The following is a 55957-nucleotide window of genomic DNA, read 5'->3' on the forward strand; positions in this document are numbered from 1 at the left end:
GGTGCGGCGCCCTGACCGGCGGCTTCGGCGTTCGGGATCGACACAGGACGTCGCGCGGCGGTTTCCGGGCGGTAGCCGTATCAGGCCCGATTCGTCGTTTCGACGCCGAAGCGGTCCACCACGAATTCGGTGAAGCTGCGAAGCTTCGGTGATTTCCGCGTCTCTCGCAGATAAAGCAGCGTCATCGATCGTTCGGGAGCGGCGAAGTCCGGCAGGATCTCGATGAGGCGCTGCTCGCGAATGTCGTCGCGTATCAACATCGAAGGAAGCATCGCGATACCGAGCCCGCTCAATGCCGCCCGGCGCAACGCATCCGCACTGTCGGTCTTCAGTCTGCCGTCCACGGCGACGCTCATCGGCCCGTCCGGACCTTCGAGCATCCATCGCGATTGCGCCGCGTGCCACGCCGATCGAGGCGGATAGGCATACGTCAGGCATTGATGCTTGCCAAGCGTGTGCGGGGTGGTCGGTGCGCCATGTTCGGCAACGTAAGCGGGCGATGCACAGAGCACCAGCCGGTACGGCGCGAGCGGACGTGCGACCACGTCCGCGCCGGCGAACGCGCCGATGCGAATCGCTGCCTCGAAACCCTCATCGAACAAATCGGCGAGCGAATCGGTGGCGACGATATCGAGCTTGATCTCGGGGTAGCGCCGGTAATAGTCGGGGAGCGCGGGAATCAGGCACTCGTTCGTAAACACCACGGGCGCCGTCACGCGCAACCGCCCGCGTGGCCGCTGGAGATGATCGAGCGCCAGCCGCTCCGTATCGTCGACCAGACCGAGGACTTCGACGCATCGCGCGTAGTAGGCGTGGCCGAACGCGCTGACTTTCTGCTTGCGCGTCGTGCGGTGGACGAGGACCGTGCCCAGGCGGCTTTCCAGCGCCTGCAGGTAGTTGCCGACCATGGTCGGCGACAGATCGGACGCTTGCGCGGCCGCGGTCAGGCTACCCGTTTCCACGATACGGACGAATACGGCCATCGCCTTGAGGAGATCCATTGCGCAATGGTACTGGATTCTGTTTCAAGGCGACGCGCGTTGATCGGCCGCCGCTTCGGTCATACATTGCGACATCCACGCGAAAGGAGGGCAGCCATGCTGTATGAACTCACGACGTTGTCGTGTCCGCTTACAGACCAGGATAGGGTGTCGCGCCGCGCGCATCGCTGGGTATCCGATGCCGGCGCGCCAGGGAGGCTACTGGGCGCATGGCGCACGGAGATTGGCGAGTTGTCGCGGATCGTCGTGCTGAGGGGCTTCGACACGACGGATGAATTGCAACACGAACGCAACCGGGCCTTGAGCGCCGGGCAACCTTTCGGGATTGAAAGCGCGTCCGTTCGATTGACGATGGAAAGCTATGCGCTGTTTCCTTTTCTACCCGAGATCGAACCGCGGGTATTCGGCGATTTCTACGAGATTCGCCGTTACTGGCTGAAAGCCGGCGGTATCGCGCCGACCATTTCCGCGTGGGAACGGGCGGTGGGCCCGGCCAAAGACTATACGTCGCATCTCGTTTGCAACATGTACGCGCTCGATGGACCGCCGCGTATCGTGCACATCTGGGGATTCTCGAGTCTGGAAGAGCGGATGGCGTTGAGAAAACGGCACTACGCGGCGGGTCTCTGGCCACCGGCCGGCGGCCCGGAACAGATCGAAAGGGCGACCTCGACGATCGCGTTGCCGGAGGCGTGGTCGCCGTTGCATTGAATGCGCCGCCGGCGCAGGCCGTTTTGGGGGCAGTGCGCCGATCGGTCACGCGCCGGCTGTATTGCCGCGATTTCCCGACCGGGCGATGAGCGCCGGCCACTCCGCTCGAGCTGGACGGATCGGGCGGAGAAGCGCGGTGCGACGGTGGGCGCCGCTCGCGCGAGCCTCGACGAGCGATGCTAGGCGATCGCGCCGGATACGGCATCGAGCAGCCAGCTTGCGACGCGCCGGCTCGCGTGGCTGCGGCTGCTCGCGCGTCGTTGGATCAACGATGTTTGCGCGAGACATGCGAGCGGCATCGCGTCGAATTTCACCAGCTCGCCGGCAGCCAGATGGTCCGCAACCAGCGACTGGCGCGCGAGCGCGACGCCGGCGCCGCGGCGGGCAGCCTCGATCATCAACCCTGCGTCGTTGAACACGATCCGCCTGCGCGGTTGCCGGATCTCGCATCCGTTGAGTTCATGCCACGTGTCCCACGACTGGTGGCGCGATCCGCCGAGACGGCTGCAGTCGTCCTCGAGCAACCTCATCCCCGCGAACGGCTCCGCGCGACACGCAGGGCTTGGCCGGCTGCCCGGCGCGTGGACCGGTACGAGCACGTCATCGGCTGCCGTCATCCGTTCTCCCGGCATGCCCGCCTTCGGATGCAGGCGGATCGCGAGATCGAATTCGCCGTCGTCGATCGCGACGATCTCGTCCGACACGTGCACCTCGAGACTGATGTCTTCGAATGACAGGGACAGCGCTTCGAGCCGGGGAGCGAGCCAGCAGTGCGCGAACGACGAAACGACGGACAGGCGGACCGTTTCCCGGCGATCGGCGAGCCGGCTGTCGGCCCTCGCGAGCGTTCGCAGCACGCCTTCCGCCGTGGCCAGATAGGCCAGGCCATCACGGGTGAGTGCGAAGCGGCCCTGCTCTCGATGGATCAGGCACGTCCCGAGGCGCGTTTCGAGCGCGGCCACGCGCTGGCTGATCGCACTCTGCGACACGCCTATTTCGACAGCCGCCTGCCTGAAGCTCTTCAGCCGGGCGACCGCCTCGAAGGCCCGAAGCAAGTGCGTTTGGGGCGGATCACGGCGTACGGGCATCATCAGACCTTATAGCTGATAAGAAAAACGCGATCGACAGCGACCATCCGGACCCATAGATTACCCGGACGGAATCAAAAGACAAGGGAACGGCGATGACGAATCAGTTCGAGATGCTGGCGCGCTGGACCGCCTGGGCGAATGAGCGCATGTATCAGGCATGCGCCGGCCTTTCATCGGATGAGTATTTTCTCGCACGCGCATGCGCGTTCGGCTCGATCCACCATACGCTCAATCATCTGCTTGCCACGGACCGCATCTGGCTCGGCCGGCTCTCCGGGGAGGGCCACGCCATCCCGGCCCTGGACTTTGTCGTCTGCGACGATTTCGACAGCCTGCGGACCGAACGGCGAGCCGAGGACGAGCGGCTCGCGCGCATCGTCGGCGCTGTCGCGCGCAACGACCTGAACGCCGACGTGAACTACACGAGCATGGACGGAACGCCGCAGCGCAAACCGCTCGGGCTGGTCCTTTCCCATCTTTTCCTTCATCACGCGCACCATCGCGGTCAGGTTCATGCGTTGCTGTCGCAAACGCCCGTTGCGCCGCCCGCCCTCGACGTCACGTATTTTCCGCTTGGGTGATCCAAGCTCGAGTGGAAAGAGCGGCGCGTGCGGGCGGAAAGTGCGACGATCAGGTGTACTGGATGTGTCGCGCCGCTCACGCGATCGGCCACTGCAGGATCACGATCCCGTCGTTGTAGTCGCGGTCGGCGCCGTCTTCGGCGCCGAGCCAGCCGAGCCAGACGGTATCGCCGGCGGACAGCGGCGCGAGCCGCGCATCGGTCGCGGATGGCCGGCCGTTGGCCGACGCGTCGATCCGGATCCTGCCGCCGCGCGAGTTCAGCGTGAACTGCCTGACGCCGTCGTTGCCGTTGCCCGCGAACGACGCGGCCGGTTCCGGTGCGTCGTCGATGAACAGCTTCAGGTCCTGCCGGTCGGCGGCATTCGCGTAGAAGGTCGCCTTGAAATCGGTATTCGGCGGCAGCGTGAAGCTGCCGTTGCGGTCGGACGACGGCTTGAAACCGGGCTGCTTCGTGTCGGGCCGGCTGCCGGCGATCTCGATCGTCGTTTCCCAGCGGAAGTAACCGGACACCGCGCCGTCGCGATCGAGCACCGCGAAATCGGCCGTGCAGGCGGTGGTGCCGGCCGCCAGCACCTCGCTGCGCCACACGTGGTCTTTCATCGGCCGGCACGACGGATGAAGCAGGTCGTCGCCGTCCGGCACCGGCTTGGCGGCATCGCGCACTTCCGCTTCGATCGGCGCGACGATGCCGGCGTCCTTCAACGCGAACCGGATGAACAGCACGCTCAGCTCCGCGCGCAGCGCCAGCGCGGTTTCGCGCAGATGAAGCTCGTCGCCGGGCGACAGGCCGGCAAACAGCCGGTTGTCGTTGTGGCCGACCTGCCCGGCGTCGCCCGGGCTCAACACGTAGATGTGCCGGCCGTCGATCACGGTCGGCGCATCGGCGTTCCGGCTCGCATCGGGGTGGGCCGACAGCAGCGTGACGGCGTCGACGACCGCGAGCACATCGCAACGAAGACCAGACATGAGCACCTCCTGCGCAACAAGGGGGCGGCACGGGCAGCCGTCGCGCGGCCGCCCGCCTGCCGCGATCAGTTATGGATCGAGATGAACGGATCCCACGAGAAGCAGCCCTGGCTCTGGCAGTTGCGATCGATGATCTGGAACTGGAAGTGGTAGGTCACGCGGCCGACCTTCAGGCATTCCGACGACCAGTAGTAGTTCGCGACTTTCTGGCACGTCGGCACTTCCGGCTTGCTGGTGTTCGGCACCGGGATCGACGCTTCCGCCACCCGCGGCGTCGGCGTCGAGATCAGGTCGTTGCCGACGTTGCCGATGAACTTGTAGAACACCACCTGGTTCTCGAAGCCCAGCGACAGGCTCGTTTCACGCCAGCGGATCAGGTCGCCGACCTGCGCTTTCAGATCGAGCTCGCCGCCTGCCTGCCCGGAGATGACGTTGTCCTGGTTGGTCACCATATAAACATAACGCCAGTCGATCAGCGTCGGAGCGGCCGGGTTTTTGCTGGGATTCGGATATTTTTTGAGAATGGTTTCGGTATCGAACGAAACGAGCACATCGGTAACGCGTGACATGGAAGCTCCCGTTTGAAGTAATGGGACTTATCGTTGCGCGAATTGCTTCGTGCGGCCGCCATCGCCTTGTGCCGCAAGGATTTGCTCCGGAGGCGGCAGGTGCTGAAGCGACGGCGAATGCAGATTATCCCGTTCGGTTAATTATGGAAGCTGTAAAAGTAAACAGGTCGTTATGATTAAATCGATTGGTAATTTTAAAATCGGAATCAATCGATTCGATACGCCACATAAATATGGCGACATTGAATCTGTTAATCGATTGACCGATTATCGGCGGGGAGGAGGAAACGCGGGCGGGCCGTTTACCGGTAGGTCCACAGCCGGTGCAGCACGAACGTCGTCGGCGGGATCAGCAGCGCGATCGCGACGATGCTCATCCCGCGCGACAGGTCGAGTGCTTCGGCGCCGCGCGCCAGCAGCATCGTCTCGACGAAGCCGACCAGCGTGACCGCGAGAAAGCGCACCAGGTTGCGCGTGCGCACCGTCGACGCGAAGCTCCACAGCGTATTCGCGAGATACGAGAACGCGGTCGCGCACAGGAAGGCGACCGCGTTCGCGGCCACCAGCGTCGCGTCGAACAGCGCGAACATCGCCGCGGCGACCAGCGTGTGGAGCGCGGTCGAGCACAGCCCGGACACGCCGAAGCGCACCAGCCGCGTGCGTTCGGCGTGGAGCAGGTCGATCATGGCGGCGCGCATGCGTCAGCGGGCGCCGATCCGCGCGCGGGTCGGCTGCGTGCGGCGGCGGGCGGCCTGGCGGCGCGCGTCGCGCGCCACCGGCAGCTCGATCACCTTGGCGTGCACCTGGTAGCGGCGGCGGATCAGGTAGACGGGCCGTTGCTTCGACTCGTCGTAGATTCGCCCGATGTATTCGCCGACGACACCGATCCCGATCAGTTCGATGCCGCCAATGAACAGCGTGACCGAGATCAGCGACGCGTAGCCGAGCACCGGATTGCCGAACAGCAGCGTGCGGAAGATGATGAACGTGCCGTACAGGAACGCGAGCGCGGCGATGCCGACGCCGATGTAGGTCCAGCTGCGCAGCGGCACCGTGCTGAAGCTGGTGATGCCTTCCAGCGCGAAATTCCACAGCTTCCAGCCGGAGAACTTCGAGTGCCCGGCGCTGCGCGGGTCGCGCTGGTACTCGACGATCACGGTCTTGTAGCCGACCCACGCGAACAGCCCCTTCATGAAACGGTGCCGCTCGGGCAGGCTGCGCAGCGCATTCACGACCCGGCGATCCATCAGCCGGAAATCGCCGACGTTCTCCGGCAGTTTCACGTCCGACAGCATGTTGTGCACACGGTAGTAGATCGCGGCGGCGGTGCGCTTCGCGAACGAATCGCACGCGCGGTTGCTGCGTTTCGCCGCGACGACTTCCGCGCCGTCGCGCCAGTGCTCGATCATCACGGGGATCAGGCCCGGCGGATCCTGCAGGTCGGCGTCGAGCGGAATCACCGCGTCGCCGGTGGCTTCGTCGAGGCCGGCCGTCAACGCCGCTTCCTTGCCGAAGTTGCGGGTGAGGTCGATCACGCGCACGCGCGGCTCGGTGGTGCCGATCCGGACCAGGCGCTCGAGCGTGTCGTCGCGGCTGCCGTCGTTGACGCAGACGATCTCGAAGCGGATCGCGTCGATGGCCGTCAGCAACGGCATCACGACGTCGAAGAAGCGCTCGACGGCCTCGCCTTCGTTATAGAACGGCACAACCAGCGAAACGAGCGGTGTGTAGCGTGGTTCCCGCATGATGACTCCCCTTGTCATGTCGCGTCACCGGTCGGCGCCGATGGTCGGGCGGCCGGTGCGGCGCATTCCGTACGCCGGGCGGTGGTGCGGCCGGACCGGATGCGTGAATCCGGTATCGGTCGAGTGGTCGTGCGCGTCGGGCATCGACGGCACGTCGTGTCTTTCCTGCGCGATCCGGCCGACGAGCAGCGCGAGCGACGCCAGCGTGACGAGCGGCATGAACTGGAACGGCAGATGCGGCATGACCGCGAGGCCGGCGAACGGCATCAGCCACAGCAGCATCAGCCATTCGCGATCGAAGCGCCGCCAGCCGTGGGTCCATGCATAGCGGGCGTACCACGCGATCACGAGGCCATACCAGGTCAGGTCGTAGTCGTACAAATACGGGCTGACGAGCAGGCACGCGCATACGAGCGTCGCGGCGCGCAGCGCATAGGAGCACGCGCCGCGCCATGCGTAGACGACGGCGATCGCGGCGACCGCGGCCGACAGCAGTTGCAGGCCGCGCGCGACGAGCACGGGCCAGCCGGCCATCGTCGCGAGCGCGAACACGGACGGCATGCGCGCGAGCTTCGCGTGACCGGTGCCGACGACCGCGTAGACGTTGCCGATCACGTGCGCGAACGTGATCCACGGGCCGATGCCGAACGCGAGTGTCGCGAGCGCGACGCTGCCGGCGATCGTCGCGGCCCACGCGGCCAGCGCGCGCCACTGGCCCGCGCACAGCAGCGCGAGCGGGAACAGCATCGCGAGCTGCGGCTTCATCGTCAGCAAGCCGAAGCAGATGCCCGCCACCGCAGGCCGGCGGTTCAGCGCGAGCAGGCCGACGCCGGCGAGCATCGCGGTGAAGAGGCTGGTCTGGCCGACGATCACGGTCAGGAATGCACCCGGGAACGCGAGCGCGCACAGCCAGGCGGCATCGCGCTGGACGATCGCGTGGATCGTCGCGGCGAACAGCGCATACGTGACGGCGAGCCACAGCACGAGCGCAAGCGTGTACGGCAGCCAGCCGAGCGGCAGCACGAGCAGCAGCATCGTCGGCGGATAAAGCCACGGCAGCGCGCCGCCCGCGAGCGTCATCGTCGGGACGGCCAGCTTCTGGACCGCGAACAGCGCGGGGAAATGCCACGCGTCGGCGCCGTGGCCGTGCGCGGCGAGCCACGCGGCGCTCCAGATCGGCGAGAAGTCCTGCGACAGCGGTTCCAGCGCGCCGTTGTGCGACAGGAGCACGCGCGTCACGTAGATCACGATGAACAGCAGTTCGGTCAGCAGCGCGGCGGCCGCGTAGAGGCGCACGCGGTCGCGATTGAGCCAGTGCGGGTAGCGGCGCGGGCCGGCGATCGGCAGCTCCGGATGCACGTCGACGGATGCATGCAGGTGGCGGGCGAACGCAGGCGTTTTCATCGTGCGCTCCCGGATGCGAGCGCCGTGCGGCGCACGACGACGAACAGCACCGCGAGCAGCACGATCGGCCCGATCTGCGGCAGCTTCATCAGCCGGTTCAGCATCTCGAAGATCGGCAGCAGCCACGCGAGCACGAGGATGCCCTGGTCGCCCGGCAGCCAGCCCTCGTCGAGACCATGCGCGATCAGGCAGAAGACCGCGATGCCGAGCCACGTCAGTTCGTAGTTCCACAGATACGGCGTGGTCAGCAGCGTGGCGACCGCCAGCACCGCGCCGCGCAGGCGCATGTCGCGCGTACGGCGCCACACGCCGACGGCCGCGGCGATCGCGAGCAGGGCCACCGCCGCCTGTGCCGCGAGCGCGGCGGCCACCGGTGCGCCCGCGAGCCGCAACGCGGCGAACGGCGTCGGCGACGCGAGCCAGTACGACGCGAGCATGAAGTGCTGCTCGCGTACCGTCGACATCGCATGCGACAACCCGTGCAGCGCGGCCGGGCCGGCCAGTGCGACACCGGCCGCCGCGAACAGCGCCGCGCTGATCGCCGCCGCCGCGAACGTGCGCCAGGCGCGCGTCGCGATCAGCACGAACGGGAACACCACGGCCAGTTGCGGCTTGATCGCGAGCAGGCCGATCAGCACGCCGGCCACGACGGGGCGCTTGCCGAGCAGGTGCAGCGCCAGCGCGGCGAGGCCGGCGGTCAGGATGCTGTTCTGCCCGAACAGCGCGGACATGCACACGGCCGAGTACGCGACCACGACGAGCGCCGCGGCGCGCGGCACGGGGAGGTGCGCGCGCAATCCCGACAGCCTCGAGACGGCGAACGCATAGCATAAAAGACTGCCCGCGAAAAAGAGGAAGTAAGCGGGCAGGAAAGGCACGAGGGCAACCGGCGCGATGAACAGCAGCATCGTCGGCGGATAGAGCCAGGGAAGCGGCCGGTGTTGAAGAAACGCACCGAAGTGCGCGAACTCGGCCTGCACGAATGACGAAGGGTCGTAGGCCGATGCGGCATGGCCTTGCAACACGAGATGGGAAGCAGTCCAGAAGACCGAGAAGTCGGTGCCCGGACGGGCGATGGCGCTCGACGTGAAGCCGTCGGTCACGACGCCCCACACCACCAGCAGCGCGGCGAAGAGCATCAGCATGATGCAGCTGTACGGAATGATCCGGTCCGCCGTCAGCCATTGAGCGCAGCGGACGGCGCGATCGCGCGTTTCACGATTGGCTGTGTACATGATGCCCCGTATGTCGTGGTGGCTGCGTGGTCTGTCGCGGCCGTCTGATGTTGTCGTGCCTGCGGATCGAATCGCGTTGAAACCGCGTTGTCCGGTGAATTCATTGTTGAAGAAAAAATCGCGCGATGCAAACCACGCACTGGCAGACGATATAGGGACTGTCGAATAACGGGCTTGAAAACCCCGTTTTCAGGTATGAGAAATCCACGCGATCGGGTTTCATGTTTCCGGCGTGAAACATTCCGCGATTTTTACCGGCGTTGCAGCCCGCCGAACGCGCGGCACGCGACCGGCTTACCGCGTCCGGGAAAGTCCCAACGAAATTTTTTCCGGCCTTTGTGCAGCGCGACGACCGACATTCGGAGCAGCCGCACCGGCGTCCCCGGATCGTTCAAATTTGAAACATATCGGTCATCGGGCCTGGGTCAGGGGAATGCCGACATCGCTGGAACCCTTGACACGCCTCGATTTCGCTGAGCATGGCCTGCTCTTTGCGTTAGCGTTGGCACGGCAGTCGACGATGTGGCGACCGGCGGTTCTGAAGGCAGACACATGGAACCGGCCTCGGCGCCACATGCGGAAAAAATGACCGGAGCGCGCAGGGGAATACACAGCGCCAGGTCGACGAACCGCGCAAACGATCGTCGATCGACTTATCAGACCCGGAATCTTCAGGGCAATAAGACATCGGCATGGCAGCAGACGGGGAATAAAAATGAAAGACCACAGCACATCGCGGCTCGCAATCCGCGTTAAAAACATATTGCGGATTTGCCGGGCATTCGTTTCCCGGTCAACTGGATTCCATGCGTCGAATGGCCGTCGTGCCGTTCCGGTCGCCCGGCCAGCCCGGTTCATCCGGATGGTCGCTCCGTATCCGCCTCTCTCGCGCTCCGCTTCACTGATTCCCGTTCGCACGGACGACGGTGTGCATCCCCGTTCCCGCCGCTGAGCGTCGCGTTTCGATTTTCTTGTAGTGCCGGTGGTGCCCGTCCCCGACGTCGCGATCGACGAAGGGAATTCAATAGCAGTCCGAAAGGAGAGTACTCATGTCAAGAGTCATCGAAAAGATCGCTTGGTTGATCCAGGATCAGCGAGGCGTGACGGCCATCGAATACGGCCTGATCGCCGCGCTGATCGCGATCGGCATCGTCGTCGCGCTGACGACGATCGGTACGGATCTGAAGACGGTGTTCAGCACGGTCGCGGCGGATCTGGACTCGATAGTAGCGGGCATCTGATGGACGGTACGGCGAACGGCTCGTCCGCTTCGTTCGTCGGCACCACACGGCATCAACAACCTGCCTCGACGTATCGATGCACGGTCATCCGACCAGCCGGTGCCCGAGGGTTTTGAAAGTCACCACGAAAGGAGATTCACCATGTCCAAGTTCATTCAACAAGCCGGCCGTTTCGTTCGCGACGAGGACGGCGTGACCGCCATCGAATACGGCCTGATCGCCGCACTGATCGCCGTCGGCATCATCCTGGCGCTGTCGACCATCGGGAAGGACCTGAAGACCGTGTTCAGCACGATCGCGGCCGACCTGGATTCCGCGGTTGCCGGTATCTGATGGACCGTGCCGCGGACGGCTCGGCCGGTGCAGTGCTCGAGCCGTCCCCGGCCATTCAGTCAACCTGGAACCGGAGACCATCATGGCAGCCACGATGCGTGCCGTCCGTCGCTGGATCGTCGACGAGCAGGGCGTGACGTCGATCGAATACGCGTTGCTCGCGGCGATGTTCGCCACTGCGGTGCTCGGCAGCGTCGTCACGCTGAAAGGCTCGCTTGCCGATACGTACGAGGTGATTGCAGCGGCCGTGACGGCCGCGGTCACCACCGCGCTGGCAATGGTTTCCTGATTCGACGAATTAGACCCGAGAGGTTCGCCATGCTACCTGTTGCGCCGCCTTACCCGATTCCGTTGTGCGTGACGCTGCTCGCGGTGGCGGCGGCCAGCACGGATATCGCGTCTCGCCGCATTCCGAACCGTCTCGTCGCGGTCGGGCTCGTCGGCGCGCTGGTTGCGCAGTGCATGCTGCACGGCTTGCCGGCCGGCGCACTCGCGTGGCTCGCCGGTGCCGCGACCGGTTTCGGCCTGCTGCTGCCGTTCTACCTGTTGCGCGGAATGGCGGCCGGCGACGTGAAGCTGATGCTCGCGATCGGCGCGTGGGTCGGGGCGGAAATGACGTTCTACATCGTGCTGGCCACGTTCCTGGCCGGCGGGATCGGCGCCGTTGCGTTCGCGCTGTTGCGCGGCCGGATGCGCCAGATGTGGGCGAACGTCCGCGTGCTGATCGCGCGCCGTTCGCAGGGGGCGCACGCGGAGGCCGCCGGCGGCTCCGCGGAAATCGCCTCGGTCGGCACGCTGCCGTATGGCGTCGCGATCGCGGCCGGCACGCTGGGCATGTTGTTCGCGTCGTGCGCATAGCGCGACGCACAGGCAACGAGGACGGAGCGATCATGAACACGAACCATACCGAACCGAGACGCGACGCGCAGGTGGCGCACCTGCCCGATCCGTTGCCGTCGCGGGAGGCCCATACGAAACTGGGCACGCAGTTGCCGGCGGCGCCGCGCACGCTCGAGGAAACCGGGCTGAGCATGACGTTCGTCGCCGGGCTCGTGCTGAAGTCGACGCTGGTACTCGGCCGCCCGTCGTACGGCGACCTGGTCGAGCGGCACTGCCTGCCGCTCGCGGTGCTCGACGAGGTCTTCGCGTTCCTGGTGCGCGAGCATCTCGTCGAGCTGACCCATCGCGGCGCGACCGATCTCGACGTGACGTTCCGCCTGACCGACGCGGGCCGCGTGCTCGCGCTCGAGGAACGGGCACGCAGCGGCTACAGCGGCCCCGCGCCGGTGACGCTCGACGCGTATCTCAAATGCGTGAGCGCGCATTCGGTCCGCAAGCTGCACATCGGCCAGAGCGACGTGTGGGCCGCGTTCGAAGGGATCGTGATCGACACGTCGGTGCTCGATGCGGCGGCCGCGGCGCTGAACGCCGGCCGTCCGCTGCTGATCTACGGCCCGGCCGGCAGCGGCAAGACCTTCCTCGCCGAGCGGCTCAGCTCGCTGATGCACGGCCGCGTGCCGGTGCCGCATGCGATCTGCGCGGCCGGCGAAGTGATCCAGGTCTACGACCCGCTCGTGCATGTCGAGGCGGGGCAGTCGCCCGGCAGCCGGTCGGTCGATCGTCGCTGGCGCCTGTGCGCGCGGCCGGTCGTGATGTCGGGCGGCGAGCTGACGCTCGACGAGCTCGACCTGCGCCGCGACGAGGCCGCCGGCTTCTACCAGGCGCCCCCGCACATGAAAGCCAACATGGGCATGTACGTTGTCGACGATCTCGGCCGCCAGCGCGTCGAGCCGCGCGACCTGCTCAATCGCTGGCTGCGCCCGCTCGACCGCGGCGTCGATTTCATGACGCTCGAATCCGGCAACCGCTTCGTGATGCCGTTCGACGTGTGGCCGGTGTTCTCGAGCAACCTGGCGCCGGAACAGTTCTGCGACGACGCGTTCCTGCGCCGCCTCGGATCGAAGCTGCATGTCGGCCCGATGTCGATCGACGACTACCGTGCCGTGTACGAGGCGGCCTGCGCGTCGCTCGGGCTGGTGTCGGCGAGCGATGCCTTCGATTACCTGCTGCATCGGCTGCACCTGCCGACCGGCAAGGCGTTTCTCGCCTGTTTCCCGGCGGACCTGCTGCGACTCGTGGCCGCCGGCGCGCGGTATCGCGGCGATCCGCCCGAAGTGACGCACGACGCGCTGTACGACGCCTGGGCGAGCTATTTCGGCGCGGCCCCCGAACGTGACGGCGGCCATCCGCCGCCCATCGAGCGCGGCGGCCGCACGTTCATTACCGGCTGAGCCGATCCTTTCACGATTCGTCGAGGAGCATTGCCATGAAAAACAGTCGAGCGGTCATGATGCTGGTCGTCGCGATGGTCGCGGGTCTTGCCGCGGTCGTCTTCGCGTCCCACTGGCTGGTGCAGACATCCACGAGTTCGGTCACGCCGGTCGCGGTGGCCACCACCGACCTGAACCTGGGCGAACCGCTCGGGCCGAACCAGATCCACATGGTCAGCTGGCCGGCGGGCAGCGTGCCGACCGGCGCGTTCACCGACACGAAGGCGCTCGAAGGGCGCGTCGTGCGCACCAGCCTCGCGCGCGGCGAGCCGGTGATCGAGTCGAAGCTCGCGCCCGTCGGCACCAAGGGCGGCCTGTCCGCGGTGATCGCCGACGGCAGCCGCGCGATCACGGTGCGCGTGAACGACGTGGTCGGCGTCGCGGGCTTCGCGCTGCCGGGCAACTACGTCGACGTGATCGTCAACACGCAGGAACAACAGGGCAAGACCGACGGGCAGAGCATCTCCAAGATCGTGCTCGAACACATCCTCGTGCTGGCCGTCGCGCAGCAGGTCAGCCGCGACGACACCGCACCGAAGGTCGTCAACGCGGTGACGCTGGAAGTCACGCCCGACCAGGCCGAACGGCTCGACCTCGCGCGCAGCGTCGGCACGCTGTCGCTCGTGCTGCGCAACCAGGTCGACCAGAAGACGCTGAACACCGGCGGCGCGACCAAGCTGACGCTGCTGGGCAAGGAACCCGTGCCCGACGCGCCGCCGCCTCCCGCCCACGTGCGGCCGGTGCGCGTGCACGTCGCATCGCACGCGGCGCCGGAAGCACGGCGCGACTGCGTCGGCGTGCTGACGGGCGTGAAGGGCAGCGTCGAGTGTTTCTGAAGCAGATCAAACCAGCCAGACCAACAGATTGGCCGCCGGCCACGCGCGGCGGCCTGGGAAGTCGATAACCGGCACGGCGCCGGTCTCTCGGGGGATCAGACGAAATGAAGATCAAACCGCAATGCACAGGTACCGGCCCACTGCGGACGCGCGTCGCACGGGGCACGATGATGGCCGCGATCCTCTGTTCGGGATGGCTGACCGTTTATGGCGCACTCGCGCAGGAAGGCGTCGAGTCGGCCGCGCTGACGAAGGGCGGCGCCAGCGCGCCGGCCGCGGTCGGCAAGGGGCCGATGCAGATGACGATCAGCATGGGGCCGGTGCCGGCCGCCGCGCCCGCCGCGTCGGCAGGGCCGCTGCGCGGGCCGAACTGCGTCGGCGCCGTGCGCGAGTCGACCAGCGTCAGCGTGCCGCTCGGCAAGTCGCTGCTGGTGCCGATGCCGGAGCCGGTCCGCAATCGGACGATCGGCAATCCGGCCGTTGCGCAGGCCACCATGGTGTCGCCGCAGACGCTGTACATCCTCGGGCTCGCGGTCGGCACGACCAACATGATCGTGCAGGGCAAGAGCGGCGCGTGCCGCGTGATCGACGTCGCGGTCGGCGCGGATGCGGGCGGCCTGCAGGCGTCGCTGCTGCAACTGATGCCGGGCGAGCGCGACATCCACGTCTCGACCGCGGCCGGCACGATCGTGCTGGCGGGCACCGTGTCGAGCTCGCAGGCCGCGCAGCAGGCCGTGCAGATTGCCCGCGCCTACGGCGACAGCGCCGGCGATCCCGCCGCGGGCGGCAAGGGCGGCGGCGGCGTGCTGAACATGCTGAACGTCACGTCCCCGCAGCAGGTGATGCTCGAGGTGAAGGTAGCCGAGGTGTCGAAGACGCTGATCAACCAGATGGGCAGCGCGTTCAACATCCAGGGCGGGTTCGGTTCGTGGAGCGGCGCGCTGGTCAGCAACCTGCTCGCGGGCGTCGCCAGCGGGGCCGTCTTCAACAAGGCGAACAACAAGCCGTTCAGCATCGCGGCCGACGCGCAGAACACCGACAACCTCGTCAAGATCCTCGCGGAGCCGAATCTCGTGACGATCAGCGGCCAGGAAGCGACGTTCCTCGCGGGCGGCAAGATCTTCATCCCGATCCCGCAAAGCAGCGGTAACGGCACGTCGTCGATCACGCTGCAGGAAGAGGAGTTCGGCGTCGCGCTGAAGTTCACGCCGACGGTGCTCGCGAACGGCCGGATCAGCCTGAAGGTCGCGCCGGAAGTGTCGGAGCTGTCGCAGACGGGCGTCACGCTGAGCGCGACCAACATCGGCGGCACGTCGATCCTGCCGCTGATCACGACGCGGCGCGCGTCGACGACGGTGCAGATGAGCGACGGCGAATCGTTCGCGATCGGCGGGCTGATCAAGGACAACGCGACCGGTGCGCTGAAGGCGATCCCGGGTGTCGGCGAAGTGCCGGTGCTCGGCGCGCTGTTCCGCAGCACGTCGTTCCAGCAGGATCGCACCGAGCTGATCTTCCTGATCACGCCGCACCTGGTGAAGCCGCTGCAGACCGCGGACGTCGCGCTGCCGACCGACAGCTTCTCGAAGCCGAACGAAGCCGACGTCTATGCGACCGGCAACATGGAAGGCCGCGGCGGGGTTCGCAAGGCAGGCACGCCACCCGCGAACGGCGCAGCCGCCGCACCGCAGTCACCGGCCCAGGCGCCGGCACCCGCACCGGCGCCGCAATCGGAAGCGCCCGCCGGTCCGGCCGCCGCGCTGCCCGCACCGCGCGCGCCGCAAGGCGCCGATGCGCAGCAGCCGGTGCTGGCCGAGCCGCAGCAGGTGCCCGCGCCGGTGGTGGCCGCCGCACCGTTGTCCGGCACGTCGGACGCCGCGCGCATCGCGCGCATCGAGGCCGCCGCCGCGCGTCTCGCGACGGCCGGCCCCGACACGCCGGCCCAGCCGGCGGCGCGGCCCAGGCACCGGATCCCGGCCGCAGCGCGGGCGCAGGTTGCGCGCGTGAGCGCGGCACCCGAGTCCACCGATCGTTGAAACCCGTCAAGGGGACACTCATGAAAACCGCCTACCTCGTATTCGTGCGCCGCGCGGCGCTCGCCGTCCCGCTCGCGTTCGCGCTTGCCGGCTGCATGTCGTCGACACCGGTGTGGGACAGCCGCTTCGGCGATTCGGTCCGCACCGTGATGCAGGCCCAGATCATCGATCCGCATGCCGCCGAACACGCGGCCTCGGCGTCGGGCGTCGACGGCAGCGCCGCCGCGGCCGCGCTCGACAACTACGACAGGTCGTTCAAGCAGACCGTGCCGCCCGCCAATGCGTTCGTGATCGGCATCGGCAAGGCCACCCAGTAACGACGGCATGCTCAGGGAGAACGCCATGAACAGCGCAGCACGTCATCCGAAAGTCACGCGTCGCGGCCCGCATCGCCAGCGCGGTGCCGTCGCGATCATCGTCGGTCTCGCGCTGGCGGTGATGATCGGGTTCGTCGGTCTCGCGCTGGATCTCGGCAAGCTGTACGTCACGCGCAGCGAGCTGCAGAACAGCGCCGATGCGTGCGCGCTGTCGGCTGCGCGTGACCTGACGTCGGCCATCAGCCTGTCGGTGGCCGAGGCCGACGGCATCGCCGCCGGCCACCTCAATCTGGTGTTCTTCCAGAACAACGCGGTGCAGATGTCGACGAACGCGAACGTCACGTTCAGCGATTCGCTGACCAACCCGTTCCTGACGAAGAACGCCGTCACGACGCCGGCGAACATGAAGTACGTGCAATGCACGGCCAAGCTGAGCAACATCGCGCACTGGTTCATCGAGGTGCTGAACGTGCTGCCGGGCATGAAGCTCGCGAACGCGGCGGAAGTCTCGGCGAGCGCGATCGCGACGGTCGGCGGCGGGCAGACCACCTGCGCGATTCCGGTGTTCGTGTGCCGTGGCCCGTCCGATCCGGCCTACAAGGTCGGCGACTGGATCTCGTCGCCGTCCGGTTCGTCGTCGACCTACGGGCCCGGCAACTTCGGCTGGGCGGCGCTCGACGGCTCGACGAACGAGACGACGCTCGCGGGCGAGCTGTCGGGCAACACCTGCAACATCACGAGCCCGCCCGACCTGAGCACCACCGGCCTGAAGTCGGCGTCGCTGCGCGCGTGGAATACGCGCTTCGGGATCTACACGAACGGCGCGAACGGCTCGAGCGGTCAGCCGGACTTCAGCGGCTATGCGTACGTCGGGCCGAACTACGGGCCGCCGGGAACGGCGGGCATCAAGGGTGACGCCTACACGCAGTTCGTTACCGACCGCGCGAATTTCAAGCCGTACCAGGGCGACGGCGCGCCGCCGTCGGGAAGCGGGATTTCCACCAACGGCACGGTCACGGCGAGCAACTACCCGACCTACGGCGGCGACCGCCGCGTCGCGCTCGCGCCGGAAGGCGACTGCTCGACGCTGCAGGGGAACAGCGGGAAGGTGCACGTCACGCAATGGGATTGCGTGCTGATGCTCGATCCGCTGCCGTTCAGCGCCGGCAGCGGCGCCGTCGTGGCGCACCTCGAATACCTCGGCTCGTCGGTGTCCGGCAACAGCCCGTGCGCGACGCATGGATTACCCGGCAGCGGCAGTGCATCGGGGACCCAGGTTCCGATGCTCGTTCAATAGCGAGGCGATCATGAACAAGCTCCCGTTGCGCCGTTCGCGTACCCGTGGCGTCGTTGCCGTCGAGTTCGCGCTCGTGCTGATGCCGATGGTCATGCTCGCGACCGGCGTGGCCGAGTTCGGCCGCGCGATCTACCAGTACGAGACGCTGACCAAGGCGACGCGCGACGCGGCGCGCTACCTGTCGGTCTGGCTGCCGACCGACAGCGCGTATCCGGTGTCGCAGGCGCAGTGTCTCGTCGTCTACGGCAGCACGACGTGCGGTTCGTCGGGCACCGAGCTGGTGCCGGGGCTCACGACGTCGATGGTGACCATCTGCGACGCGCAGCGCACGACCGGCTGCGGCGACGCATCCGATCCGGCGCAGTTCGCGAACCTGCCGACCTACGACTCGAACAACAACGCGGCAAGCGGGACGGCGACGGGCGCGATCAACGTCGTCGAAGTGAAGATCAAGGGCTACCGGTACCAGCCGATTCCCGCGTACCCGTGGCTGCCGTCGATCACCTTCAACAACATCGTCACCGTGATGAGGCAAGTGTCATGAACGCGCACCATGTTCCGCTGTCGCGCCGGCGCGGTCAACGCGGCTCGGCGATCGTCGAGTTCGGGCTCATCGCGTCGGTCCTGATCATGCTGCTGATCGGCATCTTCGAATTCGGCCGCGTGCTGTTCTACTGGAACACCGCGAGCGAGGCCGTGCGTCTGGGCGCACGCACGGCGGTGGTGTGCGACGTGAACGCGGCCGGCGTCACGAAGCGCGTGAGGTCGTTGATGCCGCTGCTGTCGAACGCGAACGTGTCGGTGAACTACTCGCCGACGAGCTGCGACGTGAACTCGTGCGCGTTCGTGACCGTCAGCGTCACCAACGTCACCGTCAAGACCATGATCCCGTTCGTGAACGTCACGGTCAGGATGCCGCCGTTCACGACGACGCTGCCGCGCGAGAGCCTGACCTCCTCGACGGGCGGCACCGCCTGCAACTGACCGAACAAACGAGGCACACGACATGATCAACATCCTCGTAGCTTCCGACGATACCGCGCGGCTCACGCAGATCGCGCGTCTCGTGGCCGACTGCGGACGCTATCGCGCGACGCGCGCGACCGGGCGCCCGTCCCAGATCGAGCATCGTACCGACGGGCTCGACGCGTTCGACATCCTGCTGGTCGACGGCACGTCGCTCGATCCGTCGGAGCTGTCGGCGATCGAGCGGATCTGCCGCGCGCATGCGAACCTGACCTGCATCCTGGTGACGGCCGATGCGTCGCCGCACGTGCTGCTCGACGCGATGCGCGCCGGCGCGCGCGACGTGCTGCAATGGCCGATCGATCCTCAGGCGCTCGGCAACGCGCTCGAACGCGCCGCCGCGCAAAGCACGCGGTGCGACAGCGACGATACGCGGATCGTGTCGTTCATGTCGTGCAAGGGCGGGGCCGGCACGAGCTTCGCGGCCAGCAACGTCGCGTTCGAGATCGCCGAGGGTTTCAAGCGCCGCGTGCTGCTGATCGACCTGAACCAGCAGTTCGCCGACGCGGCTTTCCTCGTCAGCGACGAAACCCCGCCGTCGACGCTGCCGCAGCTATGCGCGCAGATCGAGCGGCTCGACAGCGCGTTTCTCGACGCGAGCGTCGCGCACGTGACGGAGAACTTTCACGTGCTCGCGGGCGCCGGCGACCCGGTCAAGGCCGCCGAGATGCGCGAGGATGCACTCGAATGGATCCTCGGCGTCGCCGCGCCGCGCTACGACTTCGTGATCTTCGACGTCGGCGTCGGCATCAATCCGTTGTCGATGGTCGCGCTGGATCGCAGCGACCAGATCCAGATCGTGCTGCAGCCCGCGATGCCGCACGTGCGCGCCGGCCGCCGGCTGCTGGAGATCCTCGTGTCGCTCGGCTACTCGACCGACCAGTTGCGCCTGATCGTGAACCGCGCGACGCGCGCGAGCGACCGGACCCGCACGGCGCTCGAGGAAGTGCTCGGCCTGCATGCCGCCTGCATGATTCCGGACGACGCCGATACCGTGCTCGAAGCGATCAACCAGGGCCATCCGGTGTCGCGGCTCGCGCGCGGCACGGCGGTCGCGCGCGCGTTGCAGGCCTGCGCGAAACAACTCGTCGACGGCGAAACGCGCGCGGGACGCAGCGTGGCGCCCAGCGAACCGCTGATGTCCCGGCTGTTCGGCCGCAAGGCCACGCCGAAGCTCAAGTCCATGTAATTCTTCCGGGGAACCATCATGTCATTGCGCGAACAGATGTCCTTGCACCGGGCCCAGCCGCTGTCGGCAGGCAGCGAACCGGCCGGTCCGGCTCATTCGTCGGTACGCGACGCCTACCAGAAGCTGCGCCGCGAAATTCACCTGACCGTGCTCGAGCGCGTCGAACTCGAACGCCTGTCGCGGATGCCGCAGGATCAGGTCCGCATGGAGATCGGCGCGCTGATCGCGCGCATCCTCGACGAGGAGCGGCTGCCCGCGAACGACATCGAGCGCCGGCAGCTCGCGATCGACGTGTATGACGAAATGTTCGGTTTCGGCCCGCTCGAAGCGCTGCTGCGCGACCCCGGGATCTCCGACATCCTCGTGAACACGTACCGCCAGGTGTATGTCGAGCGCTGCGGCCAGCTCGAGCTGACCGACGTGACGTTCTACGACGACGCGCACCTGATGAAGGTGATCGAGAAAATCGTGTCGCGCGTCGGGCGCCGCATCGACGAATCGAGCCCGATGGTCGACGCGCGGCTGCCCGACGGCTCGCGCGTGAACGCGATCATCCCGCCGTCCGCGATCGACGGGCCGCTGATGTCGATCCGGCGCTTCGCGGTCAATCCGCTGAAGATGGACGATCTGGTGCGCTTCCACAGCCTGACGCCGCCGATGGCCGAGCTGCTCGACGCGCTGTCGCGCGCGAAGGTGAACGTGCTCGTGTCGGGCGGCACCGGCAGCGGCAAGACGACGCTGCTCAACATCCTGTCCGGCTACATTCCGCGCAACGAGCGGATCGTGACGATCGAGGACGCGGCCGAGCTGCAACTCCAGCAGCCGCACGTGCTGCGGCTCGAAACGCGCCCGCCGAACATCGAGGGCAAGGGCGAGATCACGCAGCGCACGCTGGTGCGCAACGCGCTGCGGATGCGGCCCGACCGGATCATCCTCGGCGAAGTGCGCGGCGCCGAAGCGCTCGACATGCTCAACGCGATGAATACCGGCCACGAAGGTTCGCTCGCGACGATCCACGCGAACACGCCGCGCGACGCGCTGACGCGGCTCGAGAACATGATCAGCGTCGCGGGGCTGTCGCTGCCGCCGAAGACGATGCGCCAGCAGATCGCGTCGGCGATCTCGGTGGTCGTGCAGGCCGCGCGGCTGACCGACGGCAAGCGCAAGATCGTCAGCATCCAGGAACTGACCGGGATGGAAGGCGACATCATCAACATGCAGGAGATTTTCACGTTCAAGCGCACGGGCGTGGACCGCGACGGTTCGGTACGCGGCCACTTCTGCGCGACCGGGGTGCGGCCGAAGTTCGTCGAGCGGCTGCAGGCGTTCGGCATCAACCTGCCGGATTCGCTTTACGACCCGTCCCAGCGGTACGAGACGAACTGATCACAGCGCGCCGTTTGCTGCCGGGGAGGCTTCATGAACACGATCTTTTACGGTTTTGTGATTCTCACCTTCGTCGCGGTCGTGCTGACCATCGAAGGGGCGTATCAATGGTGGAACGCGCGGCACGGCTCCGCCGCGCGCCGGATCGAATCGCGCATTCGCGCGATGTCGGCCGGCGGCAGCGTGCAGCAGGAGCGGCTGTCGATCCTGAAGAAGCGGATGCTCGACGAGTCGAGGCCGTTCGACCGGATGCTGCTGCGCGTGCCGCGCGTGCACGCGCTCGATCTCGTGATCCAGCAATCGGGCCTCGACTGGACGCTGCCGAAGCTGATCGTGCTCAGTGCCGTGTTCGCGGCGTTCGCATGGTTCACGACGAGCGTCGCCACGCGCATGCAGCTCGCCGCGCTGCCGGTCGCGCTGTTGGCCGGCTGCCTGCCGCTGATGTACGTGATGCGCTGCCGCGGGCGCCGGTTGCGCAAGCTCGAGCGGCAGTTGCCGGACATCTGCGACATGATCTCGCGCGCGCTGCGTTCCGGCCACTCGTTCACGAGCACGCTCGGGATGGTCGGCGACGAGTTTCCCGATCCGATGGGCGGCGAATTCCGCGTCACGTTCGACGAGGTCAACTACGGCGTGTCGCTGCACGACGCGCTGATGAACCTCGCCACGCGCGTGCCGGTGCAGGACCTGCGCTATTTCGTGATCGCGGTGCTGATCCAGCGCGAGACGGGCGGCAACCTGGCCGAGCTGCTCGACAGCATCGGCGCGCTGATCCGCGAACGCTTCAAGCTGTTCGACAAGGTGCGGGTGCTGTCGGCGGAAGGGCGGTTGTCCGCGTGGATTCTCGGGCTGCTGCCGTTCGGGACCGCCGCGGTGATGGCGCTGCTGAACCGCGAATTCCTGTCGGTGCTCTGGGAGGATCCGGCCGGGATCCGGATGGTCGGCACGATGCTGGTGTCGATGGCGTTCGGCCTGTTCTGGATCCGCCGCATCGTCCGCATTCGCGTCTGACGCGCGAGCCGAATAACGAACCGTAGCGAGGCTGTCATGCAAAACCTGAGCGTGGTCCAGGCCGTGATGCTGGGCGGCTTGTTCATCTTCGTGGCCGGCGGCGTGCTCGTCGCGATGCTGCTGTTCGCGCCGCGCAACCTGCAGCGCCGGATCCAGCAGGCCGGCGGCGCCGGTGCGGGCGCCGTCGCAGGCCCAGGTACAGGCACGGGCGGCGACGACGACCTGACGTCGCGCTGGGTCGCGAAGCTGGTCGAGCTGTCCACCCCGATCTCGAAGCTGTCGGTGCCGAAGGAGGGCTGGGAGAATTCGCCACTGCGCATCCGGCTCATGAATGCCGGCTGGCGCAACCCCGGTGCGGCCGCGCTGTATTTCACCGCGAAGACGGTGGCGGCGCTCGCGCTGCCGTGCGCGGTGCTGCCGGTGCTGATCACGACGTCGCTCGGCGACGAGCGCGCGTTGCTGTCGGCCATCCTCGTGGTGCTCGCCTGTATCGCCTACTACATCCCGAACATCGTGCTGTCACAGCGGATCAAGGTGCGCCAGCAGAAGATCTTCGAGGATTTCCCCGATGCGCTCGACCTGCTGACCGTGTGCGTCGAAGCGGGGCTTGGGCTCGACGCGGCGCTGATGAAGGTGAGCGAGGAGCTGCGGTTCAGCAGCGAGGTGGTCGCGAGCGAACTCGACCTGCTGCTGCTCGAGATGCGCTCCGGCTTCACGAAGGAAACCGCGCTGCGCAATCTCGCGCTGCGCACCGGCGTGGAAGACATCGAGTCGTTCTGCGCGATGCTGATCCAGGCCGATCGCTTCGGCACGAGCATCAGCGAATCGCTGCGCGTGCTGTCGGACATGCTGCGCACCCGGCGGCGCATGCGCGCGGAGGAGCGGGCCGCGAAGATCGCGCTGAAGCTGCTGTTTCCGCTGATCTTCTGCATCTTCCCCGCGCTGATGCTGGTGCTGCTCGGGCCGGCGATGATCCACGTCTATCGCGTGCTGCTGCCGACGTTCGTGGGCATCGCGCAGTGAGCGGCGAGCCGGCATGACGCCGGCCGCGCTGCACAGGATGAACGTGCCGGCCCCGACACCGCCGTCGGCCGGCACGGCAACAGGCTTCATGGAGGCTCCCTCCCCAGGCGGCGCCGCGAGACAGGTCGACCATAGCGGCGTCAACGCATCCTGGACCCATGGTCGGCCATGGAACAAGCCGTAGTCCACCGCCTTCACGGTTGCCCCCTACTGCTAACCATCGAAGCGGCGTGTCGCGCATCGACGCGCCGGGGCGCCCTACGTCACTGGAAGTGATGCACGTAGCGCAGCACCAGCCGCGTCCCCTGCGGCCGGTTGCGCGCATGGGTCTCGAAGTACGTGTTGAACAGCAGGTGGTCGTGCGGCGAGAAGCTATACATCGCGCCCGGCCCGATCGCGAACACGGCTTCCCGCGTGCCGGGCACGTCCTGTCCGTTTGCCTGCATGTCGGTGGTCTGGCGCAGCCAGTAGCCGTTGAGCCCGAGTCGCAGGCCCGGACGCACTTCATACTCGGTCGCGAAGTTCACGTGGATCGCCTGGCCGGCCCGCGTCGACGTCACGTCGGGGCCGAGCGACGCGGCCGGCCGATGGTTGGTCGCATTCCACAGATAGTGCAGCCGCCACGACACGGTCCATTTCGGTGTGAGCCACAGCGTGGCCGCCCAGTACGGATCGAACGACCAGAAATGACTGCCCGGGTTGATCGCGCGCGCCGGATCGTACGCGCCGGTCGGCGCGATGAACTGGAACTCGACGCGCTGCGCGAAACGCGGGCCCTGCGCGCCCATCACCGGGTCGAACTGGATGAACGGGCCGATCAGCAGGTCGCCGAACCCGGCGCGCGCATTCAGCGCGACGTTGCCGATGCCGTCGTCGGTCCGCGCGGATGCGATCCACGGCAGGATCACGTCGAGCCCCGGGTGCATGCCCGCGAACGTCAGCGGCGACTGGTAGACGAGCTGGCTCAGCCCCGCGAACAGGTCGATGTCCTGCTTCGGCAGCCCGACCTTGTTGCCCGCATTGTCGTTGACGCGGCCGGCCGTGTAGTACTGCAGGTACTGCGTGCCGTACCAGCCGGAGCCGGCCGGCGGCATGCCGTCGAGGAAACTGGTCATGCCGAGGTTGACCGACGGCAGGTCGGCCGCGTGGGCCGGCGCGCTGCCGGCGATGCCGGCGATCGCGAGGCCTGCGACGACGAGCAGGCGAGAGCCGAGTTTCATGTTCACCACCTCCTGGGTATTTTTATGGATGACTAATCAAATAGTGCGTAAAAGATCGGGATGATCGGCGATCGCGCGATACTGGCCCGCATGGAACACGAGCGGCGCCTTGCCGAATGCGTCGAACTGCTCGATCTCGCCGATGAAGAGCAGGTGATCGCCGCCTTCGTAGTGGCCGACGTTGCGGCACACGAAGCGCGCGCTCGCGCCGTCGAGGCAGGGCACGCCGCCGCTGTCCGATTCGGCATGCGGCACGCCGTCGAACTTGTCGGCGCTCGGCGTCGCGAAACGGCGCGACAGGTCGATCTGGTCGTGCGCGAGGACGTTGATCGCGAAGTGGGTGGCCGCGACGAAATCCGGCCGGCTCGGCGCGACCTTGCGAAGACTCCACAGCACGAGCGGCGGATCGAGCGACAGCGACGAGAACGAATTGGCGGTGAGGCCCACCTTGCGCCCGTCGGGCCCGCAGGTGGTGATCACGGTGACGCCGGTCGGGAATTGCCCGAACGCGGCGCGCAGTTGCATCGGGTCGAGGACGGGACGGTCGGTCATGATCGTTTCCATGTCGTTCATGCCGCCCGCACGCTGTGTTCGCGGATCGTCGCCGCGCAGGCCGATGGCTCGAACCACCACGGCGAGAACCGGCGCGGGTCGTCGAAGCCGTCGACGATCGCCTTGGCGAGCGACGGCAGCTGGCCGGCCGCGCCGAGCAGTTCGAGGATGTGTGGCGGCGGCGGCGTGAGCAGCGAGTTGGTCCAGCGCACCACATGCTGCGCGTACGCCCAGTAGCCGTCGAACGTCTGCTGCATCCAGTCTTCGCCGAACGGCGCGGCGCCGCGCGCGACGATCGCGCCGGCATACGCGTGCGCGCACTTCGCGGCGTTGTTCGATCCCTGGCCCGTGATCGGATCGTTGACGACCACCGCATCGGCCATTCCGAACACCGTGCGGCCCGACGGCAGCCGGAAGAACGGCTTGCGCACCGTCGGCGCGAAGCGCCCGGCCAGCGTGCCGTTCGGATCGGTCAGCTCGACGTCGCGGCAGCGCTCGAATTCCCACGGCACGTATTGCCGCAGGAACGACAGGCTCCGGTCCAGATGCTGCTCGGGCGTCTTCACGTCGGCCCAGCAGTCGAGCGGGCCGCCCGGAATCCCTTCGAACACCATGATTTCGCACGGGCCCGTCGTGGTCAGCGCGGGAAACACGAAATACTCGCCGATGCCGGGCAGCAGGTTGAAGCGCACGCGCGAATACGGCTGGCTCGGCGCCATGCCCTTCACGTAGGTGAGCGCCAGCGCGCGTTGCGGGCGGTCGAACGCGCTGCGCGCGTCGTCGCGGCCCAGCAGGTTGACGATGTCGCCCTTGCCGGCCGCGAGCAGCACGAGATCGTGGCTGCGCGCGAGTGCCTCGAGCTCGGGTACACCGACGTCGCCGATCCGCACGTCCGCGCCGCGGCGCCGGACGCCGTCGAGCCAGTCGGCCATCTTCACGCGCTGATCGACCGACTGCGCATAACGCGTCAGCCGCGACGACCAGTCGATCGCCTTGCGGCCGTTGCCGTCCGGATGCGGCACCGCGATGCCGATGCCTTCGACGGCCGGGCAGGCTTCCTCCCATGCATTCAGACCGAGGTCGCGCTCGATCTGCAGCGACGTGTGGAACATGCACTGGCTCGACATGACCTTGCCCGTGCGGATCTGCTCGGCGTCGCGGTTGGTCGAGAGCGTGACGTGATAGCCCTGGTCGAGCAGGGCGAAAGCGAGTTGCAGGCCGGACTGGCCGGCGCCGACGATAGCGATGCGTCTCATGGAATGTCCTTGGTTGGCCGGGTGACGGCCGGAAGGTTGCGGGAAGCGGTGGCGACGCGCGGTCACTCCGCCAGGCGCGGAATGGCCGGCACCGCCTGTTCGGGGCCCATCGCGGCGTAGCCGCCGTCCACCGCGTAGTCGGCGCCGGTGACGAAGCTCGCCGCGTCGCTGCACAGGAACGTGACGACCTGCGCGACCTCGGACGGATCGCCGACGCGGCCGAGCAGGTGGAACGGCGCGGCGACGCGGTCGGTCTTCGCGCGGTCGCCGTGCGTCATCTCGTCCATCACGCGCGACCACGTCCACCCCGGCGACACCGAGTTGACGCGAATGCGGTCGGGCGCGAGATCCATCGCCATGCTGCGCGTGAGCTGGCGGATCGCCGCCTTGGAGGTCGGATACAGCCAGCGGCCCGTCTGCGCGCACTGCGCCGAGATCGAGCTGAAGTTCACGATCGCGCCGCCGCCGCGCCGGGCCATGTGCGGATGGACGGCCTTCGCCAGCATCGCGGCCGACACGACGTTGACGTCCATCGCGGCCAGCCAGTCGTTGCGGGTCGCCTGGATGCCGTTGTCGACGTAGCTGCATGCGAGGTTGACGAGCACGTCGATCGCGCCGAACCGTTCGACGATGGCCGATACCGCATGCGCGATCGCGCGGTCGTCGGTGATGTCGAGCGCGACGAACAGCGCCTGCTCGCCGAGCGAATCGGCCACGCGCGCGCCGTTCTGCGCATCGAGATCGAGGATCGCGACGTGCGCGCCGGCGCGGATCAGGTCCTGCGCGACCGCGGCGCCGATCAGCGTGGCGCCGCCGGTGACGATCGCGACTTTGCCTGCAAGGGCGGTCATGGGGTGTCTCCCGGAATCGTTGAGTGAGTGGGGGACGGGCCGCGTCAGCGCGCACCCGCCGATGGTTCGCTGTCCTGCCAGCGGCGCATCAGGCCGTTCGACGGCACGGTTTCGTCGAGCAGCTTGCGGGCCGTTTCGACGCCGGCCACCGGCAGTCCGGCCGGTTCGAGCAGGCCGACCTGTACGAGCACGCTCGCCTGGTCCCAGTAGATGTGTTCGTGATACAGCTTGTCGCCGCGGAACTTGACGATCGCGACGAGCGGGATCTCGACGCGCCTGCCGGTCGGCGCGACGCCCGGCAGCATCCAGTCGATCTCGGTCGTGTGCGTGAAGCAGAACAGCAGCTCGTCGACGATCTGGCTCGCGCCGATCGTGCGCGAGATCGGCGTGATCGTCGTGTCGGGCGGATTCGCATGCACGAAATGGTGGGTGTAGAAGCGTTTCAGCTCGTCGTGGCCGACGCCGCCCGTCAGCGTCGGGATATGGTTGACGTACGGCTCGGCGACCATCGTGGCCATCGTCGCGTCGACGTTGCGCGTGTCGAATTCGTGCTTCAGATGGGTTTCCCACAGGGTGGACAGGTCGTAGTGCGGGCCGAGCGCGGCGCGGAACGCGGCGATCGCGCGCTGGTGGGCCATGATCGCGGCGGCCTTGTCGAAATGATCGCCGCCGGGGCGGGCGAACGCGTGATCGACACCCGGATACACGTAGACCTCGACGCCGTCGCGCGCGGACAGCGCGTCGGCGATGCGCTGCTGCGCGTCGGGCGGACAGAAGCGATCCCGCCCCGCGATCTGCAGCACGAGCCGCCCGCGCAGCGCCGCGGCCTCGTCCAGCGCGTGCTCGATGCCGACGCCGTAGTAGCTGACCGCCGCGGCCACGCCCGGCAGCCGGCACGCGGCGAGGTACGCGAGCTTGCCGCCGAGGCAGTAGCCGAGCACGCCGGCCTCGCCCGTGCATTCCGGCCGTTGCCGGAGCGCGTCCAGCGCGACGCCGACGTCCTCGACGCCCTTGTCCTCGTCGTATTCGCGATACAGCGCCATCGCACGCTCGACATCGGCCGCCGCGTAACCGAGCTCGAGCCCCGGCGCTTGGCGCCAGAACAGGTCGGGCACGAGCACCGTATAGCCTTCCTCCGCGTAGTAGTCGGCGGTTTCGCGCATCGTCGCGTTCGCGCCGAAGATCTCGTGGCACAGTACGATGCCCGGCCCCGCGCCGCCGGCCGGCGTGCTCAGGTACGCGCGAAACGCGCCGCCGTCCGGCGACGGAATCTCGATGTGACGTCCTTTCATGTGTCCCTCCATTCGGTTCATCTCGGTGACGGGCCCAGTATTGGCGGACGAAACGGGCGCTTCTATCCGCTTTCTTCGGCCGGTATCCGCGAATTCCGGAAACCTGTTGCACCGGCCGCCGCGCGTGGGCAGGCGCGCGGCTGACTGCGGGTATGTGCGGATGCGGAATCCCCGCACAGTTTTCTACGATGCGCGGACGGTCCGCTTCTTGCGTCGTTTGCGCGGGACTTGCGTGTCTTGACGGCCGGACTGTCCGGATACTCCGGGCGCTGTCCGGATCGTGCGGCGGATTCCCCGATCCGGGGAACGGATGCACGGCGCGAGTGCGATCGAGCATGACGGGAGAACTTCGATGGCGCAATTTTCCGAAACCGGCTGGCTGGCCGACGCCGCCTGTTTCAATCACGACAACCTGATGCTGCAGTCGAACGACGTCGACGAGGTGCGCGCACGCGTCGCCGACGTGTTCAAGCCGCACCGGCTCACGCCGACCGGCGAATCGCGTGCGCTGCACAGCTGCATGCATCACGCGCGCTGGGGCAACCTGTCGCTGAACCTGCTCGATTATGGCGGCGGCGTCAGCATCGAGCCCGGGCCGCTCGAACACTTCTTCCTGTTGCAGATCCCGCTGCGCGGCGACGCCGAGATCGAATGCGGTTCGACGCGCTTCGTGTCGGCGCCCGGCATCGCGTCGCTGATCTCGCCGACGCTGCTGCTGAAGATGCGGTGGGGCGATGCCTGTCCGCAGGTGATCCTGCGCATCGAGCGCGAAGTGATGGAGCGTCATGCGCAGCGGCATTTCGGCGACGACCGGCGTGCGCCGGTCGAATTCGAGCCGGCGTTCAGCCTGTCGTCGTCGCAGGGGACGTGCCTCGCGCAGTTGCTGCCGATCCTCGCCGGCGCGATCTCGACCGACGCGCATCCGCTGCGTCATCCGCTCGCGTTCGAGCAGCTCGAATCGACGCTGCTCAACCTGCTGCTGCACGGCCACCCGAACAGCGCGCGCGCCGGCACGCGGCACGTGCCGGTGGTGCTCGCGCCGTTCTACGTGCGGCGCGTCGAGGAATACATCCGCGCGCATCTCGACGAGCCGCTGACGATCGAGCGGCTTGCCGAACTCGCCGGCGTCAGCCCGAGCACGCTGTTCGCCGGGTTCCGGAATCGCCACGGGATCACGCCGATGGGCTTCGTGCGGCAGTTGCGGCTGCAGCATGTGCGCGAGGAACTGCTGGCCGACGAGACGCCGGGGCTCGCGTCGGTGACGGACATCGCGCTGAAATGGGGTTTTGCGCATCTCGGGCGGTTCGCGATCGAGTACAAGCGGGCGTTCGGCGAATCGCCGTCGGCGACGCTCAGGATGCGGCGCGTGCGGGGGTGACGAAAACGGCGGGACGCGCGCCCGCCGTTGCGTCGATTCGCGTTCCGTCACCGTGCCTTTCTTCAGCGCGTCGATGCAGGGGATGCCGGCACGCCGTTTCGTGCCGCAGGAATGTCGGCGCGGCGGGCGCCTGCCCGACACCGGCCTGACTCGGGTCGAGCCGGGGCTTCGCCGCGACGGGCCGCGCGTTGCGCGGCATCCGGCAACCGCCGGCAGGCAGATCGCCATGCGACTCGTCGACGGCCGCCGCGGAGGCCGCCGGCATCGCGGGCGCGGGTGCTTCCGTCCCGCAAGCAGCCCGGCGTTCTCATCATTCGTTCCTCTTTCCCCCTGACGAATATCGACGCCATGGTCGGCGAGCGATGCGCGCATGATCCGTGGTTCGAAAGCAGTCCCGTGCGGCGCGTTCAGAACAATTCAGTTCGCCGCCATGACTTTCAGATCCCCGTTCCCTAGTCTTGCTTCCGAACCGCCGCACGGGCCGGGCGCCATTCGGCCGCGCCGGGCCGCGCGGCGCAACCGGAACGGACCATGCCTTATCTGATCTCGATGGGGGCCGGCATCGCCGTCGGCCTGCTGTACTACCTCGTGCGCGTGCAGTCGCCCGCGCCGCCGCTGATCGCGCTGGCGGGGCTGCTCGGCATCGTCGTCGGCGAGCACGCGATCCCGTTCGTGCAGGCGCAGATGCGCCCGCCCGCCGCGCAGGTGCAGGACGCGAGCGCCGCCAACCCCGCGCAGGACCCCGCGTCATGCAACCGGGGCAAGTGACGGGGAGCGGCGCGGCCGCGCCCGGCGCCGCGTGGAGCGAGGACGTACTGCTCGCATCGATCGCCGGCTACGTCGACACGCTCGGCTTCGTCGCGCTGTTCGGCCTGTTCACCGCGCACGTCACCGGCAACTTCATCCTGATCGGCTCCGGCCTGGCCGGGGTCGGGCAAGGGCTCGCGATCAAGTTGCTCGCGTTTCCGGCGTTCATCGCGGGGATCGTGGCGGCGCGCGTGCTGGATCACCGGATCCGTGCATACGGGCACGGCACGCGGGCGTGTTCGCTGTATGCGCTGCAGGCGGTACTGCTGGGCGGATTCATGCTCGCCGGCGCGATCGCGTCGCCGATCGCCGACGCCGATGCGCCGGCGACGATCGTCTGCGGCCTGCTCGGCGCCGCGGCGATGGGCGTTCAGAACGCGCACGGGCGCCTGACGGCACGCGCGGTCGTCGCGAACACGGTCATGACCGGCAACGTCACGCAGGCCGTGATCGACGCGTTCGACTGGCTCGTGCCGATCGCCGCACCCGCCGAACGGGAAGCCGCGCGTGCGCGGCTGCGCCGCACGCTGCCGCCGGTCGCGAGTTTCGCGCTCGGGGCGGGCGCCGGCGCGACCGCCTATCTGTACGCCGCGTTCTGGGCGCTGGCGCTGCCGCTCGCGATGCTGGGCTTCCTCGCGTTTCGCTCCGGCCGCCGCGCCGGGCAACCGGCCTGACGCCGAACGCTGCATCCGGGCGCGGCGTGCCGCCGTGCCCGCCACCCTCAACGAAGGAGAATCCGATGAATGCATTGAACCTGCGCCAGGTGCTGCGCATGACGGCCGCGTCGACGGCCGTGCTGGCCGCGCTGCTGGCCGCCGCGCCGTCGCGCGCCGACGAGACGCACCTGGACGATACGGCGCGCCAGACCGCCGCCGCGCGCTCGCCGAACGTCTCGGTCGGCCCGCAGTACGACACGACGCACGTGTGCGTGGCACCCGAGGACTTCGACCGCTTCACCGACAGCTTCGTCGCGACCTTCGGCGGCAAGAAGTCGAAGCAGGGCGTGTTCCAGGTCACGCCCACGCCGAGCCAGACGATGTCGCAGCTCGTGCTCACGCCGGTCGGCACGGTCTCGGTGTTCGGCTTCAAGACGCCGATTCCGTATCCGTTCTGCGCGGAGCGCACCGGTTATCTCGTTACCGATCTCGACGTCGCGATGAAGTCGGCGCGCGCGCACGGCGCGGACGTGGTGGTCGACACGTTCCCCGACCCGATCGGCCGCGACGCGATCGTCCGCTGGCCGGGCGGCGTGAACATGCAGCTGTACTGGCACAACGAGCCGCCGCACTACGACGCGCTGCAGACGGTGCCGGAAAACCGCGTGTACGTGTCGCCGCAAAGCGCGAGCAAGCTCGCGCGCGACTTCGTCGCGTTCTCGCACGGCAAGATCGTGTCCGACGTGCGCCGCGCGCCGGGCATCGAGATCGGCCGGCCGAACGACACGTACCGGCGCATCCGCATCGAATCGGGCTTCGGCAAGATGACGGTGCTCGCCACCGACGGCCATTTGCCTTACCCGTTCGGCCGCGAGATGACCGGCTACGAAGTGGCCGATCTCGCCGCGACGCTGAAGCAGGCAGAGGCCGCGGGCGTGACCGTGCTCGTGCCGCCGTTCGCGTCGGACGGCCGCGATGCGGCGCTCGTGCAGTTCCCGGGCGGCTACGTCGCCGAGATCCACGCGCGGTCGAAATGAGCGTGCGGCGATCGATCGGTCGATCGTGGCGCAACGCGTTGCCGTCCGTCGTGCTCGCCGGCGGCATCGCGACGTGCGCGGGCGCGGCGTCCGGCGCTCAGGCGCCCGCGACGACGGACGCCGCCGGCACGTCGTGCGGCGCGAAGCGGCCGGCCGTGCTGTTCAACCGGTGGCAGGAGGACTGGTCGGCGCTCGCCGCGCCGTGCGTGCCGCGCAAGCCGTTCGACGCGCTGAAGTACCTGCCGATCGGCGGCGACCCGTCGACCTATCTGTCGCTCGGCGCGAACCTGCGCGAGCGTTTCGAGCTGAACAACGCGCCGCTGTTCGGCCTCGGCGCCGCGCACGACGACCACTACGTGATCGAGCGCGCGACGGTGCATGCGGACCTGCGTTACCGCGAGCATCTGCAGGCATTCGTGCAGTTCGCGGATGCGCGTCCGTTCGGCAAGGACACGGTCGGCACGGTCGACCGCAACCTGCTCGATATCGAGCAGGCGTTCGTCGCGTACGTCGGCCAGTTCGGCACCGGCACGTTCAAGGCGCGGGTCGGCCGGCAGGAGATGGCGTTCGACCTGCAGCGCTTCGTGTCGGTGCGCGACGGCCCGAACGTGCGCCAGGCGTTCGATGCGGTATGGGCCGATTACGAGATCGGCCCGTGGCGGCTGATCGGCTATGCGACGCGCCCGGTGCAATACCGCGACGACGCGGTGTTCGACGACGTGTCGAACCGGCATCTGCGATTCGACGGCGTGCGCATCGAGCGCAACGGCACCGGACCAGGCGATCTGTCCGCGTACTGGTCGCGCTATACGCGCGACAACGCGCGTTATCCCGGCGCGTCCGGCACCGAGCGGCGCGACGTGTTCGACATGCGCTACGCGGGCAAGGCCGCCGGATTCGACTGGGACGCGGAGGCGATGCTGCAGACCGGGCACGTCGGGCAGGCGACGATCGGCGCGTGGGCGTTCGGCATGCTCGGCGGCTATACGTTCGCGAAGACGGCCGGCACGCCGCGTATCGGCATCCAGATCGACGGCGCGTCGGGCGACACGCACCCCGGCGACGGCCGCGTGGGCACCTTCAACCCGCTGTTTCCGAACGGGTACTACTTCACGCTGGCCGGCTATACCGGGTACAGCAACCTGGTTCACGTGAAGCCGTCGCTGACGTTCAAGCCGGCCAGCAGCGTCACGGTGCTGACGGCGCTCGGCTTCCAGTGGCGCGCGACGACGGCCGACGCGATCTACGGGCAGGGCATGGCCGCGGTGCCGGGCACGGCCGGCCGCGGCGACGCATGGACCGGCATGTACGCGCAGGCGCGCGTGGACTGGCTCGTCAACGCGAACGTCGCGCTGGCGGTGGAAGCCGTGCATTTCCAGCTCGGTCGCTCGATCCGTGCGCTCGGCGGCCGCAATGCCGACTACGTCGGGATGGAGGCGAAGTTCGGGTGGTGACGCGCCGGGTGCGGCCGCGCGTGTCAGCGCGGTTCGCGCGCCAGCGCGGCGACGAAATCGATGAACGCGGCCACGCGTTTCGAGCCGCGCTGGTTCGGCAGGTAAAGCGCGGTGACGACCGAGCGGGCCGTGCCCGGCGTGACGTCGTGGCGATCGAACAGCCGGCACAGCCGGCCCGACTCGACATCCGCGCCGATCAGCCAGTCGGGCAGCAGCGCGATGCCGGCACCGTCCAGCGCGGCCTCGCGCAGCACCTCGCTGTGATTCGATTTCAGCCGCCCGGTGACGATCACCCGCGTCGTGCGCTGCGCGTCGGCAAACGTCCAGGTCTGCTGGTCGACGCCGAAGTGAAAGCGCAGGCACGCATGGTCGACGAGCTCGCCCGGCGTCGACGGCGTGCCGTGCGCCTCGAGGTAGGCGCGGCTCGCGACGACGTAGCGGCGGAACGTGCCGAGCGGCCGCGCGACGACGTCCGCGGACGGCGCCGCGTCGCCGAGGCGGATCGCCACGTCGATCCGGTTCGCGACGAGGTCGACCCGCTCGTCGGTCAGTTGCAGGTCGACGTCGAGTTTCGGGTGGGCCGCGACGAACGCGGCGATGTGCGGCGCAATGCAGCGCAGCCCGTAGGCGACCGGGACCGACACGCGCAACGGCCCGGACGGCGTGTCGCCGCGATCGGCGACGAGCGCGTCGGCCTCGGCGAGTTCCTCGAGCACGCGCCGGGCGCGCGCGTAGTACACGGCTCCCGCGTCGGACAGCGTCACCTGCCGCGTCGTGCGGTTCAGCAGCACGGTGCCGAGCGACGCCTCGAGCGCGTCCACGGCGCGCACGACGGACGACGCCGCGAGCGACAGGCGCCGCCCGGCGCTCGAGAAGCCGCCGGCTTCCGCCACTTCCACGAATGCGCGCAGCGCGGAGAGCTTGTCCATGTCATCGCCTCGTATGCGGGATGCAACGTCGCGTTGCATGCCGTGCGCATTCTAGCGCCGGGCGGCGCGCCCGCCGGCGCGCGGGCCGGGCTTTCAGGACGATTTCAGAACGATTCAGGCGATGCCCCGCGAGCGCGGCTTCACCTGTCAGCGCGACCGTGCGCGCCGCCAGGCGCCGGGCGGATGGCCGACGATCCTGACGAAGACGCGGCTGAGATGGCTTTGGTCCGAGAAACCGCACGCCATCGCGATGTCGGCGAGCGTCATGTCGGACGTTTCGATCAGGTCCCGCGCGCGCATCACGCGCTGTTCGAGCAGCCACTGGTGCGGCGTGCGGCCGGTGGTGCGCGAGAACGCGCGGATGAAATACCCGCGCGACAGCTCGCACTCGGCCGCCACTTCCTCGATCGACACGCCGAGATCGGCCTTTTCCATCAGGAGTTCCTGCGCGCGCGCGACTTTCGCCGGCGACAGGTTCCCCGTGCGCTGCAGGTCGCGTGCGCGCAGATTGCCGTAGCGGCGCACGACGTGGGTGCCGATCGCGAGCCCGACCTGCTCGACGAACAGCGTGTTCAACGGCCCCGTCGCGTCGAGGCCCTCGGCCACCGCGAGCGCGAGGTGGCCGAGCACCGGGTCGCACGCGTCCGGGCGGCAGCGCAGGCCGCCGGTCGCGCTGCCGTCGTGCTCGGGGCCGAGGCCGGCGAGATACGTGTGCGGCAGCTCGACCAGCAGGAAGTCGAACCGGCCGTGCAGGTCCGCCCGGAAATTCCGCGAGAAATCGCGGATGTAGATCGAATGGGGCTGGAACCGGCGCTCGGAGGCGCCCGTGCGGCTGTAGATGGTGCGCGAGTGCCCGCCGTTCAGCGAGACGCCGACCAGGAAGCCGCGGTCGCACGCGGGCATGTCGATGCGCTCGACGAACGCGTCGCGCATGCACTTGCGATGCAGCCGCAGGCCGCCGACGGTCTGCTCGATATCCTTCGACAGCAGGCTCGACACGCATCCGAGCGTGTCTTTCGGGATGGGCGCCGGCGACGGGGCGGGCGGCGCGAGGGCGGGCTCTGGCATGAAGCTTTCCTGGAGGGACTCGGCACGCGAAATGTCGGGTCCAGTTTAGAGGGGCGCGCGATCGTTCAAAAATGATTTTGCACAAACGTCCGCTGCCGCCCGGGGGCGAAGCGACCGCACGCGGTCGTTGCGTGCCCCGTTGCAACGCCTGTACACGCGGCCCGGCGGAGTATAGCGCGTCGCCGGCGGCCGGCCGCACGGGGTCCGGCGGCAGTCGCCGGACAGCGCATTATCTTTCAAGATTTTCGTGACACGTGTGTCTACACTCGATCCCGAATTCGACATTTTTCGTTCGGCGCGCCCAGCGGGCCGGACGCGGACTTCCTGCCCGGTGAGCTGCCGCGTTCACCGGGCTGTCATCCCGAGGTACCCGGAGGCGGCCATGATCCAGATCGGAACGTTGTCGGTGGATTTCGAGCAGCGCGACATACGCAGCCAGGGCGCGTCGCTGCGCATCGGCGCGCGTGCGCTCGACATTCTGGAGGTCCTGCATCGCGCGGGCGGTTCGGTCGTGTCGAAAGACGACATCATGGACGCGGTCTGGCCGGGCCTGATCGTGGAGGAGAACCGCCTTCAGGTGCATGTGGCGACGCTGCGCAAGGCGCTCGGCGCGAGTCGCGACCTGATCAAGACGGTCCCCGGCCGCGGTTATCTGCTGGTGGCGGGCGCGGCGCACGCGCCGGCGGCCGAGCCGCCGCCCGCCGCGGCGGCACCCGATGCAGGGGCGGCCGCGGCGTCCCTGCCGGCCCGCCTGATCGGGCGCGAGGCCGACATCGCGCAGATCGTCGACATGCTCGACGGGACGGCGGTCGTCACGCTCGTCGGCGCCGGCGGCATCGGCAAGACGAGTCTCGCCGCGCGGGTCGCGCACGACGTCCGCAGCCGGTCGCGCGAGCGTGTCCTGTTCGTCGAGCTGGCGCGCACGTCGACGCGCGGCGACGTGCTCGCCGCGCTCGCCGCCGGGCTCGGGATCGCGCCCGGCGTCGACACGTACCGGGCGCCCGCCGTCGAGCGCATCGGCGAAGCGCTCGCCGATGCGCGCTGCCTGCTCGTGCTCGACAACGCCGAACATATCGTCGACGTGGTCGCGGATCTCGCCGACACGCTGACCGCGGGCGCGGGTTCGCTGCGGGTGCTGGCGACCAGCCGCGAGCCGCTGCATATTTCGGCCGAAGCCGTGGTGCGCGTGAGCCCGCTCGCGGTGCCGGACAGCGGCGCGGCGGACGACGCGATCGTCCGCAGCCCGGCGGTCGAACTGTTTCTGGAACGGGTGCGCGCGGCCGCGCCCGATTGCCGGATCGACGCCGCCGGCATGCGGCTGATCGCCGACATCTGCCGGCGCCTCGACGGGCTGCCGCTCGCGATCGAGCTGGCGGCCGCGCGGGTGGCGACGCTCGGCCTCGCGGTCGTCGCGTCGCGCCTCGACGACCGCCTGAACCTGCTGACGGGCGGGCTGCGGTCGGCGCTGCCGCGTCACCAGACGCTGCGCGCGACGTTCGACTGGAGCTACGTGCTGCTGGAGCCGGCGGCACGCGCACTGTTTCGGCGCATGGGGTGCTTCGTCGGCCCGTTCACGTTCGATGCGGCGCGCGCCGTCGCGGCCGAGCCCGGTTCGTCGGCCGCCGACATGATCGCCGTGCTCGGCGAACTGGTCGCGAAATCGCTCGTGACGGTCGAATTCCACGGCGCTTCCGCGCGCTACCGGCTGACCGAATCGACACGCGCGTATGCGCTCGAAAAACTCCGCAACGAGGGCGAGTTCGACCTCGTCGCCGAACGCCACGCGCACTACGAACGCGCGCAGACGCAAGCGCAAGCCCACGTGCCGGCTGCGTCGCCGGCGGCGGTCGCGGTGAGTCCGCCGGCCGCCGGCGAGCCGGCGGGCACCGCGCCGGACGTGGCCGGGCCGGACGCGCTGGCGCGCGCGCTGCTCGAGCCGGCGCGGATGCGCGAAAGTACCGTGCAGGCGCGACGGATGCTCGGCGACATCGACGCCGGGACGGCCGGGCCGGTCGATGCGGGCGGCGAGATGCGGCTGCGCTCGGCGTATGCGTCCGCGCTGCTGCACACGGACGGCGACGCGCTCGCCGCCGCCGCGATGTGGGACCGGACGCTCGACCTCGCGGCGCGCGCCGGCGACGACGCGTACGACGCGCGCGCGCTGATGGGGCTGTGGCACACGATGCTGGCGCTGTCCGACATTCACGAATCGCTGCGCTACGCGACGCGCTTCGAGCGGGCCGCCGAGCGGCGCGGCGACCGCGCGCAGTGCCTGCTGGCGAACGCGATGGTCGCGACGTCGCTGCATTACTTCGGCGAGCACGCGCAGGCGCGCGAGCGGCTCGAGGCCGCGACGGCCGAACTGGCCGGCGCGGGCGAGCCGCCGTGCGCGCAGGCGGCGCTGGGTGTCGACATGGCGACGTTCGGCGGCACGATGCTCACGCGGCTCGCGTGGCTGCAGGGCGACCCCGAGCACGCGATGCGGCTGGCCGCGCAAGCGGTGGAGGGCGCGCGCCGCGGCCCGTCGGCCCTGGCGCTGTGCTTCGTGCTCGGCACGGCTGCCGTGCCGATCGCCATGCGCTACGGCGACCACGACGCGACGACCGACTATCTCGCGACGCTGCGATCGGTATCCGACACGCACGGGTTCGACATCTGGCGTACCCATGCGGAATGCCTGACGGGACAGTTCGACATTCAGACCGGCCATCCGGGCGCGGGGCTCGCGCGGCTCGAACCCGCGTTGCGGCGCCTCGAGGCAAGCGGCTTCCGGCGCCTGCTCGCGCCATTGACCGCCGCGCATGCGGAAGGGCTCGCGCGCACCGGCCGCGCGGCCGAGGCGCGCACCCGGCTCGACGCGACGCTCGCGCGCTGCCGCGCGCACGGCGAACATCTGTTCGTGCCCGAACTGCTGCGCGTCAGGGGCGTGGCGACGCTCGAACAGGCGCGCACCGCCACCGCGAGTCTCGCGGCGGCATACGAAGCGGACGGCCATCGTCATCTGCAGTTGGCCATCCAGACCGCGAACGCGCAGGGCGCCGCGATGTGGGCGCTGCGCAGCACGCTCGATCTCGCCGATCACCTGATCGAGCGCGGACGTACCGGGCAGGCATCGACGCTGGTCGCGGGCCTCACGCGGCACTTCGATCCGCATTCGCGCGCGAACGACGTGCGCCGCTTGCTGCGCGTGCAGAATTTCGTCCGCCCGGACGCGATGCCCGCGGCAAGCCGGGCGCGCGTGCGGCGCGATGCCGTCGACGCGGCGCAGCCGGTGGCATGACGATGCGCGAGAACGGCAGGGCGGACAGGCCGCGCACGCACGCGGCACGCAACGGCGCATTCGACGGGGGCGCGGCGCCCGCGTGCCGGCATACGGACGCGCGACGTCGGGCTCGCCGCGTGCCGCCGGACGGCATGCCGGGGGGCGGCCGCCGCGCGCCCGCCGAGCCGCTCGGGAGGGCGCAGGGTGCTTAGGGCCGTGGACTCCGCACGTGCGGCGGACCTCGTCGTCTTCAACGGCAAGATCGCGACCCAGGACGACACGCGTTCGTTCGTCAGCGCGATCGCGGTCGCGGGCGGGCGCATCGTCGCGACCGGCAGCGATCGCGACGTGTTGCGTCACGCGGGTGCCGGCACGACCCGCATCGACCTGAACGGGCGCACCGCGATCCCCGGCCTGAACGACGCGCATCTGGGCGCGATCGGCGGCGGCCTGAGCTTCAACATGGAATTGCGCTGGGACGGCGTGACGTCGCTCGCCGATGCGCTCGACCTGCTGCGTCGCCAGGTGCAGCGCACGCCCGCGCCGCAGTGGGCGCGCGTCGCGGCGGGCTGGACCGCCTTCCAGTTCGCGGAAAAGCGCGGCCCGACGGTGGCCGAACTGAACGCGATCGCGCCCGATACGCCGGTGTTCATCCAGCATCTGGACGACAGCGCGTGGCTGAATGCGGCCGCGGTGCGCGCGCTCGGCTACGGGCGCGACACGCCCGATCCGCCCGGCGGCGAGCTTCGGCGCGACCGCCACGGGCGGCCGACCGGCCTGCTGCTGGCACGCCCGGACCCGGCCGTGCTGCAGGCGGCGCTCGCGCAAGGCCCGACGCTCGGCGGCGGCGACCGGCTGAATTCCACGCGGCAGCTCTTGCATGCGCTGAATCGCGTCGGCGTGACGAGCGTGATCGATGCCGGTGGCGACGGGCTGGCCTATCCGGACGACTACGCGGCGATCGTCGAGCTCGCGCGGCGCGGCGAACTGACGGCGCGCATCGCCTACAGTGTCGGCGCGCAACGCGCGGGACGGGAGCTCGACGACTTCGCGCAGTGGATCGCGCAAATGACGCCCGGCGGCGGCGACGCGTTCCTGCGCACGAACGGCGCGGGTGCGCGGCTCGTATTCTCGGCCGTGGATCTGGGCAATTTCCTCGACCTGCGCCGCGATCTGCCGGCGTCGCTCGAAGCCGAACTCGCCCCGGTCGTCCGGCTGCTCGTGCGTCACCGCTGGCCGTTCCGCCTGCATGCGATCCACGACGAGTCGATCGGCCGCTTCCTGGACGTGTTCGAGGCCGTCGACCGCGAGACGCCGTTCGACGGGCTGCGCTGGTGCTTCGACCGCTGCGAGCGGATCGCGGACGCGAACATCGCGCGGATCGCGGCGCTGGGCGGCGGCGTGACGATTCAGCCGCGGATGGCGTTCCAGGGCGAGGCCTTCGTGGCCCGCTACGGCGCCGGCGCCGCCACGCGCGCGCCGCCAATCCGCGCGATGCTGGACGCCGGCCTGCCGGTCGGCGCGGGGACCGGCGCGACGTGCGCGGCGAGCTACAACCCGTTCGTGGCGCTGTACTGGATGGTATCGGGGCGTACCGTCGGCGGCACCGCGCTCTATCCGGCGCGCAACCGGCTCGGCCGGATGGAGGCGCTGCGCCGCTTTACGGTGGGCAGTGCATGGTTCTCGAACGAAGACGCGTGCAAGGGCGCGCTGATGCCCGGCCAGTACGCGGATTTCGCGGTGCTCACCGACGATTACTTCACGATCGATGCGCCGCGCATCCCGTCGCTTGCGTCGGTGCTGACGGTCGTCGACGGCCGGATCGTGCATGCGGATGCGGAATTCCTGTCGCTCGCGCCGCCGCCGCTGCCGGTCAGCCCGGGATGGTCGCCGGTGGCCGGAGCCGCGGCGGGCAGCCGCGACCGTACGGGGGCGGCGGGCTGCGGCGAAGCGTGCGCCGACGTCGGCGCGGATGCGTGCCGCGCACGCGGCGCCGCGCGGCGCTTCGCGCGGTCGCGTTATCCGGCGGCGTCCGGCGCGGTCGATCGCTGCGCGGCGTTTGGGCGCCGCTGCGTCGTTTTCTAGCCTGCGCGTGCCGGTGCGCAGGAAACGCCGACGCGCAGGCGCCGCGCGAAACGATCGTTTTTCGGCCCCCGGCGCGGGGCCTGGAGGAGGCAGGATGAAGGTTGCGCGTACGCGCGCTCAGGCAGCGGGCGACGAAGTGGCGGGCGTCGGCATTCCGCGCACGCCGGTTGCGATCGAGGCGGCCGATGCGGCACGCGCCGCGTTGCCGGCCGCGCTCGCCGATCATGCGGGACGCGTGTTCGTCCTCGCGTCGCTCGCCGCGCGTCGCGCGGGCGAACCGTGCGACGCCGATGCGCTGTTCGTGGCCGCGATGTACGCCAACATGGGGTTGAGTTACGCGTACTGCCGTTCGACCGCGCGATACGAAGTCGACGGCGCGGATGCGGCGCGCGCGCTGCTGCTTCGGCATCGCCGGCCGCGGCGCATGCGCGACGACGTGTGGTATGCGATCGCGCTGCATACCACGCCGGGCGTGGCCGCCCGCGTATCGCCGCTCGCGCGCGCGCTGGCGGCGGCCGTCTCGACGGACCTGATGGCAACCGATTTCGACGCGTACACGCTGCAGGAGCGCGACGCGCTGCTCGCCGCTTACCCGCGCGACGGCGGTTTCGCGGAAGCCTTCCTCGAAGCGGTCGCGCGCGGCGTTGAACATCGGGCGCCGTCGACGTTCGGCACATGGAGCGCGGACGTGCTCGAACGCTTCGATGCGGAATTTTACCGGCCGAATTTCTGCGGGCGCGTGCTCGGCGCGCGCTGGAACGACGGTTGACGGCGGGCGGCCGGCGCCGCGCCGGCCGCCTGCGCGGGCCGCGGTGCGGGCGCGGCGGCCGATACGCCGCTCATGCGTGCGCGCCTGCCGCGTCGTACCGCGCGTAATCGACATATCCGGCGCGATCGCCGCCGTACCAGCCGGCCGCTTTCGGCTCGGCGAGCGGTGCGCGCGCGGCAATGCGTTCGACGAGATCCGGATTCGCGATGTAGGCACGCGCGAACGCGACGAGATCGGCGTCGCCCGCGTCGATCAGCGCCTGCGCGGCATCGGGCGCAATGCCGCCGTTGACGATCAACGTGCCGCCGAACGACCGGCGCGCATGCTCGACGATCCGCGGCAGGTCGGGCTCGCCGCTCCAGCCGTTGGTGTCGGCCGCGTGCAGATAGGCCACGCCGGCTTCGTCGAGCATGCGGCCGACGTAGGCCAGCGTCGCATCCGGGTCGGCATCGCGCACGTTGTTGTACTTCGCGTACGGCGAGATGCGCACGCCGACACGCGCGAGCGGCATCACGCCGCCGACCGCCGCGACGATTTCCTCCAGAAAGCGCGCGCGGTTCGCGACCGACCCGCCGTAACGATCGTCGCGGCGGTTCAGCGTCGACGACAGGAACTGGTGCGGCAGATAACCGTTCGCCGCATGGATCTCGACGCCGTCGAAGCCGGCCGCCATCGCACGCGCCGCCGCGCGGCGGAATTCGTCCACGGCGTCGACGACCTCGGCGGTCGTCATCGCGCGCGACGGCGTCGCGTGAATCTTCGTGTAATAGCCGTTCTGCAACTGCGCCCAGACCTGCAACTGTTCGAGATCGTCGTTGACGCCGGACGGCGACAACGGCGCGGCACCGCCGAGCAGCGTCAGCGAGCTGACCCGGCCGCCGTGCCACAGCTGCGCGAAGATGCGTCCGCCGTTCGCATGGACCGCGTCGGTGATCTTTTTCCAGCCGGCGGCCTGCGCGTCGTCGACGAGCCCCGGCGTCAGCTCGAATGCCGCGGACGCGGCGCTGACGTTGGTCGCCTCGGTCACGATCAGGCCGGCGGACGCGCGCTGCGCGTAGTACTCGGCCATCAGTTCGGTCGGCAGGCCGCGCGACGGCGCGCGCGAGCGCGTCATCGGGCCCATCACGACGCGGTTGGGCAGCGCGAGGCCGCGCAGGTCGTACGGAGCGAGCAGGGAAGACATGAGGACTCCTTCATGGGTGAGGATGGGCGCGGTCAGGACCGCGCGGTAACGATGCCGTGTGACAGGCCGACCGCGCGGTGCCGCGCCGTCGGCGGCGGTTCACGCGTGCGCGTGACGTCGCGCGTGCGGGCGGCCGATCGCGACGTAATGGGCGAGCGCGACGAGCGGGAACGCCGCCGCGACGGCCGCGACGAGCGACCAGCCGCCATGCTCGTACAGCGGGCTCGCGAGCGCGGAGCCGGCCGCGCCGCCGACGAAGATGCTCGTCATGTAGAGCGCGTTCAGCCGGTTGCGGCTCGCCGCGTGCAGTGCGTAGATCTCGCGCTGGCCGAGCACCATGTTCATCTGCACCGCGAAGTCGAGCACGATGCCGGTGACGACGAGGCCGTACACGCCGGCGCCGTGAACCGGTGCGCTCGCATACGCCAGCGTGCCGGCGACCAGCGCGATCAGCGTGGCGCGCACGGTGTGGCCGGCATCCGCGAGACGGCCCGCGACGGGCGCCGACGTCGCGCCGATCGCGCCGACGAGCGCGAACAGGCCGATCGCGGATTGCGACAGCCCGTAGTGACGCGTCAGCTCGACCGGCACGGCGGTCCAGAACAGGCTGAACGACGCGAACATCAGGCCCTGGTAGAACGCGCGATGGCGCAGCACCGGCATCGTGCGCACGAGATGCAGCAGCGAGCCGATCAGCGCGAAATAGGTGGCGCGATGGTCGGGCTGACGCGACGGCATCGTCAGCGCGAGCACGGCCGTGACGAGCGTCATCACCACGGCGGCGCCCGCGAACACGACACGCCAGCCGAACGCGTCGGCCACGACGCTCGACAGCGGCCGGGCGAGCAGGATGCCGAGCAGCAGCCCGCTCATGATCGTGCCGACGACGCGGCCGCGCGAGTGGTCCGGTGCCAGATGCGCGGCGAGCGGCACGAGGATCTGCACCGCCACCGAGCTGAAGCCGATCAGCAGCGAGACCGCGAGGAACAGCCCCGGCGTGCGGACGACCGCGGCGGCCGCGAGGCTCGCGATCGACACGACGGCCGTGACGATCATCAGCTTGCGGTTTTCGAGCAGATCGCCGAGCGGCACGATGAAGAACAGCCCGAACGCATAGCCGATCTGCGTCAGCGACACGATCAGGCTCGCCGCGCCGCTCGACATGTGCAGGCCGGGGGCGATGAGTTCGGTGATCGGTTGCGCGTAGTACAGGTTCGCGACGATCGCGCCGCAACTGAACGCGAACAGCAGGATGAGCGCCTGCGTGAGCTTGACCGCGGGTGCGGGCGAGGCGAGCGGGGGGGTATCCGTTGACATGGTCGGCTCCGGGAAGGAAACAGGGCGGCGACGTAACCGGCCGCGATACCGTGAATGCTATTGACCGGGCGGCCGGCGCGGAATGGGTCCGGCACGCAATCGAGCATTGCGTGCCGCGCAAAGGTGCCGGAACGCGTGCGTTCAGCCGCGCTGGCCCTGCAGCGTCGGAATCTGCGCGAACAGGCCGGCCAGCCAGTCGACGAACACCTTGAGCTTGACCGGGACGTGCCGGTTGGGCGGATACAGCACCGAGATCGGGCGCGGCGGCGCGTTGAAGTCGGTCAGCACTTCGCGCAGCCGGCCCGACTGCAGGTACGGCTCGACCAGGTACAGCGACGTCTTGATCAGCCCGATGCCCGCGACGCCGCACGCGATGTAGTTGTCCGCATCGTTGACCGCGACCGTGCCGCACATCTGCATGACGCGCGGCTCGCCGTCGACGACGTAGTCCCACGGGCGCGGCCGCCCGGTGTCGGCCGAGATGTGGCTGACCGCGACGTGCTGCGCGAGATCGTCGACGGTGGCGGGCTCGCCGAACTGCGCGAGATAGGCGGGCGACGCGCACGTGCAGGTGGTCAGGCTGCCGATCCGCCGGGCGATCATCCCCGAATCGTCGAGCGCGCCGATGCGCACCACGCAGTCGACGCCTTCGCCGACGAGATCGATCTGGCGATCGGTCACGCCGAGTTCGATCATGATGCCCGGATGGGCGGCGAGAAACGCCGGCAGCGCGGGCACCATGATCTGCTTGGCCATGGCCGGCGGCAGGTTCACCTTCAGCCGGCCGCGCGGCACGTTGCGGGCCTGCGATACCGAGGCCTCCATGTCGTCGATCTCGCGGAGCACCGCGACCGAGCGTTCGTAGTACGCCTGGCCGTCCTCGGTCAGCGAGATCCGGCGCGTGGTGCGGTTCAGCAGCCGGCAGCCGAGATGCTGCTCGAGCCCGCTCAGCAGGGCGGACACGCGCGGCGTCGTGAGGCCGGTGGTGTCGGATGCGCGCGTGAAGCTGCCGGTTTCGACGATGCGCGTGAAGACGCGCATCGAAAGCAAGGTGTCCATCGTCGGGGTTCTCCAGCCTGTCGGCTTGCGGCGCCGGGGCGTGCCGGCGCCGTGTCGTTGATCGGGCCGTCAGGCGTCGATGCGCTTGCGCAGCGCGTCGCCGGCAAACGGCATTTCCCGCAGGCGCTGGCCGGTCGCGTCGAAGATCGCGTTGGCCAGTGCGCCGGCGGTCGGCCCCATCGACGCCTCGGCCGCGCCGAGAAACGGCGCGCCGGGACGATTGACCAGGTGAACCTTCACGCTTTGCGGCGCGGCCGAAAAGCGCAGGATCGGGTAGCTGCTCCAGTCGAAGCTGCGGATGCGCTCGGTGTCGTACTTCAGCGCCTCGTACAGCGTCCAGCTCGCGGCCTGCACGATGCCGCCCTCGATCTGGTTGCGGATGCCGTCCGGCGATACGATCTGGCCTGCATCGACGGCCGCTTCCGCGTGTTCGAGCGTCACCTGGCCCGTTTCCGGGACGACCGACACCTCGACCGCGATCGCGACGTATGCCATCAGGTTCTTGTACTTGCCGAACGCGAAGCCGACGCCGCGATTGCGCGCACGCGGCGGCCTGGGCCAGCCGAAGTGCTTCGCGGCGAGCTGGATCACTTGTCGCGCGCGATGGTCTTCCATGTGACGAAGCCGGAATTCGACCGGATCGACGCCGGCCGCGTGCGCGAGTTCGTCCATGAAGCTTTCGATCGCCCAGACATTGGTGTGCGCGCCGAGCGAACGCATCGCGGACGTTTGCAGCGGCATCGTCGGCGAGAAATTGTTGACGATGTGCTGGTTCGGCAGCGCATACAGCGGGATCGCGTTGCGGTCGCCGCCGCCCTCCGGTTGCAGCATCGGCGTCGACGGCGCCGGCACGAACGGCGGCTCGAGCATGCGCGCGGGCAGCAGCCGGCCCGCGTTGACGATCCGTTCGTTGTGCGAGCTGCTCCACAACGCATAGTTCCAGTCGACGATGCGGCCGCCCGCATCGAGCGATGCACTGACCTCCGTCACCATCGCCGGCGTGAAGTGGTCCCACGTGTGTTCCTGTTCGCGCATCCATTGCACGCGAATCGGCTTGCCCGGCATCGCGGCCGCGATCAGCGCGGCGTGCGCCGCCGCGTCGTCCGCGCCGTTGTGCCCGTAGCAGCCGGACCCTTCGGTGTGAATGCAGCGCACGCTCGCCTTCGGCATCGACAGCATCTCGGCGAGTGCGTCGCGCAGCGGATAGACGCCCTGCGAGTGGGTCCACACCGTCATCATCCCGTTATCGAGATGCGCGACCGAACACGACGGTCCGATCGACCCGTGCATCAGGTAATTCTTGAGGAACGTCGCGTTCAGTGTCTTCACGGCCGGCGCGGTTGGCGCATGCGTGTTCGCGATTTCGATGCGCTGCGTCGAAATCCGTTTGAGCTCCTGATGGACGGTGCCGCGCTCGGGCAGCTGGCGGCCCGGCGACCAGCGGCAGGCGGCCGCGAGCGCGCGCTGCGCGACCACCGCCTGCCACTCGCCCTGTGCGACCACCGCAAGCATGCTGCCGTTGCGCACGATGCGCACGACGCCGGGCAGCTTCAGGATCGCGGCTTCGTCGAACGACAGCAGCTTCGCGTCGTACACCGGCGGCATCACGACGCGCGCGTGCAGCATGCCGGGCAACTGCATGTCCTGCACGTAGCTGATGCCGCCCGTGACCTTGTTCGGGATGTCGACGCGCGGCAGCGACGTGCCGATCACGGCGAACGTCGCCGGGTTCTTCAGCGGCGACGTGGGGGCCGCGTTGCGGTGCAGGTCGACCGTGCGGATCGCGTCGCCGTAGGTCATCGTGCGGCCGTCGGGCGCCTTGATCACCGCGTCGGCGGTCGTCAGCACGCGCGGATCGACGCCGAAGCGTTTCGCGGCGCCTTCCACCAGCAGCGCGCGCACCTGCGCGGTCGCGTTCAGCAGCGCGGAACCGCTGTCGGCCATGGTATGGCTGCCGGCGGTCAGTCCTTCGTCCGGCGACGCGCCGGTGTCGGCCGTCAGGAACGTGATCAGCGACGGCTTCATGTCGAGTTCCTCGGCGGCCACCTGCAGCAGCGCGGTGCGCACGCCGGTGCCGAGCTCGACCTTGCCGGTAAACACGGTGACCTTGCCGTCGGGCGCGATCTTGACCCACGCGTCGAGCAGCGGATTGGTCTTCAGGCTGCCGGCGAGCGCCTGGGTGGCTTTCGCCACGTGGACGGCCGCGCCTTCGTCGGCGATCATCAACTGCGCGGCCGCGCGCGACGCGGGCGCGAGACTGAACGCGACGAACAGCGCGCCGGAGACGATGAAGTGCCGGCGGCCTTCGTCGATGTCGTCGTGGGAATTCATCACAGCCCCTTGCTGATCGTGACGGGAGCGGACGCGGGTTCGGGGGCCGGCAGCCCCGCGACCGAGCGCACCGCCGCGAGAATCCGCATGTGCGTGCCGCAGCGGCACAGGTTCGGTTCCATGTGCGTGCGCAGTTCCTGTTCGGTCGGCTTCGGATTGCGTTCGAGCAGTGCCTGCGCGCGCATGATCATCCCGGCGATGCAGTAGCCGCACTGCGCGGCCTGGTGCTCGATGAACGCGCGTTGCAGCGGGCCCGGATGCTCGGCGGTGCCGAGGCTTTCGATGGTGCGCACGCCGCGCGCGCCGACCGCGGCCACCGGCATCAGGCACGAGAAGGTCGGCTTGCCGTCGACGATCACGGTGCAGGCGCCGCATTGTCCGAGGCCGCAGCCGAATTTCGCGCCGTGCAGGTGCAGGTCGTTGCGCAGCGCGTACAGCAGCGGCGTGGACGGATCGATGTCCAGCGTGTGCCGCACGCCGTTGACGGTGAGGGTAATCATCGTGCGGTGTCCTCTTTTCTGAGCTTCGCGGCCATCGCGTCGACGCCCGACCAGGCGGGACGGTCGGTATAGGTCTCGCGCACGTACGCGGCGAGATCGGCGATCTGCGCGTCGTCGTACTGGTCGATGAACGACGGCATGTAGTTCAGCGTGTCCTCGCCGTGCCAGCCGATCCCGTTGAACATCATCTGGATCGCGTTGCGCGGCGTATCGGCGTTGACGGCCGTGCTGAACGCGAGCGTCGGCCGCTCGCCGATCGACTGCATCGGCGCGGCCGGCCCGTGACACTGCGCGCACGACGCCTGGAACAGCACCGCGCCGCGCCGCGCGGCCGGCGTCGTCGCGGCGCGTTCGACCGGGTTCGCGGCCGCACGCGCATTCGCCGGCTTCTGGATCGACAGGATGTACGCGGCGATCGCCTCCACGTCCTCCACCGGCACCGTCGCGAGGTCGCGCGTGACCGGCAGCATCGGCCCGGCCGCCGCGCCATGCTCGCTCGCGCGGCCGGTACGCAGGTAGGTGACGAGCTGCGCCTGCGTCCACGGCCGTGCGGCCTGGCCGAGCGCATTGAGCGGCGGCGCTTCCCAGCCGTCGACGATACCGCCGTCGAACGCGCGGCCGCGCTGCTCGCCGCCGATCGCGTTCAGCGGCGAATGGCACGACGCGCAGTGGCCGAGCCCGTCGACGAGCATCCTGCCGCGATTCCATTGCGCGGACTGCGCGGGGTCCGGTCGATACGCGCCCGCGCGCAGGAACAGCACGTTCCAGAACGCGACCAGCGGCCGGAAGTTCAGCGGAAATATCAGGTCGTTCGCGGGCGCCGTCGCACGTACCGGCTCACGCGTCATCAGGTACGCGTACGCCGCGGCGATGTCGTCGTCCGACATCCGCGTGAAATGAATGTACGGAAACGCCGGGTACAGCGGCTGGCCGTTGCGTCCGATGCCGGTGCGCAACGCACGGGCGAATGCGTCGCGCGACCAGCGGCCGATCCCCGTTTCGGCATCCGGCGTGATGTTGGTCGCATAGATCGTGCCGAACGGCGTCGCGAGCGGCAGCCCGCCCGCGAACGGCTTGCCGTCCTTCGCGGTGTGGCACACGATGCAGTCGCCGAGCGCGACGACGCGCGCGCCGGCGCGCACCAGCTGCGGATCGAACGAAGCGGGGGCGGGCGGATCGATCGGCGCGATCGACGGCCGCACCATGATGCCGATCGCGACCGCGATGCCCGCGATCGCCACGCCGGCCGTGCCGAACCAGAGTCGTTTGTGCTTCATGCGCGCTCCACGCGACGCGGTGCGCCGCAAGCGATGCGGTGCGCGGCAACGCCGGACGATGCGGGTCGGCCGTGCGCGGCCGCCCGATGCGGCCGCGACCGGGTTGCGGCGCGGCGGTGATTGGCGACGGGGATCATGGTGTCACTCCAGCAGTCGATAACGGGCGCAAGCGCCGTCCTGCGCGGCAGCTCATGAACGCAGTCTACGCAGAGGCCGCGACCATTGCCTTAAGCGGCGCTGAAACGTTCTGAACGGTGTCCGGCCCTGGCTCGGCCGGGATGCGGCGCGCGGGGCGGATGACGGGCGCGCCGTGGCGCGGCGGCCCCGCGCGCCGCGTCATGACGGAACCTCGCCGGCGACGACTTCGTCCGCGTAGCACCAGATCCAGCGCTCGCCGGGCTCGATCGAGCGGACGAGCCGGTGGCCGGTTTCACGGAAATGCCGGCTCGCGTGGCGATTCGGCGACGAGTCGCAGCAGCCGACGTGCCCGCAGATCAGGCACATCCGCAAATGCACCCAGCGGCTGCCCGATCGGACGCATGCCTCACAGTCGTCCTTGTCGGTGTCGAACACGCGTGCTTCGTCGAGATGCGTACAGGCGTTGGCCATCTTGCGCTCCGATGCCGGCGCGGGAGCGACGCTTGCGGCGCGGCCGGCACGAGGCCGCAAGCGGGAGGGGATGCGGCATTGTGCAGCGTCGCGTCGCGGCCGGACCTTAATTGTCATGAAGCGGCCCGCGCGGCCCGCGCCGGCGGCGTACAGTCGCGAATGCGTCCGGCCGCGGCACCGGCCGGGCCGCATCCGACATCGACATCATCGGGAGGCGCTCATGGATCAACCGCAACACGTGCGGATCGTCGGCCTGCCGCGCAGCAGGGACGCGTATGCGATCCGCGATTTCCTGCAGCGGCGCATGATTGCGTACGACTGGTGCGAGCTGACATCCGACGCCGACTGCGCGCAGGTGCTCGGCATCGCGCCGCTGCGCGACATCCGGCTGCCGGTCGTGATCTTTCCGGACGGGTCGCGCCTGTACCAGCCGACCCTGGCCGAAATCGCCGCACGGCTCGGCTGGGTCGCGCGCCCGCGCTTCGTCGAATACGACGTGTCGATCTACGGCGCGGGGCCGGCCGGGCTGTCGGCGGCGGTCTACGCGGCGTCCGAAGGGCTGCGCGCGGTCGTGATCGAGCGCGGCGCGATCGGCGGGCAGGCCGGCACGAGTTCGCTGATCGAGAACTACATGGGCTTCCCCGACGGCATCCCGGGCGCGGAGCTCGCGGAACGCGCGCGCGAGCAGGCGGTGAAGTTCGGCGTCGAGCTGCTGACGATGCGCGAGGGCGTGCATGCGACGTTCGTGGACGGCAAGATTCGCGTCGAGCTCGCCGACGGGTCGATCCTGGTCGCGCGCGCGAACATCTGCGCGACCGGCATCGAATATCGCAGCCTCGGGCTGCCGGAGGAGCCGGCGTTTCTCAATGCGGGGCTGTTCTACGGCGCCGGGTCGAGCGAAGCGCCGATGTGCGCGGGCGAGCAGGTGTTCATCGTCGGCGGCGGCAATTCGGCCGGCCAGGCCGCGATGAATTTCGCGCGGCATGCGCGCCAGGTGACGATGCTCGTGCGCGGCGCGTCGCTCGCCGACACGCTGTCGCGCTACCTGATCGACCGGATCGAGCGCACGCCGAACATCGAGGTCCGCTACCGGTCGAGCGTCGCCGCGCTGCACGGCGACGGCTGGCTCGACGCGATCGAGCTTCGCTCGGCGGACGGCACGCTCGAACGGCTGCCGGCCACGCGCCTGTTCGTGTGCATCGGCGGCGCGCCGAATACCGACTGGGCGAAGGACACCGACATCATCCGCAATCCGGGCGGTTATCTCGTCACCGGCGGCGACCTGTACGACTGTCCGGCGTTCGAGCGCGTGTGGCCGCTCGAGCGGCGGCCGTACCACCTGGAAACCAGCGTGCCGGGATCGTTCGCGGCCGGCGACGTGCGATCGGGATCGGTCAAGCGCGTCGCGTCGGCGGTCGGCGAAGGCGCGATGGCCGTGACCTTCGTGCACCGGTTTCTCGGCGAGGATGCGCATCGGCTCGCGGGCGCGTGACGCGCGCGCGGGCCGTTCGATGCATTCATCGCGCGTCGGCCCGCGTCGCGTCGCGCCACCCGTCCCGGCCGGCGCGCGCCGGCGGCGTCCACCCGCCGCCCAGCGCGCGGACGAGGGTCACCGTCGCGACGGCCAGCGCCTGCCGGCTGTGAATCAGCTGGCGTCGCGCATTCAGCGCATCGCGATCGGCGTCGATGACTTCCAGATAGCTGACGTAACCGTGCGCGTAACGGCTCAGCGACAGCCGCGCCGCGGCGTCCGTCGCGTGCGCCGCGTGGTTGTAGCGCGCGATCCGTTCCTTCTGCGCGGCGATGTCGTTGAGCGCATCCTGCACGTCGCGCAACGCGCCGATCGCGGCCGCGCGATAGTTGGCGTCGGCGACGTCCGTGCCGGCTCGCGCGGCAGCCACCGCGGCGTCGCGCTTGCCGCCGTCGAACACCGTCAGCGCGACGTTCGCGCCGAGACTCCACAGCGAGCTGTTGCGGTCGAGAAACGACCGCAGGTCGCGGGTGGCGAAACCGCCGTCGGCGGTCAGCGTGAGCGTCGGCAGCCACGCGGTGCGCGCGATGCCCAGCTCGAGCGACGCCGCGTCGGCACGCCGTGCCGCCGCGAATACGTCCGGGCGTTGGGCAAGCAGCGCGGACGGCAGCCCGGCCGGCACATCGGGCACCTGCACGGGCACGGCGGCCATGTCGATGTCGAACGCGGTCGGCGACACGCCGGTCAGCACCGCGATGGCGTCGACGAGGTTCTCGCGCAGCCGGCGGCTCTCCGCGAGATCGGCATGCGCGGTATCGAGATCGGCCGACGCGCGCAGCCCGTCGAGATCGCTCGCCGCGCCGGCCCGCACGCGAGCGGCGATCACGTCGAGCGCGGTGCGCCGCAGCCCGATCGCGCGGGTGAGCGTCACGAGATCGTCGTCGACGTAGCGCAGCGTCAGGTAGTCGGCCGCGACTTCGGTCGCCACCCGCAGACGCACCGCATCGCGGTCGGCCGCCGCCTGCAGCACGTTCTGTTCGCCGATATCGGTATCGCCGCGCAAGCGGCCCCATAGATCGACTTCGTAGCGCGCGGCGAGCGGAACCGACCAGTTGTGCATCGTGCGCTTCGGCAGCGCGTTGTCGACCGTGCCGGATACGCGCGTACGGCTGAACGACGGGTCGACGCGCACGGTCGGCGCCAGCGCGGCCTCGCGCACGCCGAGCAGCGCCTGCGCCTGGTCGACGCGCGCGGCCGCCGCGCGGATATCGAGATTGTGCGCGAGCGCGGCGTCGACGAGGCGGCCGAGCCGCGGGTCGCCGAACCGGGCGGGCCACGTATCGAGCGATGGCGCACGCGCATCGGTCGACGGGTCGACATGGCGGAACCCGTCGTGTCCGACCGGCACGGGGGCGAGCGGTTGCGGCGCAATCGAGCATGCGGCCAGCAGGCTCGCGGCGAGCAGGGCGAAGGCGCGCTTCATCGCGATTCGCGGGCGGGTTGCAGCGTGACGACGACCGACAACCCGGGCCGGATGCGCGGCTCCGTCGCGGCCGGGCCATCGAGCAGGATCTTCACCGGTACGCGCTGCGTGACCTTCGTGAAATTGCCGGTCGCGTTGTCGGGCGGCAGCAGCGCGAACTGCGCGCCGGTCGCGGGCGACAGGCTGTCGATGCGGCCGCTGAACGCGCGCGCCGGCAGCGCATCGAAGCGCAGTTGCACGGCGTCGCCGACGCGCACGTGCCGCAGCTGCGTCTCGCGGAAATTGGCGACGATCCACGGATGCGGCTCGACCAGCGTGAGCAGCGCCTGGCCGGGCGCGACATGCTCGCCGGTCTCGACGGTCTTCTTGCCGACGTAGCCATCCGACGGCGCGACGACCGCCGTATAGCCGAGCTGCAGCAGCGCGTCGCGCAACTCGGCGTCGTTCTGGCTCGACGCCGCGTCGGCGGCCTGAGCGGCGGCGATGGCGCTGCGCCGTTGCGCGTCGGCCGCCGCGACGCGCGCGCGGGCGGACTTGCGTGCGGCATCGGCCGCATCGAACCCCTGCCTCGACAGGCCGCGCGGCGTCTCGCGGGTCAGCTCGCGTGCACGCGCGTAATCGAGTTCGGCCTTGTCGGCATCGGCGTGCGCCGATACGAGCGCCGCGTCCGCCTGCTCGATCAGCGCGTGTGCGCGGCTCGCATCGGCATGCGCCTGGGCGACGCGTGCGCGCTGCGCGGCGACGCGCACGTCGAAGTCGCGCCGGTCGATCTGCACGAGCGCGTCGCCCGCGTGCACGAACTGGTTGTCGTCGACGAGCACACGTTCGACCGTGCCGGCGACGCGCGGCGAGATCACGTGCAGGTGGCCGGTCACGTACGCGTCGTCGGTGCCGCGATCGCGTGCGTCGAACTCGTACACGAGCAAGGCGACGAGCAGCAGCGCGATCGCGGCGATCGCGACGATGGCCGGCTTTCGGGAACGCGCGGGCCCGGCGGGCGACGGCGCGGGGGTGGGTGGGGGTGGGGTCATGATCGGCCAACTCCATCGTACGGGCAGGATTCGACGCACCGCGTTATGCTTGCGCCAGCTTGACAGGCGGGAGCCGCTCGACGATGAACACGACGTTCGCCACCGGCCGTGCCGTGCCGGCGCCGGCCGCGGGGCCGGCCTCCGACATTCCGACGTTTCGGTCGATCGCCGCGATCGCGGCCGTGCTGCTGGGCGCGATCATCGCGACGCTGACGTCGCGCATCACGTCGCTCGGGCTGGCCGACGTGCGCGGCGCGCTGGGCGTGGGCGTCGACGAAGGCGCGTGGATCAACACCGCGTTTACCGCGTCGCAGATGTTCGTCGGGCCGCTCGCGATCGCGGCGGCCTTCATGTTCGGCACGCGCCGCGTGCTGGTCGCGGGCGCCGTCGTGTTTCTCGGCGCGGAAAGCGTGCTGCCGCTCTGCACGCGGTTCGGCGCGTTCATCGTGTGCCAGGCGGTCGCGGGGCTCGCGTCCGGCGTGTTCGTGCCGCTGACGGTCGGCTTCGTCGTGCGCACGCTGCCGCCGCGGCTGATTCCGTTCGGCATCGCCGCGTATGCGATGAATCTGGAGATGTCGCTGAACCTGTCGGCCACGCTCGAAGGCTGGTACAGCGAACACCTGAGCTGGCGCTGGCTGTTCTGGCAGAACGCGGCGCTGACCGTGCCGTTCATCGCGTGCCTGATGCTGTCGCTCGGCGACGAGCCGATCAAGCGCTTCGCGTCCGGCGTCGACGCGCGCGGGATGCTGCTCGGCGCGGGCGGCTTCGCGTGCCTGTGCATCGCGCTCGACCAGGGCGAGCGGCTGTTCTGGCTGCAGTCGCCGCTGATCGTCGCGCTGCTGGCTGCCGGCATCCTGATGATCGCCGCGTTCCTGATCCATGAACTCGCTTCGCCGCGGGCGGGGCTCGACCTCGGCTACCTCACACGGCCCAACATCGCGCTGCTGATCGTGCTCGTCGGCCTCGTGCGCTTCACCGTGCTCAACACGAGCTTCATCCCGTCGCTGTTCCTCGCCAGCACGTACGGCCTGCGGCCGTTGCAGATCGGCGATACGCTGCGCTGGATCGCGATCCCGCAACTGCTGTTCGCGCCGTGCGTCGCGCTGTTGCTGCAACGGGTCGATCCGCGCCGGCTGATCGTCGCCGGCTTCGCGATGGTGGCGATCGCGTTCGCGCTCGGGTCGCGGCTCACGCCGGTCTGGGCCGAGCCCGACTTCATTCCGTCGCAACTGTTGCAGGCGCTCGGTCAGACGATGGCGCTCACGTCGGTCATCTTCTTCTTCGGCAAGCACGTGACGGCCGAGCATGCGCTGACGTTCGGCGCGGTCGTGCAGGCGACGCGCCTGCTGAGCGGGCAGCTCGGTACGACGGCGATCGCGGTGGTTCAGCGGATCAGGGAGGCTACCCATTCGAATCTCGTCGGTCTGCATGTGTCGCTGTCGGATCCGGAAACGCTCGAACGGCTGCGGGCCGGCGCGGCGTCGCTGGTCGCGCATGGCGCCACGTTCGCGACGGGCAACCAGGCGGCCTATGCGCTCGTCGATCGCGCGGTGCGCGTGCAGGCCACGACGCTCGCGCTGGCCGACAACTTCCGCGTGGCGATGGCGTTCGCGCTCGCCGGCGCGCTGCTCGGCATCCTGCTGCGCCCGGTGCGGACGCCGTGAGCGCCGCACCGGGCGATCTGAAATTTCCTGAAAAGTCCTGAACGGCGCATGGGCGGCGTCCGCCGCGGCGGCATGCGCGCCGCCGCGACG

At 69.2% G+C, this 55957-nt stretch carries 51 protein-coding genes and 1 pseudogene (1 of these 52 running past the window's edge); 28 read left to right on the plus strand and 24 right to left on the minus strand.

Annotated features, from left to right (window positions below):
* Window positions 1–15: pseudogene (locus AC1VVG_RS32035) on the plus strand (type 2 periplasmic-binding domain-containing protein) (its annotated part extends 239 nt beyond the left edge of the window); the annotation flags it as partial.
* A gap of 65 nt (window positions 16–80) precedes the next feature.
* On the opposite strand, the gene AC1VVG_RS32040 reads toward AC1VVG_RS32035, so the two are convergent.
* Window positions 81–1001 carry a LysR family transcriptional regulator gene (locus AC1VVG_RS32040; protein WP_482837447.1) on the minus strand — a complete coding sequence of 307 codons (921 nt, stop codon included), beginning with the start codon at window positions 999–1001 and terminating at the stop codon, window positions 81–83.
* Window positions 1002–1097: 96 nt separating this feature from the next.
* On the opposite strand from AC1VVG_RS32040, the gene AC1VVG_RS32045 reads away from it, so the two are divergent.
* Window positions 1098–1712 carry an NIPSNAP family protein gene (locus AC1VVG_RS32045; protein WP_049030703.1) on the plus strand — a complete coding sequence of 205 codons (615 nt, stop codon included), beginning with the start codon at window positions 1098–1100 and terminating at the stop codon, window positions 1710–1712.
* 179 nt (window positions 1713–1891) lie between these two features.
* Here AC1VVG_RS32045 and AC1VVG_RS32050 read toward each other — a convergent pair whose 3' ends face one another.
* On the minus strand, window positions 1892–2803 hold the full coding sequence (locus AC1VVG_RS32050) for a LysR family transcriptional regulator (protein WP_482837448.1): 912 nt from the start codon (window positions 2801–2803) through the stop codon (window positions 1892–1894).
* A gap of 92 nt (window positions 2804–2895) precedes the next feature.
* Between AC1VVG_RS32050 and AC1VVG_RS32055 the strand changes: the two genes are divergently transcribed.
* The gene (locus tag AC1VVG_RS32055; RefSeq protein WP_034191773.1) at window positions 2896–3384 is read left to right on the plus strand and encodes a DinB family protein; all 489 of its coding nucleotides are present in this window, start codon (window positions 2896–2898) and stop codon (window positions 3382–3384) included.
* Window positions 3385–3460: 76 nt separating this feature from the next.
* On the opposite strand, the gene AC1VVG_RS32060 is transcribed toward AC1VVG_RS32055, so the two are convergent.
* The 6 genes from AC1VVG_RS32060 to AC1VVG_RS32085 form a co-directional block, all read right to left on the minus strand.
* Window positions 3461–4351 carry an AidA/PixA family protein gene (locus AC1VVG_RS32060; RefSeq protein ID WP_080288022.1) on the minus strand — a complete coding sequence of 297 codons (891 nt, stop codon included), beginning with the start codon at window positions 4349–4351 and terminating at the stop codon, window positions 3461–3463.
* A 65-nt stretch (window positions 4352–4416) separates the two neighbouring features.
* Entirely contained in the window at window positions 4417–4920 is a 504-nt protein-coding gene (locus tag AC1VVG_RS32065) for an inclusion body family protein (RefSeq protein WP_006483191.1), read from the minus strand.
* Between the two features lie 302 nt (window positions 4921–5222).
* Complete coding sequence (locus tag AC1VVG_RS32070; protein ID WP_034192011.1) at window positions 5223–5606, minus strand: GtrA family protein; 384 nt, start codon at window positions 5604–5606, stop codon at window positions 5223–5225.
* A gap of 15 nt (window positions 5607–5621) precedes the next feature.
* Window positions 5622–6665 carry a glycosyltransferase family 2 protein gene (locus tag AC1VVG_RS32075; RefSeq protein WP_482837449.1) on the minus strand — a complete coding sequence of 348 codons (1044 nt, stop codon included), beginning with the start codon at window positions 6663–6665 and terminating at the stop codon, window positions 5622–5624.
* Between the two features lie 24 nt (window positions 6666–6689).
* Window positions 6690–8069 (minus strand): glycosyltransferase family 87 protein, encoded by a 1380-nt coding sequence (locus AC1VVG_RS32080; protein WP_482837450.1) that lies wholly within the window; start codon window positions 8067–8069, stop codon window positions 6690–6692.
* Complete coding sequence (locus AC1VVG_RS32085; protein ID WP_034191770.1) at window positions 8066–9304, minus strand: glycosyltransferase family 87 protein; 1239 nt, start codon at window positions 9302–9304, stop codon at window positions 8066–8068. The genes AC1VVG_RS32080 and AC1VVG_RS32085 overlap by 4 nt, the downstream gene beginning before the upstream one ends.
* 1049 nt (window positions 9305–10353) lie before the next feature.
* On the opposite strand from AC1VVG_RS32085, the gene AC1VVG_RS32090 reads away from it, so the two are divergent.
* The 15 genes from AC1VVG_RS32090 to AC1VVG_RS32160 all read left to right on the plus strand — a co-directional run bounded on the left by AC1VVG_RS32090 (window position 10354) and on the right by AC1VVG_RS32160 (window position 23326).
* Complete coding sequence (locus AC1VVG_RS32090; protein ID WP_124669435.1) at window positions 10354–10545, plus strand: Flp family type IVb pilin; 192 nt, start codon at window positions 10354–10356, stop codon at window positions 10543–10545.
* Between the two features lie 141 nt (window positions 10546–10686).
* Entirely contained in the window at window positions 10687–10878 is a 192-nt protein-coding gene (locus tag AC1VVG_RS32095; RefSeq protein WP_034191768.1) for a Flp family type IVb pilin, read from the plus strand.
* Window positions 10879–10960: 82 nt separating this feature from the next.
* Window positions 10961–11167 carry a Flp family type IVb pilin gene (locus AC1VVG_RS32100; protein ID WP_034191767.1) on the plus strand — a complete coding sequence of 69 codons (207 nt, stop codon included), beginning with the start codon at window positions 10961–10963 and terminating at the stop codon, window positions 11165–11167.
* Between the two features lie 29 nt (window positions 11168–11196).
* Window positions 11197–11736: an A24 family peptidase gene (locus AC1VVG_RS32105; RefSeq protein ID WP_034191766.1), complete on the plus strand. Its 540-nt coding sequence runs from the start codon at window positions 11197–11199 to the stop codon at window positions 11734–11736.
* 32 nt (window positions 11737–11768) lie between these two features.
* Window positions 11769–13169 carry a P-loop NTPase family protein gene (locus AC1VVG_RS32110; protein ID WP_482837451.1) on the plus strand — a complete coding sequence of 467 codons (1401 nt, stop codon included), beginning with the start codon at window positions 11769–11771 and terminating at the stop codon, window positions 13167–13169.
* A 35-nt stretch (window positions 13170–13204) separates the two neighbouring features.
* The gene (gene cpaB / locus AC1VVG_RS32115) at window positions 13205–14044 is read left to right on the plus strand and encodes a Flp pilus assembly protein CpaB (RefSeq protein WP_034191764.1); all 840 of its coding nucleotides are present in this window, start codon (window positions 13205–13207) and stop codon (window positions 14042–14044) included.
* 104 nt (window positions 14045–14148) lie between these two features.
* Window positions 14149–16077: a type II and III secretion system protein family protein gene (locus AC1VVG_RS32120; protein WP_059560793.1), complete on the plus strand. Its 1929-nt coding sequence runs from the start codon at window positions 14149–14151 to the stop codon at window positions 16075–16077.
* A gap of 20 nt (window positions 16078–16097) precedes the next feature.
* The gene (locus tag AC1VVG_RS32125) at window positions 16098–16394 is read left to right on the plus strand and encodes a hypothetical protein (protein ID WP_034191762.1); all 297 of its coding nucleotides are present in this window, start codon (window positions 16098–16100) and stop codon (window positions 16392–16394) included.
* Between the two features lie 25 nt (window positions 16395–16419).
* Window positions 16420–17691, plus strand: a complete 1272-nt coding sequence (locus AC1VVG_RS32130) for a pilus assembly protein TadG-related protein (RefSeq protein WP_034191761.1) — start codon at window positions 16420–16422, stop codon at window positions 17689–17691.
* Between the two features lie 10 nt (window positions 17692–17701).
* Entirely contained in the window at window positions 17702–18235 is a 534-nt protein-coding gene (locus tag AC1VVG_RS32135; protein WP_034191760.1) for a TadE/TadG family type IV pilus assembly protein, read from the plus strand.
* Window positions 18232–18675, plus strand: a complete 444-nt coding sequence (locus AC1VVG_RS32140) for a TadE/TadG family type IV pilus assembly protein (protein ID WP_482837452.1) — start codon at window positions 18232–18234, stop codon at window positions 18673–18675. Before AC1VVG_RS32135 ends, AC1VVG_RS32140 begins: the two co-directional genes overlap by 4 nt.
* Before the next feature lie 22 nt (window positions 18676–18697).
* Window positions 18698–19906, plus strand: a complete 1209-nt coding sequence (locus AC1VVG_RS32145) for a CpaE/TadZ family protein (protein WP_124608318.1) — start codon at window positions 18698–18700, stop codon at window positions 19904–19906.
* Window positions 19907–19924: 18 nt separating this feature from the next.
* Window positions 19925–21292 carry a TadA family conjugal transfer-associated ATPase gene (locus AC1VVG_RS32150; RefSeq protein ID WP_034191757.1) on the plus strand — a complete coding sequence of 456 codons (1368 nt, stop codon included), beginning with the start codon at window positions 19925–19927 and terminating at the stop codon, window positions 21290–21292.
* 33 nt (window positions 21293–21325) lie between these two features.
* Window positions 21326–22303: a type II secretion system F family protein gene (locus tag AC1VVG_RS32155; RefSeq protein WP_175029203.1), complete on the plus strand. Its 978-nt coding sequence runs from the start codon at window positions 21326–21328 to the stop codon at window positions 22301–22303.
* A gap of 36 nt (window positions 22304–22339) precedes the next feature.
* On the plus strand, window positions 22340–23326 hold the full coding sequence (locus tag AC1VVG_RS32160) for a type II secretion system F family protein (RefSeq protein ID WP_034191755.1): 987 nt from the start codon (window positions 22340–22342) through the stop codon (window positions 23324–23326).
* A 263-nt stretch (window positions 23327–23589) separates the two neighbouring features.
* Here AC1VVG_RS32160 and AC1VVG_RS32165 read toward each other — a convergent pair whose 3' ends face one another.
* From AC1VVG_RS32165 to AC1VVG_RS32185, 5 genes are all read right to left on the minus strand, one after another.
* On the minus strand, window positions 23590–24546 hold the full coding sequence (locus AC1VVG_RS32165) for a SphA family protein (RefSeq protein WP_034192010.1): 957 nt from the start codon (window positions 24544–24546) through the stop codon (window positions 23590–23592).
* 36 nt (window positions 24547–24582) lie between these two features.
* Window positions 24583–25110 carry a flavin reductase family protein gene (locus AC1VVG_RS32170; protein ID WP_175029204.1) on the minus strand — a complete coding sequence of 176 codons (528 nt, stop codon included), beginning with the start codon at window positions 25108–25110 and terminating at the stop codon, window positions 24583–24585.
* Window positions 25111–25115: 5 nt separating this feature from the next.
* Window positions 25116–26354 (minus strand): styrene monooxygenase/indole monooxygenase family protein, encoded by a 1239-nt coding sequence (locus AC1VVG_RS32175; RefSeq protein ID WP_059560817.1) that lies wholly within the window; start codon window positions 26352–26354, stop codon window positions 25116–25118.
* A 62-nt stretch (window positions 26355–26416) separates the two neighbouring features.
* Window positions 26417–27205: an SDR family oxidoreductase gene (locus tag AC1VVG_RS32180; protein ID WP_069704804.1), complete on the minus strand. Its 789-nt coding sequence runs from the start codon at window positions 27203–27205 to the stop codon at window positions 26417–26419.
* A gap of 44 nt (window positions 27206–27249) precedes the next feature.
* Window positions 27250–28497 (minus strand): dienelactone hydrolase family protein, encoded by a 1248-nt coding sequence (locus AC1VVG_RS32185; RefSeq protein WP_482837453.1) that lies wholly within the window; start codon window positions 28495–28497, stop codon window positions 27250–27252.
* A gap of 352 nt (window positions 28498–28849) precedes the next feature.
* Between AC1VVG_RS32185 and AC1VVG_RS32190 the strand changes: the two genes are divergently transcribed.
* From AC1VVG_RS32190 to AC1VVG_RS32210, 5 genes are all read left to right on the plus strand, one after another.
* A complete protein-coding gene (locus AC1VVG_RS32190) occupies window positions 28850–29875 on the plus strand; it encodes an AraC family transcriptional regulator (RefSeq protein ID WP_482837454.1) in 1026 nt (341 codons plus the stop codon).
* A gap of 531 nt (window positions 29876–30406) precedes the next feature.
* Window positions 30407–30643: a DUF1427 family protein gene (locus AC1VVG_RS32195; RefSeq protein WP_034191750.1), complete on the plus strand. Its 237-nt coding sequence runs from the start codon at window positions 30407–30409 to the stop codon at window positions 30641–30643.
* Window positions 30625–31356, plus strand: a complete 732-nt coding sequence (locus AC1VVG_RS32200; protein WP_482837455.1) for a YoaK family protein — start codon at window positions 30625–30627, stop codon at window positions 31354–31356. Before AC1VVG_RS32195 ends, AC1VVG_RS32200 begins: the two co-directional genes overlap by 19 nt.
* A 65-nt stretch (window positions 31357–31421) precedes the next feature.
* Window positions 31422–32375 carry a glyoxalase gene (locus tag AC1VVG_RS32205; RefSeq protein WP_482837456.1) on the plus strand — a complete coding sequence of 318 codons (954 nt, stop codon included), beginning with the start codon at window positions 31422–31424 and terminating at the stop codon, window positions 32373–32375.
* Window positions 32372–33829 carry an alginate export family protein gene (locus tag AC1VVG_RS32210; RefSeq protein WP_200088084.1) on the plus strand — a complete coding sequence of 486 codons (1458 nt, stop codon included), beginning with the start codon at window positions 32372–32374 and terminating at the stop codon, window positions 33827–33829. Before AC1VVG_RS32205 ends, AC1VVG_RS32210 begins: the two co-directional genes overlap by 4 nt.
* A 23-nt stretch (window positions 33830–33852) precedes the next feature.
* On the opposite strand, the gene AC1VVG_RS32215 is transcribed toward AC1VVG_RS32210, so the two are convergent.
* Window positions 33853–34758: a LysR family transcriptional regulator gene (locus tag AC1VVG_RS32215; protein ID WP_059560835.1), complete on the minus strand. Its 906-nt coding sequence runs from the start codon at window positions 34756–34758 to the stop codon at window positions 33853–33855.
* 147 nt (window positions 34759–34905) lie between these two features.
* Window positions 34906–35826 (minus strand): AraC family transcriptional regulator, encoded by a 921-nt coding sequence (locus tag AC1VVG_RS32220; protein WP_034192054.1) that lies wholly within the window; start codon window positions 35824–35826, stop codon window positions 34906–34908.
* A gap of 382 nt (window positions 35827–36208) precedes the next feature.
* Here AC1VVG_RS32220 and AC1VVG_RS32225 point away from each other — a divergent pair, with 382 nt between their 5' ends.
* From AC1VVG_RS32225 to AC1VVG_RS32235, 3 genes are all read left to right on the plus strand, one after another.
* Window positions 36209–39106 (plus strand): ATP-binding protein, encoded by a 2898-nt coding sequence (locus AC1VVG_RS32225; protein ID WP_059560838.1) that lies wholly within the window; start codon window positions 36209–36211, stop codon window positions 39104–39106.
* A 186-nt stretch (window positions 39107–39292) separates the two neighbouring features.
* On the plus strand, window positions 39293–41173 hold the full coding sequence (locus AC1VVG_RS32230; RefSeq protein WP_069706153.1) for an amidohydrolase: 1881 nt from the start codon (window positions 39293–39295) through the stop codon (window positions 41171–41173).
* 94 nt (window positions 41174–41267) lie between these two features.
* A complete protein-coding gene (locus tag AC1VVG_RS32235; protein WP_482837457.1) occupies window positions 41268–41942 on the plus strand; it encodes a phosphohydrolase in 675 nt (224 codons plus the stop codon).
* 70 nt (window positions 41943–42012) lie between these two features.
* On the opposite strand, the gene AC1VVG_RS32240 is transcribed toward AC1VVG_RS32235, so the two are convergent.
* The 7 genes from AC1VVG_RS32240 to AC1VVG_RS32270 all read right to left on the minus strand — a co-directional run bounded on the left by AC1VVG_RS32240 (window position 42013) and on the right by AC1VVG_RS32270 (window position 50218).
* Complete coding sequence (locus AC1VVG_RS32240; RefSeq protein ID WP_069706154.1) at window positions 42013–43125, minus strand: alkene reductase; 1113 nt, start codon at window positions 43123–43125, stop codon at window positions 42013–42015.
* Between the two features lie 99 nt (window positions 43126–43224).
* The gene (locus tag AC1VVG_RS32245) at window positions 43225–44442 is read right to left on the minus strand and encodes an MFS transporter (RefSeq protein ID WP_482837458.1); all 1218 of its coding nucleotides are present in this window, start codon (window positions 44440–44442) and stop codon (window positions 43225–43227) included.
* Between the two features lie 141 nt (window positions 44443–44583).
* Window positions 44584–45501 carry a LysR family transcriptional regulator gene (locus tag AC1VVG_RS32250; protein ID WP_034192060.1) on the minus strand — a complete coding sequence of 306 codons (918 nt, stop codon included), beginning with the start codon at window positions 45499–45501 and terminating at the stop codon, window positions 44584–44586.
* Between the two features lie 69 nt (window positions 45502–45570).
* Window positions 45571–47832 (minus strand): xanthine dehydrogenase family protein molybdopterin-binding subunit, encoded by a 2262-nt coding sequence (locus AC1VVG_RS32255; protein ID WP_482837459.1) that lies wholly within the window; start codon window positions 47830–47832, stop codon window positions 45571–45573.
* A complete protein-coding gene (locus AC1VVG_RS32260) occupies window positions 47832–48332 on the minus strand; it encodes a (2Fe-2S)-binding protein (protein ID WP_034192062.1) in 501 nt (166 codons plus the stop codon). The genes AC1VVG_RS32255 and AC1VVG_RS32260 overlap by 1 nt, the downstream gene beginning before the upstream one ends.
* Window positions 48329–49609, minus strand: coding sequence for a c-type cytochrome (locus AC1VVG_RS32265; protein WP_482837460.1), 1281 nt, complete (start codon window positions 49607–49609; stop codon window positions 48329–48331). Before AC1VVG_RS32265 ends, AC1VVG_RS32260 begins: the two co-directional genes overlap by 4 nt.
* A 336-nt stretch (window positions 49610–49945) precedes the next feature.
* Complete coding sequence (locus tag AC1VVG_RS32270; RefSeq protein WP_034192064.1) at window positions 49946–50218, minus strand: UBP-type zinc finger domain-containing protein; 273 nt, start codon at window positions 50216–50218, stop codon at window positions 49946–49948.
* Window positions 50219–50438: 220 nt separating this feature from the next.
* Here AC1VVG_RS32270 and AC1VVG_RS32275 point away from each other — a divergent pair, with 220 nt between their 5' ends.
* A complete protein-coding gene (locus AC1VVG_RS32275) occupies window positions 50439–51710 on the plus strand; it encodes an NAD(P)/FAD-dependent oxidoreductase (RefSeq protein ID WP_034192065.1) in 1272 nt (423 codons plus the stop codon).
* A gap of 25 nt (window positions 51711–51735) precedes the next feature.
* On the opposite strand, the gene AC1VVG_RS32280 is transcribed toward AC1VVG_RS32275, so the two are convergent.
* Together AC1VVG_RS32280 and AC1VVG_RS32285 are read right to left on the minus strand one after the other, a co-directional pair.
* On the minus strand, window positions 51736–53172 hold the full coding sequence (locus tag AC1VVG_RS32280) for an efflux transporter outer membrane subunit (protein ID WP_482837461.1): 1437 nt from the start codon (window positions 53170–53172) through the stop codon (window positions 51736–51738).
* Window positions 53169–54203 (minus strand): HlyD family secretion protein, encoded by a 1035-nt coding sequence (locus tag AC1VVG_RS32285; RefSeq protein ID WP_482837462.1) that lies wholly within the window; start codon window positions 54201–54203, stop codon window positions 53169–53171. Before AC1VVG_RS32285 ends, AC1VVG_RS32280 begins: the two co-directional genes overlap by 4 nt.
* An 83-nt stretch (window positions 54204–54286) precedes the next feature.
* Between AC1VVG_RS32285 and AC1VVG_RS32290 the strand changes: the two genes are divergently transcribed.
* The gene (locus AC1VVG_RS32290) at window positions 54287–55867 is read left to right on the plus strand and encodes an MFS transporter (RefSeq protein ID WP_059561341.1); all 1581 of its coding nucleotides are present in this window, start codon (window positions 54287–54289) and stop codon (window positions 55865–55867) included.
* Window positions 55868–55957: the final 90 nt, after the last annotated feature.

The organism is Burkholderia sp. L-4 (assembly GCF_056856535.1).

Excerpts from the sequence above, each read along its gene's own strand:
- AC1VVG_RS32240 (WP_069706154.1), bottom strand. The coding sequence starts at position 43,125 with ATGTCTTCCCTGCTCGCTCCGTACGACCTGCGCGGCCTCGCGCTGCCC.
- AC1VVG_RS32040 (WP_482837447.1), bottom strand. The coding sequence starts at position 1,001 with ATGGATCTCCTCAAGGCGATGGCCGTATTCGTCCGTATCGTGGAAACG.
- AC1VVG_RS32180 (WP_069704804.1), bottom strand. The coding sequence starts at position 27,205 with ATGACCGCCCTTGCAGGCAAAGTCGCGATCGTCACCGGCGGCGCCACG.
- AC1VVG_RS32245 (WP_482837458.1), bottom strand. The coding sequence starts at position 44,442 with ATGTCAACGGATACCCCCCCGCTCGCCTCGCCCGCACCCGCGGTCAAG.
- AC1VVG_RS32130 (WP_034191761.1), top strand. The coding sequence starts at position 16,420 with ATGAACAGCGCAGCACGTCATCCGAAAGTCACGCGTCGCGGCCCGCAT.
- AC1VVG_RS32175 (WP_059560817.1), bottom strand. The coding sequence starts at position 26,354 with ATGAGACGCATCGCTATCGTCGGCGCCGGCCAGTCCGGCCTGCAACTC.
- AC1VVG_RS32125 (WP_034191762.1), top strand. The coding sequence starts at position 16,098 with ATGAAAACCGCCTACCTCGTATTCGTGCGCCGCGCGGCGCTCGCCGTC.
- AC1VVG_RS32105 (WP_034191766.1), top strand. The coding sequence starts at position 11,197 with ATGCTACCTGTTGCGCCGCCTTACCCGATTCCGTTGTGCGTGACGCTG.
- AC1VVG_RS32055 (WP_034191773.1), top strand. The coding sequence starts at position 2,896 with ATGACGAATCAGTTCGAGATGCTGGCGCGCTGGACCGCCTGGGCGAAT.
- AC1VVG_RS32290 (WP_059561341.1), top strand. The coding sequence starts at position 54,287 with ATGAACACGACGTTCGCCACCGGCCGTGCCGTGCCGGCGCCGGCCGCG.
- AC1VVG_RS32260 (WP_034192062.1), bottom strand. The coding sequence starts at position 48,332 with ATGATTACCCTCACCGTCAACGGCGTGCGGCACACGCTGGACATCGAT.
- AC1VVG_RS32225 (WP_059560838.1), top strand. The coding sequence starts at position 36,209 with ATGATCCAGATCGGAACGTTGTCGGTGGATTTCGAGCAGCGCGACATA.
- AC1VVG_RS32160 (WP_034191755.1), top strand. The coding sequence starts at position 22,340 with ATGCAAAACCTGAGCGTGGTCCAGGCCGTGATGCTGGGCGGCTTGTTC.
- AC1VVG_RS32205 (WP_482837456.1), top strand. The coding sequence starts at position 31,422 with ATGAATGCATTGAACCTGCGCCAGGTGCTGCGCATGACGGCCGCGTCG.
- AC1VVG_RS32060 (WP_080288022.1), bottom strand. The coding sequence starts at position 4,351 with ATGTCTGGTCTTCGTTGCGATGTGCTCGCGGTCGTCGACGCCGTCACG.
- AC1VVG_RS32090 (WP_124669435.1), top strand. The coding sequence starts at position 10,354 with ATGTCAAGAGTCATCGAAAAGATCGCTTGGTTGATCCAGGATCAGCGA.
- AC1VVG_RS32110 (WP_482837451.1), top strand. The coding sequence starts at position 11,769 with ATGAACACGAACCATACCGAACCGAGACGCGACGCGCAGGTGGCGCAC.
- AC1VVG_RS32235 (WP_482837457.1), top strand. The coding sequence starts at position 41,268 with ATGAAGGTTGCGCGTACGCGCGCTCAGGCAGCGGGCGACGAAGTGGCG.
- AC1VVG_RS32045 (WP_049030703.1), top strand. The coding sequence starts at position 1,098 with ATGCTGTATGAACTCACGACGTTGTCGTGTCCGCTTACAGACCAGGAT.
- AC1VVG_RS32100 (WP_034191767.1), top strand. The coding sequence starts at position 10,961 with ATGGCAGCCACGATGCGTGCCGTCCGTCGCTGGATCGTCGACGAGCAG.
- AC1VVG_RS32195 (WP_034191750.1), top strand. The coding sequence starts at position 30,407 with ATGCCTTATCTGATCTCGATGGGGGCCGGCATCGCCGTCGGCCTGCTG.
- AC1VVG_RS32155 (WP_175029203.1), top strand. The coding sequence starts at position 21,326 with ATGAACACGATCTTTTACGGTTTTGTGATTCTCACCTTCGTCGCGGTC.
- AC1VVG_RS32270 (WP_034192064.1), bottom strand. The coding sequence starts at position 50,218 with ATGGCCAACGCCTGTACGCATCTCGACGAAGCACGCGTGTTCGACACC.
- AC1VVG_RS32275 (WP_034192065.1), top strand. The coding sequence starts at position 50,439 with ATGGATCAACCGCAACACGTGCGGATCGTCGGCCTGCCGCGCAGCAGG.
- AC1VVG_RS32140 (WP_482837452.1), top strand. The coding sequence starts at position 18,232 with ATGAACGCGCACCATGTTCCGCTGTCGCGCCGGCGCGGTCAACGCGGC.
- AC1VVG_RS32075 (WP_482837449.1), bottom strand. The coding sequence starts at position 6,665 with ATGCGGGAACCACGCTACACACCGCTCGTTTCGCTGGTTGTGCCGTTC.
- AC1VVG_RS32265 (WP_482837460.1), bottom strand. The coding sequence starts at position 49,609 with ATGAAGCACAAACGACTCTGGTTCGGCACGGCCGGCGTGGCGATCGCG.
- AC1VVG_RS32200 (WP_482837455.1), top strand. The coding sequence starts at position 30,625 with ATGCAACCGGGGCAAGTGACGGGGAGCGGCGCGGCCGCGCCCGGCGCC.
- AC1VVG_RS32190 (WP_482837454.1), top strand. The coding sequence starts at position 28,850 with ATGGCGCAATTTTCCGAAACCGGCTGGCTGGCCGACGCCGCCTGTTTC.
- AC1VVG_RS32210 (WP_200088084.1), top strand. The coding sequence starts at position 32,372 with ATGAGCGTGCGGCGATCGATCGGTCGATCGTGGCGCAACGCGTTGCCG.
- AC1VVG_RS32135 (WP_034191760.1), top strand. The coding sequence starts at position 17,702 with ATGAACAAGCTCCCGTTGCGCCGTTCGCGTACCCGTGGCGTCGTTGCC.
- AC1VVG_RS32080 (WP_482837450.1), bottom strand. The coding sequence starts at position 8,069 with ATGAAAACGCCTGCGTTCGCCCGCCACCTGCATGCATCCGTCGACGTG.
- cpaB (WP_034191764.1), top strand. The coding sequence starts at position 13,205 with ATGAAAAACAGTCGAGCGGTCATGATGCTGGTCGTCGCGATGGTCGCG.
- AC1VVG_RS32050 (WP_482837448.1), bottom strand. The coding sequence starts at position 2,803 with ATGATGCCCGTACGCCGTGATCCGCCCCAAACGCACTTGCTTCGGGCC.
- AC1VVG_RS32170 (WP_175029204.1), bottom strand. The coding sequence starts at position 25,110 with ATGGAAACGATCATGACCGACCGTCCCGTCCTCGACCCGATGCAACTG.
- AC1VVG_RS32280 (WP_482837461.1), bottom strand. The coding sequence starts at position 53,172 with ATGAAGCGCGCCTTCGCCCTGCTCGCCGCGAGCCTGCTGGCCGCATGC.
- AC1VVG_RS32095 (WP_034191768.1), top strand. The coding sequence starts at position 10,687 with ATGTCCAAGTTCATTCAACAAGCCGGCCGTTTCGTTCGCGACGAGGAC.
- AC1VVG_RS32165 (WP_034192010.1), bottom strand. The coding sequence starts at position 24,546 with ATGAAACTCGGCTCTCGCCTGCTCGTCGTCGCAGGCCTCGCGATCGCC.
- AC1VVG_RS32120 (WP_059560793.1), top strand. The coding sequence starts at position 14,149 with ATGAAGATCAAACCGCAATGCACAGGTACCGGCCCACTGCGGACGCGC.
- AC1VVG_RS32150 (WP_034191757.1), top strand. The coding sequence starts at position 19,925 with ATGTCATTGCGCGAACAGATGTCCTTGCACCGGGCCCAGCCGCTGTCG.
- AC1VVG_RS32220 (WP_034192054.1), bottom strand. The coding sequence starts at position 35,826 with ATGCCAGAGCCCGCCCTCGCGCCGCCCGCCCCGTCGCCGGCGCCCATC.
- AC1VVG_RS32285 (WP_482837462.1), bottom strand. The coding sequence starts at position 54,203 with ATGACCCCACCCCCACCCACCCCCGCGCCGTCGCCCGCCGGGCCCGCG.
- AC1VVG_RS32085 (WP_034191770.1), bottom strand. The coding sequence starts at position 9,304 with ATGTACACAGCCAATCGTGAAACGCGCGATCGCGCCGTCCGCTGCGCT.
- AC1VVG_RS32215 (WP_059560835.1), bottom strand. The coding sequence starts at position 34,758 with ATGGACAAGCTCTCCGCGCTGCGCGCATTCGTGGAAGTGGCGGAAGCC.
- AC1VVG_RS32250 (WP_034192060.1), bottom strand. The coding sequence starts at position 45,501 with ATGGACACCTTGCTTTCGATGCGCGTCTTCACGCGCATCGTCGAAACC.
- AC1VVG_RS32070 (WP_034192011.1), bottom strand. The coding sequence starts at position 5,606 with ATGATCGACCTGCTCCACGCCGAACGCACGCGGCTGGTGCGCTTCGGC.
- AC1VVG_RS32185 (WP_482837453.1), bottom strand. The coding sequence starts at position 28,497 with ATGAAAGGACGTCACATCGAGATTCCGTCGCCGGACGGCGGCGCGTTT.
- AC1VVG_RS32255 (WP_482837459.1), bottom strand. The coding sequence starts at position 47,832 with ATGAATTCCCACGACGACATCGACGAAGGCCGCCGGCACTTCATCGTC.
- AC1VVG_RS32065 (WP_006483191.1), bottom strand. The coding sequence starts at position 4,920 with ATGTCACGCGTTACCGATGTGCTCGTTTCGTTCGATACCGAAACCATT.
- AC1VVG_RS32145 (WP_124608318.1), top strand. The coding sequence starts at position 18,698 with ATGATCAACATCCTCGTAGCTTCCGACGATACCGCGCGGCTCACGCAG.